Below are 56443 nucleotides of genomic sequence, written 5' to 3' on the forward strand. Positions count from 1 at the left end.
CCTATCAGGTGTCCGGCGAGTACTCGCAGGTGAAGGCCGCGGCTGCCAACGGCTGGATCGACGGCGAGAAGGTGATGCTCGAAACGCTGCTCGCCTTCAAACGCGCCGGCTGCGACGGCATCCTGAGCTACTTCGCCGTCGAAGTGGCCCGCATCCTTGCCAAAGGCCGCTGAAACGCTCCGCTGGATCCGGGCCCAGATCCTTGTTTTGCAGGGAATGCCATCCCATATCCTTGCTGCAACCAAACGAGGCTTTTGACCGATGACCATGCACAACGAAGAACTGAGGCTGCCGAGCAATGACTGGCGCGCCTATCAGGGCGTGCTGTCGCGACGCGTCTTTGCCTTTCTGATCGATTACGCGATCATCGCGCTTCTGTGGATCCCCGCGGCGGTCGTCGTCTTCTTCCTCGGCATCCTGACGCTCGGCCTCGGCTTCATGCTGTATCCGGCGCTCTTTGCGATCGTCGCCATGCTCTATTTCGGCCTGACGGTCGGTGGCCGCGAACAGGCCTCTCCCGGCATGCGCGTGATGGGCCTGGCGATTGCCCGAACCGACGGGCGCCCGATGGACTTCCTGACGGCGATCGTCCACCTCGTCATCTTCTGGATCGCCAACGCGCTGTTGACGCCGCTGATCCTGCTGATCGGTCTTTTCACCGACCGCAGCCGCCTGCTGCACGACCTGCTGATCGGCACCGTCACGGTGCGCCGCGACATGTATTGAAACCGGCGCAGGCAACCGAGCTGAAAGCGTAAGGCGGCGTCTTCCGCCTTACCGCCGCCACCTATTGTGGCCACACCTAAAATATCGGCAGGCGCAGACGGAAGCGGCAAACGAGTGAGTTGACGTTTTCCATTCTTGCGCCATGCTACTGTCATGAACCACAGCGCGAAGAGTGACCTCCGCACTCGATGAACACACAGACCGCACCGTCTCCGCAATTTTACCTGACTGCACCGGCAGCCTGCCCTTATCTGCCGAACGAGATGGAGCGGAAGGTCTTCACCCACATGGTGGGTGAGCGCGCGCCCGAGCTCAACGATCTCCTGACGCAAGGCGGCTTCCGCCGCTCGCAGAACATTGCTTACCGTCCTGCCTGCGAAACCTGTCGCGCCTGTATTTCGGTGCGCATCCTCGCCAACGAGTTCAAGCCCACCCGCTCCATGCGCCGGGTGCTTGCCGCCAACCACGACGTGATCTCTGAGGAGTATGCGGCCGAGCCGTCGAGCGAACAGTACAACCTCTTCCGCCGTTACCTCGACCGACGCCACCAGAAGGGCGGCATGTCGGACATGTCGGTGCTCGACTATGCGATGATGGTCGAGGACACCCATGTGCACACCAAGATCATCGAGTACCGCCTGAGGGTCGAAGGCGACGGCATCAGCGAGAAGGCGCGCGGGCCGCTGATCGCAGCGGCACTGACCGACCGCATGGGCGACGGGCTGTCGATGGTCTACTCCTTCTTCGACCCGGCGCAGGAAGAGCGCTCGCTCGGCACCTTCATGATTCTCGATCACATTCGCCGCGCCCGGGAGCGCGGCCTTCCCCATGTCTATCTTGGCTATTGGGTCAAAGGCTCGCGCAAGATGGGGTATAAAACAAAGTTTCTGCCGCAAGAGCACCTTATGGCCCGTGGCTGGGAGCGCTATGAAGGCGGAGACACCACCCTGGAAGCCGCTCCTACGAAAACGGGTTAGAAATTGAGTTCATCTTCCGATGCCGCGATGCACCGGCGCGGCCTTGCCATCACCGGCCTCGGCGGCCTCGCGCTCTCCTTCGACATCCCGCTCATCCGATCCGCCGGCGGCGACGTCTGGTCGCTGCTTGCCGTGCGCAGCCTGTCGACCTTCGTGATCGCGCTGGGCGCCTGGTTCGTGCTCAACCGCGTGCTCGGCCGGAAGATTTCACTGATGCCCGGCAAGGCCGGCCTCCTGGTCGGCATCTTCTACGGCATCAATTCCTGCACGTTCCTGCTCGCCGTCTTCAACACCTCGACGGCAAATGTGGTCTTCATCCTCGCCTTCACCTCGATGTTTGCCGCCATCCTCTCCTGGATCTTCCTGAAGGAGAGGCCATCGAATGCGACGCTCGTGACCATGCTGGTGATGGTGCTCGGCGTCGGGCTGATCGTCCAGGACGGGCTGGAAAGCGGCCACCTCTTTGGCGACGCCATGGCGGCATCCTCCGCCTTTCTGCTGGCAAGCGCGATCACGATCAGCCGCGCGAGCAAGCGCGACATGGCGCTGGTGCCGCTGGTGACGGCGATCTTTCCGGCAGCCGTCGCGCTCCTGATGCTGCCGGCCGGCGGCTTCACAATCGCGGCCCCCGGCTACATCCTCTTCAACGGCCTGGTGATGATCCCGCTCGCCTTCTTCTGCCTTGCGACCGGCCCACGTTATCTTTCAGCCCCGGAAGTGGGCATGTTCTATCTGCTCGAGACCATTCTCGCGCCGATCTGGGTGTGGATGGTCTTTGCCGAAACACCGACAACACAGACGCTGATCGGCGGTTCGATCCTCATCTTCGCGCTGATCGGCCATTCGCTCTGGCAGATGCGCAGCCGGTCGCTGAAAGCGGCCGTTTCCTGCGCCGAATAGCACTACTGTTTAAGACTTGTCGTCGCGCTGACCGCTCGGCCGCGGACGACGCTGCTTGTGATCGACGCCCCGATGGCGTACCGGCAGCGATTCCTGCGGCTGTCCGAGCGAAGCCGGGCGGACGCCGGGCATCTCTACGCGCATGACCCACAGTTCGCGGTTGGTGTTGATCCAGGTGGCTGCGACGCTGAGCGGCGCCGGATTGCCGATCAAGGCGTCGCCGTCGCGCCGCCTGAGGCGGGTAACTAGGCCCGCGGCCTCAAGAAGCGTTATGTGCATTTCCAACTCTTCGCCGGTTACCGCGACAGCCACAGCTATGTCGGCGACGCGCGCCTCGCCAGCAAAAAGGATCTCGAACGTGCGGCGGCGAACCGGGTGGGCAAGCGCCAGCAGGACGTCATCAAGGGTTGTGGCATTCGGCATCGCTGTCATCCCTGTTGGATGCGCAGTGATCCATTATAGCCTTCTGGCTTACAAGCGCCAGTTGCGCTTGCGTTTCATTTGGATTTCCAATGATTTAAGAGCGCGCGCCAAACTGTGCCAGAACGAAACATAAGCCACGCGGTCGTTAGACCGCATGGCTCTCGTTATCGCGGTCAGCCGCTGAACTTGCCGCTGCGCGGGAAGCCCTTCGGAACGACGCGGCCGGCAGAGGCGCGGTCGCCCTGCCATTCGATCAGTTCGTCCTTGGTCTTGGTAAAGACCCGGCCGGCGCTGTCTTCCCAGACGAGACCGTCGGCGATCGTAAAGCAGCGGATGTCGGAGATGCCGCCATCCTTGTAGCGTTGCAGCCGCACGCCCTTGCCGCGCGCCATCTCGGGGATCTGCACGAGCGGGAAGACGACCAGCTTGCGGTTTTCGCCGACGACGGCAACGTGATCGCCCTTGACCGGAACGACCAGCTTCGCTTCGTCGCTGCCCGAGACGTTCATCACCTGCTTGCCCTTGCGGGTATTGGCGACGATATCGCTTTCGGTGACGACGAAGCCGTTACCGGCAACCGAGGCGACGATCAGCTTGCGCGCCGGATCGTGAACGAAGGCCGTCAGAACGTCCTGGTCGGTCTCCATGTCGACGATGATGCGCAGCGGCTCGCCATGGCCGCGACCGCCGGGCAGCTTGTCACCGCCGAGCGTATAGACCTTGCCGCCTGTCGTGAAGACGAGGATCTTGTCGGTCGTCTGCGCCGGGAACGCCACCTTCAGCGCATCGCCCTCCTTGAACTGGAGTGACGACGTGTCGGAGATGTGACCCTTCAGCGCACGGATCCAGCCCTTCTCAGAGATGACGACGGTGATCGGTTCCTTCTCGATCATCGCCTGCTGGATCGCTTCGACGTCGGCTTCCGGCGCATCGGCAAAGGTGCTGCGGCGCTTGCCGATCTCGGTCGCCTTGGCAAACTTCTTTTTGACTTCGCCGATTTCCCAGGCGACGGTCTGCCATTGCTTTTCGTCGGAGGCGAGCAGTGCCTCGATCTCGGCCTTTTCCTTCGAGAGCGCATCGAACTCAGTGCGGATCTCGAACTCCTCGAGCTTGCGCAAGGAGCGCAGGCGCATATTGAGGATCGATTCGGCCTGGAGATCGGTGAGCGAGAACCGCTCCATCATGACCGTCTTCGGCTCATCCTCTTCGCGGATGATGCGAATGACTTCATCGATGTTCAGGTAGGCGACGAGGTAGCCGCCGAGGATTTCGAGCCGGCGGTCGATCGCGGCCAGACGATGGCGCGAGCGGCGCTGCAGCACTTCACGGCGATGCGCCAGCCATTCCGACAGCACTTCGTTCAGCGCCATGACCCGCGGCACGCGGCCCATGGACAGCACGTTCATGTTGAGCGGAATGCGGCTTTCGAGCTCGGTCAGCTTGAACAGCGATTCCATCAGGATGCCGGCATCGACCGAACGGCTCTTCGGCACGAGGACGATGCGGATGTCTTCGGCCGATTCGTCACGAATGTCTTCGAGCAGCGGCAGCTTACGGGCGATCAGCAGCTCGGCAATCTTTTCGATCAGGCGCGACTTCTGCACCTGGTACGGGATCTCGGTGACGACGATCTGGTAGCCGCCGCGCCCAAGCTCTTCCTGCGCCCAGCGGGCACGGACACGAAAACCGCCACGGCCGGTGCGGTAGGACTCGGCCATGCTTTCCCGGCCCTCGACGATCACGCCGCCGGTCGGGAAGTCGGGCCCTTCGATGCCGCCTTTTTGCGGGTTGGCCGGATCGTAAAGCAGATCCTCGACGGTCGCCTCGGGATGACGGATGAGGTGCAGCGCCGCGTCGCACAGTTCATGCGCGTTGTGCGGCGGGATCGAGGTGGCCATGCCGACGGCGATGCCCGTCGCGCCGTTGGCGAGAAGGTTCGGGAAGGCGCCGGGGAGCACGGTCGGCTCCTGGTCTTCCTCGTTGTAGGTCGGGCGAAAATCCACCGCGTCCTGGTCGATGCCTTCCAGAAGCAGCGAGCAGACGTCCGTCATCTTGGCTTCGGTGTAGCGCATCGCCGCGGCGTTATCGCCGTCGATGTTGCCGAAGTTGCCCTGGCCGTCGACCAGCGGATAGCGGATCGCAAATTCCTGCGACAGGCGCACCAGCGCGTCATAGATCGACGCGTCGCCGTGCGGATGGAACTTACCCATCACGTCGCCGACGATACGCGCGCATTTCTTGAACGAGGAGTTGGGGCGCAGCCCCATCTCGCTCATCGCATGCACGATGCGACGGTGCACGGGCTTCAACCCGTCGCGAACGTCCGGAAGCGCGCGGTGCATGATGGTCGACAAGGCATAGGCGAGGTAACGCTCTTCCAGCGCCGCCTTGAGGTCAACCGGCTGAATGTGATCGTCCCCGCCTGACGGGGGATTGAGGCTTTGTCCCATAGGTTCTTGCTAGCGCAACAAACCCGGAACGGCAAGGTTTTCAGGGCTTGCGCTTGTGGAGAACCCCCGCGCCTCAAATAACCGGCCCGCGCACCGATCCGCTTGCCCCGGCGCAATGTTCGTGCAACGGTCGCGCCGCTATGCGTCGGAGGCTGCCGCCAGGTAACGTCCCGGAAAGCATGCCCGAGCAGGAACATGTGCGGTTCGCCCAAGCGAATATAATTTCGCCCTGTTTCGTAATAGCTTCGGCTGGAGTTGATTTGGACGATTTGCAAGGGGGACGCAGGACGCGCATTGGCAGATGGAAATGGCGGCAGCGCGCCGCCGATAAAGACGAATGCTGCCAAGCGCCTACAGTTGAAGCCCCTCGCCAAGGGAACCAGATCAGCGACGCCTTATCTTCTTAAACAGCTACACAATCAAAGATTTTCACGAAGGAACTCGAAATGATGCACACGCGCAAGATCAGCCTGATGATGGCGAGCGCCGCGCTCCTCACGCTTACCGGCCCGGCCTTCGCGCTCGATGGCGCCGATCTGATGAAGAAGCTCGACGCAGCTACGAACGCGAACGGCACCTCGCTCACCTATGACAAGGCCGAAGTCGACGGCGACAAGGTGACGGTGACCGGCGTGAAGCTCAAGGTCGCAAGCCAGCCGGGCGAAGCGGTGGACCTGAAGATCGGGGACCTGACCTTCGAAGGCGTCGAGGAAACCGAAGGCGGCGGCTACTACGCCGAAACCGTTTCGTTCCCCGACGTTAATGTCAGCCAGGACGAGGGTGCCATTTCGGTCAAGGACATCCTGCTCTCCGGCCTGACGATCCCGGCCAATGCGACCGGCGGAACGATCAACGACATCCTTCTCTATGAAAGCGCCAGCACCGGCCCGATCGCCGTCAGCTCCAAGGGCAAGGAAGTGTTCTCGCTCGAAAGCACCGAAGCCAACCTGGCACGCCAGGAGAACGACGCCGGCTTCGACTTCGACGCGACTGCGTCCGGCATCAAGGCCGACCTGTCGTCGGTCGAAGACGCCAAGAGCAAGGAGGCGATCGAAAAGCTCGGCCTCACCACCATCGACGGCGCCCTGACGATGAAGGGCAGCTGGGAAGTCGAAAGCGGCAATGTCGCACTCGAAGAATATGCCCTCGACTTCAAGAATGTCGGCCGGCTGAACTTCGCTCTCGACATCTCCGGCTACACGCTTGCCTTCGTCAAGTCGATGCAGGAAGCGATGAAGGCTGCCGAAGCCAACCCGAACAAGGAAGAGGCCAACCAGGCCATGGGTCTCGCCATGATGGGCCTCATGCAGCAGCTGACCTTCAACAGTGCCGAAATCCGCTTCGACGACGCGTCGATCACCAACAAGGCGCTCGACTATGCCGGTTCGCAGCAGGGTGTTTCCGGCGAGCAGATGGCGCAGTCGCTGAAGGGCCTGGTTCCGATCATGATGGCGCAGCTCAACGTGCCGGAACTGCAGAACCAGGTGTCGGCCGCCGTCAACGCCTATCTCGACGGCCCGAAGAGCCTGACGATCAGCGCCGCTCCGGAAAAGCCGGTTCCGTTCCCGATGATCATGGGTGCCGCCATGGGCGCGCCGAACACCATCCCGTCGGTGCTCGGCGTCAAGGTAACGGCGAACGACTAATCGTTCAGGTCTCTCCCGGCTTCAGCCGAGCCCAGAAGAGACCAAGATGACGACCAGCCTTGCGCGCCGAGACAGGCGCGCAAGGTTTGATGGCGCCGCGCCCCGCTTCCCATGCGGCCCAAGGCATTCACTCGGCGGACTTCGCCAGCCGAAGCCCGCGCCGCCGCCCTCTCCTGAAAGAACAAGCTCCGCCTTTACTTGCGAACCGCACAGTCGGATCACGTCGGGCGCCCTTGTGGAGCGCGCACCGGTTGCGGGGCACGCTTCTTCCTGGTCGGCTATTGCTCGCACCAAGAAATTTTCACCGTAAGGCGATGGCGTTTTTCATCGAAATCGTGCATGCCACCCTCAGGCAATTCAGAGTCCGACTTCCAGCGAACTTGAGAGCATTTAGGCCTCGACCGGGACGTCTCGGACTTTGTGCAAAATATACAAATACATGCCCGAATATCGTCTCCACGTTACGGCAGATCGGACGTAAATGCTCGCCTGGCTCCAGCAGTCTGTAAATTTCACCGAAGAATTGCTGGAGGGGAAATTCGCCCCCGTCCGAGCCGATTACTACACAGGCCCGCCGGGTAAGCCGCTGCGGCTGCTGCTTCAGGCGCGGACGGATTTCCTGTCGATCTGGCGGGCGAGCGACTATACCGAAACGGTCTCGCAGACCCGGATCCTTGGGCGGCAGATCATCGTCGTCAACTCGCCCGATCTGATCCGCCAGGTCGTCGTCAAGCGCCACGAAAACTTCGAACGCAAGAGCCCGCAGATGCGCCGGGCACTCGAATTCCTGCTGGGCGACGGGCTGTTCATTTCGGACGGAGACACCTGGAAGCAGCGCCGGCCGCTGGTGGCAGACATCGTCCACGCCAAACGGGTCCCCTCCTTCGGGCCGGTCATGGAAAATACGACCAGCGAACTGGTCGAGCGATGGAACCGCATGCCCGATGGCGCCGAGGTCAACGCTCTGCACGAAATGGCCGGACTGACCGCCGAGATCATCGCGCGCAGCGTCTTCGGCAACCAGCTCGGCGACGACAGCGCCGCGGCCGTGACCGAAGGCTTCACCAGCTACCAGTCGCTGGTCGATTCCATCAACATCGGCTACTTCCTCGGCTTCGACGATGGCCTGCCGGTACTGCGCACGCCGAGCCTGCGTCGTTCGGTCAAGCGCATCCACGCAACCATCGACAAGGTGGTGGAGGATCACCTGGCCGGACGCGGCGACCACAATTCGATGGTCGAGCTGCTGATCCGCCGCCAGCAACGAAACCCGGAACTGAAACTCGATGTCGTCGCCTTGCGCAACGAGGCCGCAACCATCTTCATGGCCGGGCACGAGACGACGGCGGCGACGCTGACCTGGACCTGGTATCTGCTTTCGAAAGCCGGCTGGGTCGAGAAGGCCGTGCACGACGAAATCGCCAGGGTCTGCGGCGACCGGACACCGACGATCGACGACGTGCCGCAGCTCGAATGGTGCCGCGCGGTCATCGAAGAAACGCTTCGCCTTTATCCACCGGTGCCGATCCTGGCGCGACAGACCCGCGAGGCGGACATGATCGGCGACGTTGCCGCCGAGCCGGGCTCGCTCGTCTTGATCGTGCCGTGGCTCCTTCACCGGACAGAAAGCCTGTTCCAGGATCCACACCACTTCCATCCGGAGCGGTTCACCGAAGGCCGCCGCCCGACGCCCTACAGCTTCATCCCCTTTGCCAGCGGACCACGCGTCTGCCCCGGCCTGCATTTCGGCCTGACCGAAGCGATCCTGTGCCTGGCGATCATCGCGCAGCGATACCGGGTTCGTGTGAGCCAGCGTCATGCGGTCGAGCCGATCTGCCGCCTGACGCTCAGGCCGAAAAATGGCCTGCCAGTTACCTTGCACAAGCGAGAGGCCCCGTCGCATGGCGCCGGATGATCCGCACGCGGCGCAGCCCATCGGCAAGCGCAGGGCATGGATCTTCGCCGAGGAAAGCGCCCCGCGGCTCGCCGATGCCCTGGCGGGTGGCGACAGGGCGCGGGCCTTCCGGCGCTATTGGATCACCGACAACATCTGGAACGTCGCCAACATCGTCGCCCATTTCGGCATGAAACTGCTGCCGATGGACGCCTGCTCCAGGCTCGGGGCAGCGCTCGGCCTCTTCATGGTCCCACGCTTCCACAAGGTGGCAACGCGCCGCGCCCGCGAAACCATCGAACAGTTGCGGCCGGACCTTGACGCCCAGCAGCGCGAGGCACTGTTCCACGAAAACTGCCGGGCCCAAGGGCGCTTGATGACGGAGTTCTCCGTCGTCAACCGATTGCAGCGACGGCCGGAGCGGCTGAAGACCGATGGCCTTGCGCCCATCCGTGAGGCGGCGAACCACGGCCCGGTCATTCTCGTCGGCCTGCATCTCGGTAACTGGGAAGTGGGCACGATCGCATTCCGCAAGCTTGGCCTCCAGCCGCATGCCTTCTACGTGCCACCCAAGGGCCGGGCCAAGGCATGGATCGCCGGCCGGGTGCGCAGCAAGGCGGGCCTGCAGTTTCTACCTCCGGGAATGGACGGAATCCGGCCAGCGCTGAAGGTTCTGAAAGGCGGCGGCGTTGTCAGCATCTTCTGCGACGAAGGGTTTGGCGGCATGATCCGCGGGCCGTTCTTCGGCCGCCGGCCGCATCAGGAAGGCAACATCGCGATCGCCATACGACTGGCACGCATGACGGGCGCCACGATCTGCCCCTGGTACGGCCTTCGCACCGACGACTTCCGCTTCGAATGCACGGCCTTGCCGCCGATAAGGCTGCCGGAGGACGCGCACCCCAATGCCCGGCTGCTGGACGACATGCAGCTGCTGAACGACACGATCGAGCCGGTCGTTCGCGCCCATCTCGACCAATGGTACTTCCTCGACAACGCGCTTCGGCCGCAGTGAAGCTTGCTCGCGCTTTTTTGTGCGCCCGCATGTCGGCCTTGCGATCGCCGCTTGATGCCGGCCGGGTCTGGCCTATTTATCCCACCAAGGACCGAATTCCCTGTTCCTGACCGATAAAACGGAAGGAGATAGCCATGGGACTGAAGCAGGCGGACATTACAGCCATCCTTGGCCCGGTCGACGAGACGCTGATGGCCGAACTGCTTGCGACCGGCGCAACGGCCGGCGAGCTCGCAGAGGCGATCGCCTGGGTCAACAACGATGAAGCGCTGATCGGGGAAGGCCGCCATCTGCCGGCCGGCCGCGTTGCGGCACTGATCGACATCTTGACCCCGGACAACGAAGAAGAGCGGAATTTCGAACTGTAGTCGAAGACAACTACTTGCCGGGTAAGTCCGATTGCAAGCCGCCTGCCGGGCGGCTGGGTGCGTGAGGCCATATGTTCGTGTCGAGGGAGGTCCACAATGGCTGCCAAGGAAGTCAGGTTCAGTAGCGATGCCCGCGATCGGATGCTGCGCGGCGTCGACATTCTCGCCGATGCGGTCAAGGTCACGCTCGGCCCGAAGGGACGCAACGTCGTCATCGAACGCGCCTTCGGCGCGCCCCGCATCACCAAAGACGGCGTGTCCGTCGCCAAGGAAATCGAGCTCGACGACAAGTTCGAGAACATGGGCGCACAGATGTTGCGGGAGGTCGCGTCGCGCACCAGCGACGTGGCCGGCGACGGCACGACGACGGCCACCGTGCTCGCGCAGGCCATCGTCAAGGAAGGCGTCAAGGCGATCGCGTCCGGCATGAATCCGATGGACCTGAAACGCGGCATCGATCTCGCCGTCGATGCGATCGTCGCGAAACTGAAGACCCACGCGCGCAAGATTTCCAATAATGAGGAGATCGCACAAGTGGGCACGATCTCGGCTAACGGCGACGTCGAAATCGGAAGCTATCTGGCTAAGGCCATGGAGCGTGTCGGCAACGAAGGCGTGATCACGGTCGAGGAGGCAAAAACCGCGGAAATCGAGCTGGAGATCGTCGAAGGCATGCAATTCGACCGCGGCTATCTCTCCCCGTATTTCGTCACCGACCAGGAGAAGATGCGGGTCGAATTCGAAGACCCCTACATCCTCATTCACGAAAAGAAACTTTCCAATCTGCAGGCGATGATCCCGATCCTCGAAGCGGTGATCCAGGCAAGCCGGCCGCTGTTGATCATCGCCGAGGATGTGGAAGGCGAGGCGCTGGCGACGCTGGTCGTCAACAAGCTGCGCGGCGGGCTGAAGATCGCCGCCGTCAAGGCCCCGGGCTTCGGCGACCGGCGCAAGGCGATGCTCGAAGACATCGCCATCCTGACGGGCGGAACAGTCATCTCCGAAGACCTCGGCATCAAGCTCGAAAACGTGACGCTCGCCAATCTCGGGCGGGCCAAGCGGGTGATGGTCGAGAAGGAAGACACCACCATCGTCGACGGCGCCGGCACCAAGACGGATATCGACGGGCGTGTCGGCCAGATCAAGGCGCAGATCGAGGAAACGACCTCCGACTACGACCGCGAGAAACTGCAGGAACGGCTGGCCAAGCTTGCCGGCGGCGTCGCGGTGATCCGGGTGGGCGGCTCGACAGAAGTGGAAGTGAAAGAAAAGAAGGACCGGGTCGACGATGCGCTGCATGCGACACGGGCCGCGGTGGAGGAAGGCATTCTGCCCGGCGGCGGCGTCGCACTGCTCCGGGTCGTGCACGCCCTCGATGGGCTCAAGCCCGAAAACGACGACCAACGCGTCGGCGTCGAGATCGTGCGGCGGGCGCTTGAAGCGCCGGTGCGCCAGATTGCCGAAAACGCCGGCGCAGAGGGCTCGGTCATCGTCGGCAAACTTCGGGAGATGAGCGACTTCGCCCAGGGCTGGAACGCGCAGACCGGGGAATATGGCGATCTCTACCGCATGGGCGTCATCGATCCGGCAAAAGTCGTGCGGGCGGCGCTGCAGGACGCGGCATCCGTCGCCGGCCTGCTTGTGACCACCGAAGCCATGGTCGCCGAAAAACCGAAGAAGAACGGACCCACGCCAGCGCCCGGCCCGGGCATGGATTTCTGACCCGCACCCGGCGGTCGGCCGCCTAGCCGGACGGCTGTCGGTAGCGCCCGACCTCGGCAATGGCAAGCTCAGCGATCGGCAGCAGGTCCGCTTCGCCGGCGCCGTCTTGCGCTTGGACCGTCATGCCCTGAAGGATGGCGCCGACGAAGCGCGCGAGGCCGCCGGCATTGGTGTCCGCGCGCAGTTCTCCATCCCTTATGCCCTGCCGGAAGCGCGCCTCCAGCAGCGTCAGCGTTTCGCTGCGCAGGGCCGAGACGTGGCTTGCGATCGCCTGGTTCTCAACGGCGCAGGTGAGCACCGCGGTCGAGATCATGCAGCCTTTCGGGCGCCCGGGGCGGGTAAACTCATAGGCCGACGCGCGCAGCAACTTGCCGATCACCTCGACCACGTGCCCTTTGGCGGCAAGATTGCGGCCGGCGGCCGCCCCCTCCTCGCGCCGATATTGTTCGAGCGCCTCACGATAGAGATCCGCCTTTGAGGTGAAGGCCGCGTAGAGGCTCTGCGGCGTGATCCCCATGGCGGCCGTGAGATCGGCGATCGACGCGCCTTCGTAGCCAAACCGCCAGAAGGTTTCGCCGGCAGCGGCCAGTGCCACGTCGCGATCGAAAGCGCGCGGTCGCCCGCGCCGGCGCGAAGGCGATACCAAAGTCGCATCATTTTCCACAATGGTCACTCTAGAATTCTCTCAACACCTGCCGTATTCAGGAATGGTCATTGTGATTATAGAGGGATTTGTCCAATGAGTCTCCATCTGAAAGCCGCCACACTGCTCGCTTTGCTGGTCGCCTCCCCTGCACTGGCCGACAATCAAAACACATCGCTGAGCGCACGGCTCGACCCGGTCATCGATCAGGCGATCGCAGACAAGCGTATCGTCGGCGCCGTGGTCCTCGTCGCCCGCGACGGGCAACTCGTCTATGCGCGCGCCGCGGGGCTCGCCGACCGGGAGGCCGGCCGCGCGATGAAGGAGGACGACATTTTCCGCTTTGCCTCGGTCACGAAACCTTTCGTGACAGCGGCGGCCATGCGCCTTGTCGAAGAGGGTCGGATCACGCTCGACGATCCGGTCAGCAAATGGCTTCCCGACTTCACGCCGACCTTTGACGGCAAGACGGCGACGATCCTCGTCCGCCATCTGCTCAACCATACGGCAGGGCTGGAATACGGCTTCTTCCAGCCGCCCGGCGGCAGCTATGCCAAGGCCGGCGTTTCCGACGGTCTCGATCTCACCGATCTCTCGCTCGACGAAAACCTCAAGCGTCTCGCCAGCGTCCCGCTCGCATCCGAACCGGGCAAGGCCTTTCGCTATTCGCTGGCGATCGACGTGCTTGGTAGCGTCATCGAGAAGGCAACCGGCAAGACGCTAGACAAGGCAGTCAATGAACTCGTCGTCGCCCCGCTGTCGCTGACCGACGCCGGTTTCTCGACAAAGCCGTCGGAGAGATTGACCGCCGCCTATTTCGACGGTTCGCCCGAGCCGAAGCGCATGGAGGGAAGCGTCGCCGTGCCGATCGGCGAAGGCAAACTGACGTTCTCGCCGGACCGCATCCTCGACGCCAAGCAATTCCCCTCGGGTGGGGCCGGCATGGCGGGGACGGCCAAGGATGTGCTGACCTTCCTCGAAGCTATCCGCAAGGGCGGCAGCCCTATCCTGTCGGCAGAGACGGTGAGGACGATGATGCAGGATCAGACCGGGCTTGAGGCTCAGACGCAAGGGCCCGGCTGGGGCTTCGGCTATGGCTGGGCCGTGCTCGTCGATCCCAAGGCTGGCGCCACGCCGCAATCGAAGGGCACGATCCAGTGGGGCGGCGCCTACGGTCACAACTGGTTCGTCGATCCGGTCGAGAAGATTACCGTCGTCGCCATGACCAACACGACCTTCGAGGGCATGTGGGGGCCGTTCACCCGCGATGTTCGCGACGCCGTCTACGGCAGGCACTGAACGGACATCTGGAGCAGACAAAGAAAAAGCCCGGCGAGACGATCGCCGGGCTTTCTTTTTGGGATCAGATCCGTTCGACCTTAGTCCTTCTTCTGCGGGATCGGGCGGATCGCCAGTTCGCGCAGTTGGGCCGGCGTCGCTTCGGACGGTGCACCCATCAGGAGGTCGACCGCCTGCTGGTTCATCGGGAAGATGGAGATCTCACGCAGGTTCTTGGCGCCGACGAGCAGCATGACGATGCGGTCGATGCCGAAGGCCATGCCGCCATGCGGCGGCGCGCCGTACTGGAACGCGCGGTAGAGGCCTCCGAACTGGTCTTCGACTTCCTGCTGCGACTTGCCGGTCAGTTCGAACGCCTTGACCATCACTTCCGGAAGCTGGTTACGGATCGAGCCCGAGGCGATTTCGAAGCCGTTGCAGACCATGTCGTACTGGTAGGCCTTGATCGACAGCGGGTCTTCGCCGTTGAGCGCTTCCAGACCACCCTGCGGCATCGAGAAAGGGTTGTGGGCGAAGTCGATCTTCTTCTCGTCTTCCAGCCATTCGTAGAACGGGAAGTCAACGATCCAGCAGAATTCGTAACGGTCGCGGTCGACGAGGTTCAGTTCCTCGCCGGCGCGCGTGCGGGCTTCGCCGGCAAACTTGTAGAACTTCGTGGGATCGCCGGCGACGAAGAAGCAGGCGTCGCCGTCGTCAAGGCCGAGCTGGGTGCGGATCGCATCCGTGCGCTCTTCGCCGATGTTCTTGGCGAGCGGACCGGCGCCTTCAAGCTTTTCGCCCTCCTTGCGCCAGAAGATGTAGCCGAGACCCGGCTGGCCCTGGCTCTGCGCCCAGGCGTTCATGCGGTCGCAGAAGGCGCGCGAGCCACCGGTCTTGGCCGGGATCGCCCAGACTTCGACCTTCGGGTTCGACGCGATCATGTTCGCGAAGACCTTGAAGCCGGAACCGGCGAAGTGTTCGGTCACTGCCTGCATCTCGATCGGGTTGCGCAGGTCCGGCTTGTCGGAGCCGTACTTGCGGATCGCCGTGTCGTAAGGAATGCGCGGGAACTTCTCGGTCACCGGCTTGCCATCGGCAAATTCGACGAAGATGTCGCGGATGACCGGCTCCATGGTCGACCAGACGTCTTCCTGCTCGACGAAGCTCATTTCCAGGTCGAGCTGGTAGAATTCGCCCGGCAGGCGGTCTGCGCGCGGGTCTTCATCGCGGAAGCACGGCGCGATCTGGAAGTAGCGGTCGAAGCCGGCCACCATCAAGAGCTGCTTGTACTGCTGCGGAGCCTGCGGCAGGGCATAGAAGCTGCCCGGGTGGATACGCGACGGCACGAGGAAGTCACGCGCGCCTTCCGGCGACGAGGCCGTCAGGATCGGGGTCGTGTATTCGGTAAAGCCGACGTCACCCATGTGGCGGCGCATCGACGAGATGATCTGGGTGCGCTTGACGATGTTCTTGTGCAGCGTGTCGCGGCGCAGATCGAGGAAGCGGTACTTGAGGCGCACGTCTTCCGGATAGTCGGGCTCGCCGAAGACCGGCAGCGGCAGTTCCTTGGCGGCCGAGAGAACTTCGATCTCCTGCGCATAGAGCTCGATTTCGCCGGTCGGCATGCCCTTGTTGACGGTGTCGTCCATGCGCGCCTTGACGAGGCCGTCAATGCGCACGACCCATTCGCCGCGAACGGTCTCGGCTGCCTTGAAGGCCGGGCTGTCGGGATCGGCGACGACCTGGGTGATACCGTAGTGGTCACGCAGGTCGATGAAGAGCAGGCCGCCATGGTCGCGGACGCGGTGGACCCAGCCCGAAAGGCGAACGGTGGAGCCGACATCCGACTTGCGGAGGGCGGCACAGGTGTGGCTGCGGTAACGGTGCATCGTCTTATCCCGGAATTGCAAAGGGCCGCGCAAGCTCGTGGGACACAGCGCGCGGCAACATGGTCAAAATCGGGCGGAAAAGCGCATGATGCGCAGCCTTTGTCAAGCTGCAGCGCCCGCTGCCGCCCCCGATGGAGGTGCGTTGTAAACGAAGGCAGGAGCCAGTCCAAGACCGCTTGTAACAGAAGGCGGGTGAAATGCCGCGAAAAGAACGGCAATCGTCACAATTCGGGGCTGTCCGGCGCCAAGTTGCAGGGCTACACATGAGCAAGGCCCGACAGTGATCCCACCCGAGTCGTGGCCGCCTTCCCGGATGTCGCCTGCCCCATGTCTCAGATTCGCCCGCTCATCCCCCTCCTCGTCACCGCAGGCATCCTCATCGGCGGCAACGGCCTACAGGGCACCTTCATCTCGCTTCGCGCACTGGAAGAAGGTTTCTCGACATCGCTGATCGGCGTCATCGGGGCCGGCTACAATATCGGCTTCGCGCTTGGCTGCGTCTACGTCACCCGCATCCTACGCTCGATCGGCCATATCCGCACCTTCTCGGCGATGGCGGCGATCGCGTCTGCAGCCGCAATTTCCATGGTGCTCGTCATTAATCCGCTGATGTGGTTCCTGATGCGGCTTCTGGCCGGCATCTGTTTCGCCTGTTTGTTTGCAACCGTCGAAAGCTGGCTGAACGCCAGCGTCACCAATAAAAACCGGGCGCGCACGCTTTCCGTCTATCGCCTCGTCGACCTTGGCTCGGTGACGGCGGCGCAATATGTGATTCCAGGCATCGGGCTTGGCGGCTTCGAGCTCTTCGCCATCATCTCCATGGCGCTGACGCTGTCGCTGGTGCCGATCTCCTTTGCCGACCGATCGAGCCCGGTGGCGCCGGAGGCGATCCGCTTCGACGTCAAGGCGCTCTGGAACATCTCGCCGCTCGCGACCGTCGGCTGCATCGTCGTCGGCCTGACCAACGCCGCCTTCCGCTCGCTCGGGCCGATCTATGCGCAGGGCATCGGCCTTTCGGTCACCGCGATCGCCACCTTCATGAGCGCCGGCATCATCGGCGGCGTCGTGTTGCAGTATCCGCTCGGCCACTATTCCGATCGGTTCGACCGCCGCCTGATCATCCTGATCGCCACCTTCGGCTCGCTGCTCGCCGGCCTGTTCCTCGCCTTCGGCGCCGGCAACGACGAATGGCTGAACTTTGCCGGCATCTTCCTGTTCGGCGCCTTTGCCATGCCGCTCTATTCGCTCTGTTCGGCGCATGCCAACGACCACGCGGCCGAGGGGCAGCATGCGCTCGTCTCCGCCGGCATGCTGTTCTTCTGGTCGCTCGGCGCGATCATCGGGCCGCTGTTTGCATCTTTCCTGCTCGAGATCTTCGGGCCGCAGGCGCTGTTCATCTACACGGCAGCGATCCTCTTCCTGTTCATGCTCTACACGCTGCAGCGCATGACGGCGCGCGCACCGGTACCGGCCGGCGAGCGGGCGATGCCGTTCCGCAACCTGCTGCGCACCTCGTCCTTCTTCAACAAGCTCGCCGCCGGCAACAACCACAAGCGCAAGGATCGCTGACCTGCGGCAAGATGCGCGCGATCAGGATAATTGCTGAACACAATAATCAGGTTTAGAACCGGCACACCTCAAACAGCAGCCGAGATCGCCGAAATGCCCGTCATCAGCCGCCGCACCTTCCTCCGAGGCTCCGCTGCTCTCGGAGGCGCCTTCACGCTTGGTGCCGGCATGGCAGCCCGCGCCGGCGCCGCACCCGATCCGCAGATCCTGATGGCACAGCTAACCGAAGCCCAGATCGCCAAGGATGGGCTTACGCCCAAGGTCATGACCTACGGTTTGGGTGAGACCTCAAGCAGCGCCATGCCGCCGGTCCTGCGCATGCGCAAGGGCGAACCCTATGCCGCCCGCCTCCTCAACCGGCTCGACGAGCCGACGACCGTGCATTGGCATGGACTGCGCATCGCCAACGCCATGGATGGCGTGCCGGAACTGACGCAGCCCTATGTCTATCCGGGCGACCGTTTCGACTATCTGTTCACCCCGCCCGATGCCGGCACCTTCTGGTACCACCCGCATTGCAACACGCTGACGCAGATGGGCGCCGGCCTGACCGGCGTGATCGTCGTCGAGAACCCTGACGACCCGACCTTCGATGCGGAGATCGTGCTCAACCTGCGCGACTGGCGGCTCGGCACGCGCGGCGCCTTCATCGACGCATTCAAGCCGCGCGATGCGGCTCGCGGCGGCACCTACGGCACGGTGCGCACCGCCAACTGGCAGCAGGAACCTACCTATGACGCGCCGGCCGGCGGCCTGGTGCGCGTGCGCATCGCAGCAACGGACGTCACCCGCATCTATACGATCGGCCTTGAGGGCGCGGACGCAATGGTCATTGCGCTGGACGGCAACCCGGTCGACACGCCGTTTGCGCTTGACCGCTACGATTTTGCGCCCGGCCAGCGCGTCGATCTTGTCGTGCGCATGCCCGATGGCGAAGGCCAGACGGCCACGCTCGGCAACCTGCGTGGATCGCATCCCTGGACGATCGCGCGCTTCCGGTCAGCCGGTGCCTCGCTCAAGCGCGACCTTCGGGATGTCGCCCCCTTGCCCGCCAACCCGATCGCGGAAGCCGACCTCTCCACCGCCACCCGCGTGCCGCTCGAACTGACGGCGACGGCGGAGCACAAGGCGACGCCTTCGATCTGCGGCTCGCTCGGCTACACCTTCTGGGCGATCAACAAGGTTCCGTGGCCGGGCGACACGCCCGATCCGATCGCGCCGATCGAAGAGATGAAGCTTGGCAAGAGCTATGTGCTCGAGATCGCCAACCGGACGCCGCATGCCCACCCGATCCATCTGCACGGCCTGAGCTTCCGCATTCTCAATTCCAACAAGCGGACTTTCCTGCCGCCGCCGACCGATACGATCCTGCTTTTGCCCGACGAACAGGCGGAAGTCGCGCTTGTGGCGGACAATCCGGGCGATTGGGTCGTGCATTGCCATATCATCGAGCACCAGAAGACCGGCATGACGGGTTATTTCAAAGTCGTCTGAGATTTCGATTGTGACAGATGCCGCGAAGAGTTACACGAAATTCCAAGCCGCATTTTCGCCACAGTGATTTAAATCTGATGATTGAAACAACAGCAGACCTTGAGGCCGCCTGCCAGCAGCTGGCCCTTTCAAATTATATTACGATTGATACCGAATTTCTTCGCGAGACGACTTTCTGGCCGGAGCTTTGCCTGATCCAGATGGCGAGCCCGGACCTTGCCGTCATCGTCGACCCGATGGCGAAGGGCATCGATCTTGCGCCGTTCTTCGCGCTGATGGCCAACCCTGAGGTCATCAAGGTGTTCCATGCTGCGCGTCAGGACATCGAGATCATCTTCCATCTCGGAAACCTTATTCCGCACCCGATCTTCGATACGCAGGTCGCGGCGATGGTTTGCGGCTTTGGCGACAGCGTTTCCTACGACCAGCTGGTCAACCGCGTCACCGGCACGCAGATCGACAAATCCTCGCGCTTTACCGACTGGAGCCGCCGTCCGCTGACCGAAAAGCAGCTCGACTATGCGCTGGCCGACGTCACGCATCTGCGCGACATCTACAAGTACCTGGCGGCAGAATTGGAGCGCGAAGGCCGTTCGCTCTGGCTGACCGAAGAGATGGCCATTCTCGAGGCCCGTGACACCTACGACCTGCACCCTGATGACGCCTGGCAGCGGCTGAAGATGCGGGTGAAGAAGCCGATCGAGCTCGCCGTGCTGAAGACTGTTGCGGCCTGGCGCGAGCGCGAAGCGCGCGCCCGCAACGTGCCGCGCGGCCGCATCCTCAAGGACGATGCCATCTACGAGATCGCCCAGCAGCAGCCGAAGGATGCGGAAGCACTCGCACGGCTCCGGACCATCCCCAAGGGCTGGGAACGCTCCACGGCCGGAACGGCGGTCGTCGAGGCCGTCAACGAGGCGCTGGCGATCCCGAAGGCCGATCTGCCGAAGCTTCCACGCCAGAGCCATGCGCCGGAAGGTGCAGCGGCCGCCGGCGAGATGCTGAAGGTGCTTTTGAAGCTGATCGCCGAGAAGCAGGGCGTCGCCGCGAAGATCATCGCCAACAGCGATGATCTCGACAAAATCGCAGCTGAGGGCGAGAAGGCGGATGTCGCCGCGCTCAAGGGCTGGCGGCGCGAACTCTTCGGCGAAACGGCACTGAAGCTGATCAACGGCGACGTCGCCCTGCGCTTCGTCGACAAGAAGATCGAAGCAGTGGAAATCGGCGCCGAGATCACGTCCGCGTCAGCTTGAAAAGGGATCGGGCGGAGACAAGTTTCCGCCCGAATCCAGCTCTAGCCAAGGGCCGGGCGGAACAGAATCACCATCGTTTCAAGCGAGGTGACGTGAGCCGGCGTGCTGGGCAGCGCCGACCGACACGGATGCCGCCTCTTCCGGTACCGGAGCTTTCTGCATGCGTTGGCGCTTTTCGACTTTCGAAGGACTTCTCTTGCTGCTGGTCATCGCCGGCGCCGGTGCGGTCTACGCATGGGTTTTCTACGGCAAAGGCGCCCTGATCGGCGCGACCTATGCGCTCTTCATGTGCCTTCCGATCATCGCGTTTGAGCGACGCATCATTTTTCGGCGCCTGCATCGGCGGATCCATGCCTTTTCCACGCCGGTCTTCTTCGTCGCGTCGCTGGTGATCTACTTCGTGCTTCTCGACGTCGGCTATGCCGCCGCCGGCCTGCTCATGCAGACGGGTGGCGTCATGAAGGACCACTGGATGGACGCAATGATGCCGTCCAAGACAGTCCTCGTCTTCGCGCTCGGCGTTTCGGGTTCGCTCGTCTTCATCCTCAGGGTTCGCGAACTGCTCGGGCGCGACGTCTTTTTGAGCCTGCTCACCGGCCGCTACCGCAGGCCGATCGAGGAGGAACGCGTCTTCCTTTTCATCGACCTTGCCGGCTCGACCGCCTATGCCGAGAAACACGGCGACCTCAGGATGCAGGAATATCTCGGCCGGCTGTTTGCAACGATCGCCGATCCGGTGATGCGCTACCGCGGCTCGATCGACGACTACATCGGTGACGCCGCCGTCATTACCTGGCCTTTCGATCGCGCCACCAACAATGCCGCCTGCATTCATTGCGTCTTCGACATCCTGGAGATGATCGATGCGGATGCGACCCGCTGGCAAAAAGAGTTCGGCGAAGTTCCGCGCCTGCGCGCAGCACTTCATGGCGGCACCATCGTCGCGGCGGAGATCGGGCTCGACCGGCACAAGATCACCTATTTCGGCGATACTGTGAACACCACCGCCCGGCTTGAAGGCTTCTGCAAGACGCTCGGCCACCAGGTGCTGATCTCCACCGACCTCGCGCGCAAGATGCGCCTGCCGCATTATGTGCGGGTCGAGGATCTCGGCGAGCATGCCGTCAGAGGACGGGGGCAAAAGCTTGGCGTTCTGTCGTTGCGCGCGGGCAGCGCGGCGCCTCAGCTGGCATCGACCGCGGCCGAGTGATACCGGCCGGCCACACGACATCGACCGACCGGATCGTGACCGCCGTCAACCGTGCAGCTTGGCGCCCTTGGTGATCTTGTCGACCAGCTTCTTGTCCGCATGAATGGCAATGCCGGCGACCGCAGCGTCTTCGGGATTTGTCTCGGCGAAGACCGCACGGTTGGCGTGGTCGTGGCCGGTGGCGAACATGGCGTCCACATAGATCGAGGCTTTGACCTCTCTTTCGATCGCACGCCGTTGAATGTTGCCGAGCGTCTTCCCATCTGCGGCTAGCACGATGATCGGCTGGATGGTCAAGGCGTTGTAGACGTTGCCGGCGCCATCGCGATAATCTTCGCCGATGATGTCAGGCTTCTGTCCGGCGATCCCGGTGGCGAGGAAGGCGGTGACGTTGAGCTTCTGCCAGGTTGCCAGGTCCTCGCGCAAGACGATTGCAAATTTGGTATCGAACATGACGGCCATCTCCATTTCAGCCCGACAGGGCGTGCCGGAAGACGCATTATCGGACGGTGCCGCAATCGATCTTGAACGATTGTGCGGCGCGCCCGGCGACGGCATTCGGGTGGCGCCTGCCGTCGATGGCATCGAGCGCATCGAGGCGCGCCTGCATGGAAAATTCTTCGAGCCCCACCGCCACGATACCTACGCGATCGGCGTGACGCTCGGTGGCGTGCAGACGTTCCAGTACCGTGGCGAAAGTCGCTTCAGCAATCCTGGGAGCATCATCATCCTCCATCCGGACGAGATCCACGACGGGGGCGCGGGAACGGAGATCGGGCTTCGCTACAGGATGATGTACCTGCAGCCGGAACGGCTGCTCGCAGCCCTTGACGAAACCGATCGTTCCCTGCCCTTCGTCGCAGCCCCTGTCGTGGGCGACGAGGCGCTGAGGCTGGCGGTCGGAGAAGCCGTCATGGATCTCGACAATGGCATCGACGAACTGGCGCTCGACGATATCCTCGTGCGGATCGCCGAGGGGCTCTACCGTCACGCCGGCACCAAGGACGCCAAGCCCGGAAAGGCCGACAAGCACGCCGTTCTCCAGGCGAGCGAGTTCCTTCGCGCCACTCTCGAACGCCCCGTCGGCTCGCGGGAGCTGGAGATGGTGAGCGGGCTCGATCGCTTCACGCTCGCCCGGCAATTCCGGCGGGTTCTCGGCACCAGCCCGCACCGCTATTTGCTGATGCGCCGGCTGGAGCGGGCACGGCAGATGATCGCCCGCGGCGAAAGCCTTGCCGGTGCAGCACTCGAAACCGGCTTTGCCGACCAGGCGCATTTCACCCGTCATTTCAAGCGCGCCTACGGCCTGACGCCCGGCCGCTGGGCGAGCCTCGCCGTCGCCGGCCAATCCTGTCACCAAAGCTTCATCGGGTTGTAAAGCAAGCATCACCCAACCGTCATCATAGCCGCCTATCGGGGTTCGGACTGCAGCGTCGCGCGTCGTGGGACGCGCAAGGGTCGCTGCAGCACGTCGAATTTGCTGCACGTCTTTCTCCTTGGATCTACGGCGATCCAAGGCGGCAGGCAGAACGCTCCAACCCAAGGTGAACTTCATGACGAAAACGCTTCTCGCCACTGCGGCTCTTTCCCTTTTGATGACGATGGCCGCCTCGGCCGAGGAAAAGTCCTTCACGGCGACCCTGAAGGGCCACGCGATCCTGCCGGCAAACACGATCATCGCTGCCCCCTCGGACGCGCCTGAGTATCTCAAGAACTCCGGCAAGTTCACCACCGCGGACCGTAAGCGTGCCGAAGCGCTCGGTACCGTGCCGGGCAAGGACGGCGTGCGCCTGACCGGCCTGTCGCTTCCCTTCGAAGGCCAGCCGATGCAGGGCTTTTCCGGCATCAAGGCGATGGAAGATGGCACCTTCTGGAGCCTGTCAGACAACGGCTTCGGCAGCAAGATGAACTCCAGCGACGCCATGCTGATGCTGCACCATGTGAAGATGGACTGGGACGCCGGCAAGGTCGAAGCGCTGAAAACACTGTTCCTGACCGACCCGGACAAGAAGGCCCCCTTCCCGATCGTCATGGAAGGCTCGGACAAGCGTTATCTCACCGGCGCCGATTTCGACGTCGAATCGATCCAGCCGGTCGCCGACGGCTTCTGGGTGGGTGAAGAGTTCGGCCCCTACATCCTCAAGTTCGATCTCGACGGCAAGCTGACCGACGTGATCGCGACCACAGTCGATGGCAAGCCGGTGATGTCGCCCGACAATCCGACGCTGACGCTGCAGGGCGACCCTTCGAAGAAGACGCCCGCCTTCAACCTGAAGCGCTCCGGCGGCTATGAAGGCATGGCGCTTTCCAAGGACGGCAGCAAGCTTTACGGCCTGCTCGAAGGCCCGATCTGGACCGACAGCGAAACGGTCGAGCAGGCCGATGGCCGCCCGGCGCTGCGCATCATCGAACTCGATGTCGCAAGCAAGGCCTGGACCGGCCGTAGCTGGCTCTACCCGCTGGCTGAAGGTGGCGAGGCAATCGGCGACTTCAACATGCTCGACGACAAGACCGCACTGGTGATCGAGCGCGACAATGGCGCCGGCACGATGGACAAGGCCTGCGCCGATCCGAAGGACCCGAAGCCGGACTGCTTCGCAACGGGCTCCAAGGTCAAGCGCATCTACAAAATCGCCTTCGACGACAGCAATGCCGGCAAGGCCGTGCGCAAGATCGGCTACATCGACCTCTTGAAGATCGCCGATCCTGATAACAAGAAGCGCCAGGGCGGCGGCAAAGGCTTCTACGACATGCCCTTCGTCACCATCGAAAACGTCGACCGCGTCGATGCGACCCACATCATCGTCGGCAACGACAACAACCTGCCGTTCTCGGCCGGTCGCGCGCTCGACAAGGCCGACGACAACGAGTTCGTGCTGCTCGAAGCCGGCGATTTCCTGAAGGCCGAATAAACAAGCAGGGCGCGCGAATTTCGGTTCGCGCGCCCTTACTTTTTTAGTCCGGGGTTTCTTCGGCGTCAGCTCTCGAAGTGGAAAGCGAGCCGCTTGCCGGTAAGCTTTCCGAGTTGCTGCAGGCGGCCATCCAGACGCTCTCCGGCAAACTCCGAATAGGCAGCCGGAACGACGATTTCCAGATCTACGTCCGGGAGCGACGACTTGCGGAACGTCAGGTTCCGCGCAATGCCGGGCATCGATGCCGAGAAAAGGTAGGCGACGCGCAAGAGTCCGCCGAGCAGCTTTGCCAATTCCAGCAGGCGCGGCGTCGTGATGCCGGCAAGCGCGTTCGTGGCGCCGTCGTCGTTGAGCCCTTCGAAACGGTAATAATTGGAAAGCGCGATGTAGGCCCGGCCGGCGTGGGTAATGCCCGAGAAGGTCGAGTGGGCGATGATGTTCAGCGCCTGCAGGCCACGATAATCCGGATGCGCGCGCCAGCTGATATCGGCGAGCAGGCAGGCGGCCTGGCGATACCGGCCCTCCTCTTCCGTCTCCTCGATGCCGAAGAACGGTACCATGCGGCCAGTCCAATCGGCCAGTTCACGGGCGTGCTCGGGCGAGCGGGCGCGCAGGATGGCGATCTCGTTTGCCGCTGTCAGCAGCGGATCCTGGGCGCGCTCCTCGTCCTTCAAGAGCGAGAACAGATAGCCTTCACGAACGCCGAGCGCGGAGAAGGAAATCCGCTCCGGCTTCATGATCTCAAGCGCTTCCTGCATCGCGATCGCCCCGAAGGGCAGAAGGCTGCGGCGACTTTTCGAGATCGTCGAATAGGCAGATGGCTTGATGTTCTTCGGCTCGATCACTTCCGGCAGAAGCGCCATCGCCTCGTCGAAGGAAATCTCGTAGCCCTGCATCATATGCAGCGGATAGTCGCGGATCTCCATGTGCAGCTTGGCGATCGAGCGCCAGGTGCCGCCGACCGCATAGAAGGTGCGCCCCGTGCCGGTCTTCAGCACGGCCGAATTCTTCATGAACTTGCGCACCCAGGTGCGTGCCTTGGTGAGCGAGCCGTTGCTGTGTTCGAACAGGCGGATACCGCCGAGCGGCAGGGTGATGCCCTTGCCGATCTTCGTGCCGGCGACGTCGACGAGTTCGAGCGAGCCACCGCCAAGGTCGCCGACGACACCGTCGGGATCGTGATAGCCGCTGACGATGCCCATCGCGGAATAATAGGCCTCTTCCTCACCGGTGAGGATGCGGACCTTGTGACCGAGGATCGCCTCGGCCTTCTCGATGAAGGCCGGGCCGTTGCTCGCCTCGCGCGCGGCTGCCGTCGCCAGCACATACATCGAGGTCGCCCGCGCCTGTTTGGAGAGCGCGTGAAAGCGATGCAACGCTCTCAGCGCGCGCTCGACGCTGTCTTCATCCATGCGTCCGGTCGCATCGATGCCCTTGCCGAGACCGCACATCACCTTTTCGTTGAACAGCATGGCCGGCGAGCGGCTCAGGCCTTCGTAGACGACAAGGCGGATGGAGTTCGAACCGATATCGATAACGGAAACCGGGCGGATGCCGGGCAGACGCCCCTGCGCTTCAGATTCGACCATGCAATTCCAGTTTATTTATGCCAGCCGCTCTTCCAGCCGGCTATGAGCTTCGGTGCGCTGGACTTCAAGGCCTCGCCCCGGCCGGAGAGGCTGGGATTGGTCATGAAATAGTGCTGTGCGTTGAAAGGCTCGGCGTCCTTGCCGACTTCCATCCGGCGAGAGGTGCCATCGGGAAGAATTTCGTAGCTCTGCTGGTTGTCGATGAGATTACCCAGCATGATCTGCGACAGAACCTGTTCGTGCACAGTCCGGTTGATGAGAGGCACGAGCGTCTCGACCCGCCGGTCCAGATTGCGCGGCATCATATCCGCCGAGCCGATATAGACAAGGGCATTCTCCGATGGAAGCCCGTGGCCGTTGCCGAAGCAGAATATGCGGGAATGTTCGAGGAATCGACCGACGATGGACTTGACACGGATATTGTCGGAAAGCCCCGGGACCTGCGGCCGCAGGCAGCAGATGCCGCGCACGACCAGGTCGATTTCAACGCCGGCGCGGCTCGCCTTGTAGAGCGCGTCGATGATCTCGGGATCGACGAGCGAATTCATCTTCATCCAGATCGCAGCCGGGCGCCCGGCCTTGGCATGCTCGATCTCTTCGTCGACGTGCCTGAGGATGCGCGGACGCAGCGTGTGCGGCGAGACCGCCAGCTTCATGCCCGCCTCCGGCTCGCCATAGCCGGTGATGAAATTGAATATGTTCGCCATGTCGTGGGCGATGACCGGGTTGCAGGTGAAGAACGACAGGTCGGTGTAGATCTTCGCCGTGACCGGGTGATAGTTGCCGGTGCCGAGATGGCAGTAGGTCCGAAGCTTGCCCTCTTCGCGCCGCACCACCATCGACATCTTGGCATGGGTCTTCAGTTCGATGAAGCCGAACACCACCTGGACGCCGGCGCGTTCGAGGTCGCGCGCCCAGCGGATGTTGGCTTCCTCGTCGAAACGGGCCTTGAGCTCGACCAGAGCGGTCACCGACTTGCCGGCCTCGGCCGCGTCGATCAGGGCGCGCACGATCGGGCTGTCGTTCGACGTGCGGTAAAGCGTCTGCTTGATGGCGACGACTTCAGGATCGCGCGCTGCCTGCAGCAGGAACTGCACGACCACGTCGAAGGACTCGTAGGGGTGATGCACCACCATGTCCTTCTCGCGGATCGCCGCCAGGCAGTCGCCGGCATGCTCGCGCACGCGCTCGGGGAAACGCGGATTGTACGGCTCGAAGCGCAGATCGTCGCGCGGAGCCTTGGTGATTTCGGACAAAGTGTTGAGTGCCAGCAGTCCCGGCAGGACGGCGATCCGGTTTTCCGGGACGCCCAGTTCCTGCACGACGAACTGGCGCAGCGACGCCGGCATTTCCGAATCGGTCTCGATGCGGATCACCGAACCGCGGCGACGGCGCTTCAGCGCGGTCTCGAAAAAGCGCACCAGGTCTTCAGCCTCTTCCTCCACCTCGATATCGCTGTCGCGAATGATGCGGAAGGTACCGGAGCCCTTGACCTCATAGCCCGGAAACAGCCGGTCGATGAACTGGCTGACCATGTCTTCGAGGGTGATGTAGCGGATGACGTTCTTGACGTCGGGCAGCCGGATGAAGCGGTCTAGTGCGACGGGTAGACGCAGGAGCGCCGTCATCGGCTCGCGACCGGTCTTGCTGACGAGCTGCAGGCCCATCGAGAAGCCGAGGTTCGGAATGAAGGGGAACGGATGCGCCGGGTCGATGGAGAGCGGCGTCAGCACCGGGAAGATCGCCTGGTCGAACTCGTTGGCAAGCCAGCTCCTGTCCTGCGCCGACAGCGACGCCGGGCGAACGATGAGGATGTCTTCCTTGGCGAGGTACTGCTGAAGCACGGCGAGCGAGGCCTGCTGCTCCATCTGCAGATTGTCGATTTCCTTCAGGATGTCTTCGAGCTGCTCGACCGGCGTCTTGCCGTCGGGCGAGCGCATCGAGAGGCCCTGGCGCACCTGGCCTTCGAGTCCGGCGACGCGCACCATGAAGAACTCGTCGAGATTGGCGGCCGAGATCGACAGGAAGCGGACGCGCTCCAGCAGCGGATGTGCGGTGTTCAGCGTTTCCTCGAGCACGCGCCGATTGAACTGGAGCCAGGAAAATTCGCGGTTGATGAAGCGCTGCGGGCTCGTCAGCAGGTCGACGTCCTCCGCCGATGCCTGGTTTTCGTTCACCGCAGATAGCGCGTTATCCATGCTTTTCAGATCCCATTGCTCCGGCTGCACCGGCTATCTCAGTTTGACGACGGTTCTGTGACAGTCAATCGGACCGACGCTGATTTCCCAGTTCTTCGAGAACTTCGGAAGCGAGCGCGCGTGAAAGCTTCGTGCCGCGGGCCAGCGCCAGATGGTCGATGCGCTCGACGATCGTCTGCGCCGCCTCCAGCGAGCGCTCCATGCGCTGGACGATGTAGCCCACCAGCCGTTCGTCGACGAAGAGCTGGCGATCGGCAAAGAGCTTGATCAGCACCTGCGTCAGCAATTCGTCGTCCGGCTCGCCGATCTCGACCACGGTCGCCGCTTTCAGGCGCGAGCGCAGGTCCGGCAGCGTTACCGGCCAGGACATCGGCCAGAGCCGCGTCGTCATCAGCAGGCTGGTGCCATGCTGGCGCACGTTGTTGATGACGTGGAACAGCGTCGTGTCGTCGAAACCGCTGCGGTCGGCATCCTCGAAGAGAACGGGCCTTTCGGCCGCGATCAACGCGGCATCGGAGCCGGCGAGCGGGTGGATGACTTCCGCCCCTGCCCGCTCCTTCCAGATGCTGGCGAGGTGTGATTTTCCCGAGCCGACCGGGCCGGCGATGATGACCACCGGCGCCGGCCAGTCCGGCCAATGGTCGACGATGGCGATGGCCGCGCTCAGCCTGTCGGAGACGAGCAGGTCCTCACGACCCGTCGCCGGGTCGTGGCCGAAAGCCAGGGGGATTTGTTCAAATGGGCGTTTTGTCATGCTGTACTCGGGACAATCGTCGGAAATCAGGCGGCCTTGTCGCTCTTCGCCTTCTTTTCCACGGCCTTGCCGTGCCCGTGATAGAGGTCGCTATCAAGGTAACGCTGGATGCCGAAGCGGACAAGCACGCCGATGGCGGCTGCTGCCGGCACCGCGACCAGAAGGCCGACGAAGCCGAAGAGCGCGCCGAAGGCAAGCAGCGCAAACATCAGCCAGACCGGGTGCAGGCCGACGCTTTTGCCCACCAGCTTCGGCTGGAGGATATTGCCCTCCATGAACTGGCCACTGAAGAAGACTGCAAGCACAAGGCCGATCCAGAGATAGTCCGGCCAGAACTGCACCAGGGCAACGCCGACGGCGAGCACCAGGCCGACCATGGATCCGACATAGGGAATGAAGCTGATCATGCCGGCAAAGAGGCCGATCAGCAGGCCAAAATTGAGACCGACCAAGGAGAGGCCGATACCGTAGTAAAGGCCGAGAATGACGCAGAGCGAGCCCTGCCCGCGCACGAAGCCGGCGATCGTCGCGTTCATGTCGCGGGCGATCTGGCGCACATCCGAGACGTAGTCGCGTGGAACCCAGCTGTCGACCTTCTCCACCATCCGGTCCCAGTCGAGCAGGATGTAGAAGGCGACGACGGGGGTGACGACCAGCAGCGAGATGACATCGAGCAGCGCCACGCCGGAGTTCCAGATCTGCTGGAAGAGCGTGCCGACGAAGGCGGCGCCCTGTTCGAGCAGCTTGCCCGAGCTTTGCTTCAGCGATGGCATCTGGCTTGCCAGCCAATCGGGGATCAGCCGCGTCTGCGCCTCGTTGACGAGCACCTGCAGCTTCGAGGCATAGCCCGGAATATTGGCGATGAAGTCCGACGCCTGGCTGACGATGACGGGAATGATGATCATCAGCGCCAGCACGAAGACGACGACGAAGCCGACCAGGATCACCACCGTCGCCATCAACCGGCTGAGGCCGAAGCGCTCCAGGCGGTCGGCGACCGGGTCGAGGAAATAGGCAAGCGCCATGCCGGCCAGGAACGGCAGCAGGATCGAGCTGAAGACCATCAGGAAGGCAATGAAGGCGGCAAGCACCAGCAGCCAGAAAATGACCTGGCGCTGCAATCCGGAACCGCTGACCTTGATATCCATGACACTCCTCGTGAGGCGCCGCTCGCCACTGTTGCGTATCACAACCCTGTCAAGGAGATAGGGGGCGGTGCGCGTAACGGTCAAGTGCGACCGGTGCAGTCATCCAGTTTAAAGCCAAGTGGACTGGCTTGCGCCGTGGGATATGGGCAAAATGGTGAAAAAACGCCGCCAAGGCCTGCTCTCGGCTTGCACTCCCTTGCCTGCCGTGCCAATCGCATCCGCAAAATACCTGTCGCACGACGAGCCTTGGAGAACGAGCATGAGCCAGTCGGGAAAGAACGGTCTCACCTATAGCGACGCGGGCGTTGATATCGACGCCGGGAACCTGATGGTCGAGAAGATCAAGCCGCATGTGCGCTCGACCCGGCGGCCCGGCGCCGACGGCGAAATCGGCGGCTTCGGCGGTCTCTTCGATCTCAAGGCGGCGGGCTTCACCGACCCGGTTCTGGTGGCCGCCAATGACGGCGTCGGCACCAAGCTGAAGATCGCCATCGACGCCAACAAGCACGACACCGTCGGCATCGACCTCGTCGCCATGTGCGTCAACGACCTCGTCGTCCAGGGCGCCGAACCGCTCTTCTTCCTCGACTATTTCGCGACCGGCAAGCTTGACCCGGACCAGGGTGCGGCGATCGTCGCCGGTATTGCCGCCGGCTGCCGCGAATCCGGTTGCGCGCTGATCGGCGGCGAGACCGCCGAAATGCCCGGCATGTATTCGGGCGGCGACTATGACCTCGCGGGCTTCGCGGTCGGCGCTGCCGAACGCGGTCAGCTGCTGCCGGCCGGTGACATCTCCGAAGGCGACGTCATCCTCGGCCTTGCCTCCTCCGGCGTGCATTCCAACGGCTATTCGCTCGTGCGCAAGATCGTCACGCTCTCGGGCCTTGCCTGGGACGCCCCTGCGCCGTTCGGCGAAGGCACGCTTGCCGACCTGCTGATGACGCCGACGCGCATCTATGTGAAGCCGCTCCTGAAGGCGATCCGCGAGACCGGTTCGATCAAGGCGCTCGCCCACATCACCGGCGGCGGCTTCCCCGAGAACATTCCGCGCGTGCTGCCGAAGCATCTCGCTGCCGAGATCGACCTCGATGCGATCAAGGCGCCGAAGGTCTTCTCCTGGCTTGCCCAGACCGGTGGCGTTGCCGCCAATGAAATGCTGCGCACCTTCAACTGCGGCGTCGGCATGATCGCTGTCGTTCCGGCCGACAAGGCTGCAGAGGTCGCGTCCGTGCTGACCGGAGAAGGCGAAACCGTCTTTACGCTCGGCCGCATGGTCGCCCGCGACGAAGGGGCAGCCGGCACGATCTACAAGGGCAACCTCGCCCTATGACGACAGAAGTCTCGACGGGCAAGAAGCGGGTCGTCGTCTTCATCTCGGGCGGCGGCTCCAACATGCTGGCGCTTGCGAACGCGGCGGCCGAGCCGGACTTCCCGGCCGAGATCGTCGCCGTCATCGCCGACAAGGCGGATGCCGGCGGCCTTGCCAAAGCCGAGGCGCTTGGCATTCCTACCCGCGCTTTCCTGCGCAAGGACTTCGATAGCAAGGACGCCCACGAAGCGGCAATCCTTGCCGAACTCGACCGGCTATCGCCGGACATCATCTGCCTCGCCGGCTATATGCGCCTGCTCTCAGCGACGTTCATCCAGCGCCACGAGGGACGCATCCTCAACATCCATCCGTCGCTGCTGCCGCTTTTCCCCGGCCTGCACACGCATCAGCGGGCGATCGACGCCGGCATGAAGGTCGCCGGCTGCACGGTGCACTTCGTCACCGAGGGCATGGACGAAGGTCCGATCCTCGCGCAGGCGGTGGTCCCGGTTCAGCCCGGTGACACATCCGACAGCCTTGCGGCCCGGGTGCTGACGGTCGAGCACCGCACCTATCCGATGGCGCTTCGGCTGATGGCTGAGGGCAAGGTGCGCATGCAAGACGGCCGCGCGGTGAGCGAGAGCGCCGCCGAAGCGAACGCCACGCTGATCTCACCGGCAGCCTGACTAAATCAAATGGTCACTTCGCCGACGCAAGCCGGCGATCGAGAGCGTCGAGCACGCGCCGTGTCAAAGCCGGATAATCCTCGTCGAAGTGGTGTCCTCCGTCGATGCCGATAACGTCGACGCCGGTGCCCTTCAGTTGCGGGCAGGCATCGTCCTCTTCATCGGTGCCGTAAATGCATTGCACCAGCGCCGGATCGATGCGCTTGATGTCGTCGAGCGGATCACCGCCCTTGCCGTCGCCCGAAGCACCCAGCCAACCCAGCACCGAAACCTTGTAATCAACCATGTGCGAGAGGGCCATCAAGGTCACCTGGCGAACATGGGCCTTTTCGCCTGCCGGCAGCAGGTTGAAGGTTCGCGGCAGGACGTCGGCACCGAAGGAATAGCCGATGAGGAGCACGTTTCGCACGTTCCAGTGCTTGCGGTAGTAGCTCATCACCTTGGCAAGGTCGTCCGCCGTTACCTGCGGATCGCGCTCGGACCAGAAGTAATGCAGGGAATCGAAGCCGACGACCGGAACGCCCTGCTGCTGCAGCACGTCGCCGACTTCCTTGTCGATGTCGCGCCAGCCGCCGTCGCCCGAATAGATCACCGCCATCGTGTCACGGGTCGGCTTTGCGTCGAGGATGGTCAAGGGCAGGCCGAACGGATTGCCGGCGTCGCGCTCACTGTCGATGATATCGGTGAGGTGATCGGACAGCGTCGTATAGGCGTCGTCTTCGCTGTCCTCCTGCTCGATGTCCGGGTGCTTGGCGATCAGCGCCGCCACATGGGCGCGCCCGACCGCCGACGCTGCGGGAGAAAAAACGACGGAGACCGGATCCGGTAAGACGCCGTCGGTCAGTCCATAGACCATGCGGTCGCCCTTCTTCACCTTTTCGGCCGGGGTGCAGAGCTGCTTTTCAAGCGCGATCCCCTCCTCCGGGTCGACCGCCAGCGTCTGGCCGATGGTGGCCGGTGGGGTCTGGGCGGCGATTGCCAGTGCCAGCGCACCGCCGGCACCGACGCCCGCGACGACGGGCAGCTGGTAGGCGTCCGTGCCGACCGCGCGCTGCACCTGCTGGCTGAGCGATTCGATATCGGAGACCATGTAGATGCAATCGCCGTCATCCTTGGCGAGCGAGGCGAGATAGGCCTTGAGGTCGATGCCGATGACGACGGTCTTGTCATCCGTCAGCGTGTCGGCGATCGCCTGTTCCTTGTCCGTCCAGCCGGCGGCGTCCGACAGCAGCACGACAAGTGCGGCCGCCTTTTCCTTCGGCAGCATGATGCGTGGCGACGGGATCATCCCGGTATCATAGTTCTTCGGTGCGTCCTCGGCGAGAGCGGGGAACATCGATGCCGAGAACAGCAGCGCCGCCGAAGTCAGGCATTTCCAGGCGTTCGCGACACGGATCATTTCTTCACCACTCCCTTAAGACCGCCGCCGATCAGGAATGTCGCATCCATCAGGGCGAGGATCGGATTGATGCCGCCACTGGCGACAAGATAGCGCGGTTGCCACTGCGGATGAAACTTCGACTTGAAGGCCCGCAGGCCCTTGAAGTTGTAGAAACGTTCGCCGTGTTCGAAGAAGGTGCGCCCGGCCCGGTCCCAGACCGGCGCGATCTGGCGCGTGGACATGCCCGATAGGGGCGCCATGCCAAGGTTGAAGGTTCGGTAGCCCTCGGCCTTCAGATACTCCATCACCTGGGCGAAGAGAAAATCCATGGCACCCTTCGGCGCATCCGGCGAGAAGCGCATGAGGTCGACGGTGCCCTCCTCCTTGGTTGCCGTGACCAGAATGTTGGCAAAGGCGACCATACGCCCGCCGCAGGTGAGGATCGCCACTGGCTGCTCACGAAGATATTCGGGATCGAAGGCGCCGAGCGAGAAGCCTTTCTCCTTGGCATTGTGATGCGCGAGCCAGGCATCGGACACCGCGGTCAGGTCCGGCATGACGTCCGCAACGTCTTCGGGCGCGACGACACGGAACTCGAGCCCGTCGCGCTGGGCACGGCTCACCTGCTGGCGCAGGTTTGCCCATTTCCCCCCCTTCAGCTCGAAGCGGGCGAGATCGACGCGCGCCAGCTCGCCGAGCCTGAAGGCGCGCAGCCCGGCATCGGCATAATAGGCGAGACCCTGGGGCGAGACCTGGTAGAAGACCGCCCGGCAGCCGGCCGCGCGCGCTTTTTCGATGAAGTGCCAGATCAACTCCGGCCAGGCATCGATCGGACCGACAGGATCGAAAAGCGCGATCCAGGAACGGGCGCGCTGGCCATACATGATGAAGGCGCGGCCGTCAGTGGAAAACAACAGGCTCTTGTCGCCCATGCGCACCAGGTTGGCATCGGACATGTCCTGCGCCTCGACGATCGAAAGCGCCCGCTCCATCGCGTCGTCGGAGGCAGGCTCGGCGGATCCGGTTGCCGGGCGCATCAGGCTCCAGATCGCAAGCATGCTCGCGCCGATGGTGACGCCGAGAAGCGCGCGAAGGCCGCGCGGCGCTTCGGCGGAGAATTCGAACTGCCACCAGAGTTCATGGCTGTATTCGACATCGCGATAGACGAAGAGCAGCACGACAAGTGCGCCCAGGCAGATGACGCCAAGCGCCGTCAGCCATGGCACCGTCAACGCCTGCCCGAACAGTGAGGCAGGCCGCACGAACAGGCGGCGGCTGACGATGAGCCCCACCAGGAAGAAGGCCAGCATGCCGGCTTCTACCACGGCGATCGCCTTGATCAGCGACAGCAGCAGCGCGGCGACCGCAATCACGATCGAGGCCCACCAGGCACCGTCGAGCCTGAGCGCCAGCCCGCGCGAGACGACGACGAGGGCAAGGCCGAGCAGGCTCGCAAGGAAGTGTGCGCCTTCGACGATCGGCAGCGGCAGCAGTCCTTCGAGGAATGCCAGGTTTTCGTCCGGCGTCGGCGTCACGCTGGAAAGCACCAGCATGATCGCCAGCACGATGCCGAGCGTCGCCAAGAGGAGCGGCGTCATGCGGCCGCCGATGCGCCGTACGCTTGATGCGACCGGATGGCCGGAAAGCTGGCGGAGTTCGATGCCGATGACCACGGCGATCGCGATCACCAGCGGCAACACGTGATAGATCACGCGGTAGAGCACCAGCGCGCCGAGAATGGTGTCGACATCGGCATTGTGGCCGAGCGTCGCGATGATGATCGTCTCGAAGACCCCAAGGCCGGCCGGCACATGGCTCAAGACGCCAACGCCGACGGCCAGCGAATAGACCGCAAGGAAGGCCGGCCAGCCGATCGTACCGGCGGGCAAGAGAACATAGAGAACCGTCGCGGAGGCGGCGAGATCGAGCGCCGTCACCAGGAACTGGCGCGAGACCGTGCGTGAATCCGGCAGCCGCAAGGTCAGCCGGCCGAGGCTCACCGCCCGTCCGTCCCGCGCCAGAAAGAACACGCTGAAGAGCCCGGCGAGGATGACGGCGGCGATCACGCGCAGCACCAACGGATCCAAGCCGGTCATCGGCGCCACATATTCGCCGACGGCGAGCAGGCTGAGGCAGGTCACAGTCAGCAGTCCGAGCCCGAAGGCCAGCGTCACGAAGGCGATGATCCGGGCGATGTTTTCCGGCTCGATGCCGAGGCGCGAATAGGAGCGGTAGCGGATGGCGCCGCCGCTGAGCGCCCCGAAACCCGCGGTATTGCCGACCGCGTACGCCGAAGCCGCCGTCAACGCCACATCGGCATAGGGCAGCTTGCGCCTGATATAATCGAGCGCGCTGACATCATAGAAGGTGAGCGCGAGGAAGCTCAATGCGGTGAAGAACACCGCGGCTGCAACCGCCGTCCAGCTGGTGTCCGCCAATGCCTGGACGACTTCGTCGTACTGAACCTCGGATGTCAGGTGAAAGATCGCAAAGCCGAAAAGAGCGATCACAAGGAGCGTACCGGCAGCCGAAAGATAGCGACGGTTGCGGCGCAGGAAGGCGATCCAGCCTCCCTCCGCCTGCTGTTCGTCGTCGGCTGCACGTTCCGGTAGAGAGGGTGTCATGAAGCGCCCATGTCGATAATGAGGACATCAGCGCTTTAGCTTACCCGATGCGGATCAAAAAGTGAAATATCCGTAATAAATAATAGCCTTACAAAACAATCCCTTAGGCGAACAGTTCCCGCCGGTTCAGCTTCGCCCACTGCAGCAGCATGATCGTCTTTGCGTCGCGGATCTCGCCGCCGGCGATCATCGCGAAGGCTTCGTCGAAGGGGATCTCCAGCACTTCGATGTCCTCGCCCTCATGCGCAAGCCCGCCGCCGTCGCCGCGCTTCTCGGTGGCGTCGATGTGGCCGGCGAAAAAGCTCGTACGCTCGGTCAGCGCGCCAGGGCTCATATAGACGTCGAAGAGATGGATGACGTCCTGGACGTGGTAGCCGGTCTCCTCCAGCGCCTCGCGGCAGATCGCCTCTTCCGGAGTGTCGCCGTCCAGAAGCCCGGCGGCCGCCTCGATCAGATAGGCCGGGTCGCCCTGGAGCAGCACGGGCACGCGCAACTGCCGCACCAGGATGACGCTCTGCCGCCTGGCATCGACGAGCAGGATGGTCGCCGCATTGCCATGGTCGTGGATCTCCCGCTTCAGCGTCACGGTCGCGCCATCGGACATCTGCTGTTCGAACGTCACCTCTTCCAGGTGCGCAAAGCCCTTCCACAGCGTGCGGCGGCCGACGATCCTGACGCGTGGGTCATGGTGGGTGCTCATGCAACTTCCTTCTCCGGCGAGCGCGATCCCGCCATTTGGCCATCAGTGGATATGTTCTGTCGCCGTGCGGTCTTCCCGCTCCATCTGCAGCGTCGTGTGGTGCAGGTCGAAGGTCACGCGCAACCGGTCCTCGATCGCGCGGCGCACGGTCTCGGCATCGGCGCCGTCGGCAAGCACGGCGTGAGCGGTCAGCGACGGCTGGCTCTGGGTGATCGCCCAAAGATGCAGGTCATGCACGGACGCAACGCCGGGAACGGCGGCAATCGTCGCATGAACATCGGCGAGGCGCAGGCCCGGCGGCACACCTTCGAGCAGGATGTTGACGCATTCCTTCAGCAGCACCCAGGTGCGCGGGAAGACCATGAAGCCGATGCCGACAGCGAGCAGCGAATCCACCCATTGCCACCCGGTCAGCCAGATGACCACCGCGCCGACGATGACAGCGACCGAGCCCAGCATGTCCGACCAGACTTCGAGATAGGCGCCCTTGACATTGAGGCTCTCGTCCTTGTGGCTGGTGAGCAGCCGCATCGAGGCGAGATTGACGACAAGGCCAATGACGGCAATCACCAGCATACCGCCGGACTGGATCTCCTGCGGCTCGGACAGCCGCTTCCAGGCCTCGTAGAGAATGTAGAAGGCGACACCGAGCAGGAGCAGCGCGTTGAAGGCGGCAGCCAGGATCTCGAAGCGGGCGTACCCATAGGTGCGCAGGAGGTCCGACGGGCGGCGGCCGACATGGATGGCGACGAGCGCGATCGCAAGGGCCGCCGTGTCGGTCAGCATGTGCATCGCGTCGGAGATCAGCGCCAGGCTGCCGGTCAGGATTCCGCCGACCACTTCGGCCAGCATGAAGCCGCCCGTCAGGCCAAGCGAGGCCCAAAGCCTTGAAACCGGCGCGCTCGTGATATCTGCGTGGTTGTGATCGCCGCTCATGGAAGGTTCCGTCTGCCGTTCTACAACCTGACTTAGCGCGCCAACCTTACCCAGACCCTGTTGTCGTGAAAGGCGGCACCACCATAGGGCGCAACGGCATCGGCGCCGGTGAGAACGTTGATGCCCTCCCCGTCGAGATGCGCGCCATTCGGCCACAAGCCCTCGGCGATCACCACGCCGCGGCGGGCGCCGCAGCCGATCTTCGCATGCAGACGCACCTGGCCACGAACGTTGCCGAGCTGGACGATATCGCCATCGGCAATGCCGAGTTCTGCGGCATCTTCGGCATGAACCATCACTTCCGGGCGCACTTCCTTCTGGATCGAGGATGGCGTCTCGGCAAAGGTCGAGTTGAGGAAGGACCGAGCCGGAGAGGTCGCCAGCCGGAACGGGTGCTCGGCATCGGCAACCTCGATGAGGTCGACATGGTCAGGAAACTCCGGCAGTGCCTGGTGCGGCCCCTGAGTGCCCATCGACTTCGGCGGCCGGTTCGGCGCCGGCGTTCCCGTCCAGTCCGCCTTGAAGCGGAACTTGCCATCGGGGTGGCCGAAGCCCTTGAGGAAGTGCGCCTCCTCGAAAGCCGGCTGACAGTCGAGCCACTTCTGGCGCTTCATCTCCTCGTAGCCGATGCCGTAGTTGGCGAGCAGCCGGTCGATGTGTTCACGCTCCGTCCGGCCGAAGCCGGGATGATCGGCAACGCCAAGGCGCCTAGCGAGTTCTTCGATCACGAAGAGATTGGTGCGCACGGTCGAGGGCGGCTCCACCACCTTGGGGCCGATCAGGATGTGCTGATGGCCGCCACCGCGATAGAGGTCGTCATGCTCCAGGAACATGGTTGCGGGCAGCACGATATCGGCAACAGCCGCCGTATCGGTCATGAACTGCTCGTGCACGGCGACGAAGAGATCTTCGCGCAGGAAGCCGCGCTTCACCAGCCGCTGCTCCGGCGCCACATTCACCGGGTTGGTGTTCTGGATCAGCATCGCCGTCACGGGACCGCGACGGCGCAGCGCCTCGGCGTCGCCGGTCAGCACCCGGCCGATCTGCGACTGGTCGAGCATGCGAACGTCCGGATCGTGGAAGGCCGAGCCGATCAATTCGCGCTTGTCCAGCTTGAAGATGTCGTTGTTGGAGTGAAAGGCGCCACCGCCTTCGTGTTTCCAGGAACCGAGAACGGTCGCGACCGATGCTGCCGCGTGGATGGCGACGGCACCATTGCGCTGGCGCGTGAAACCGTAGCCAAGGCGGAAATAAGTCCGCGGCGTCGTGCCGACCAGTCTTGCGAAGGCCTCGATTTCCTCGACCGACAGGCCGGTGATCGCTGACGCCCATTCCGGGCCGCGCGACGTCAGATGTGCTTCAAGGCCGGCCGGATCATCGGCGAAGTCAGCCATGTAGGCCCGATCGGCGTAGCCGTCGCGAAACGCGATGTGCATCACGGCGCACGCAAGTGCGGCGTCGGTGCCCGGCTTGAGCACCAGGCCCATGTCCGCCTGCTTGACCGTCGGATTGTCGTAGATGTCGATGACAACGATCTTCGCGCCGCGATCCTTGCGGGCCTTCACCGCATGGGTCATCACGTTGACCTGGGTGGCGACCGCATTCGTACCCCAGATCACGACGCAATCGGCCTTGGCCATTTCGCGCGGGTCGGGGCCGCGCAGGGCGCCGGTCGCCATGCTCAAACCGGTCCAGGCCATGTTGGTGCAGATCGAACCGAAGAAGCCGGAATAGCGCTTGGCATGACGCAGCCGGTCGATCGAGTCGCGCTGCACCTGGCCCATGGTGCCGGCATAGAAGTATGGCCACACGGTCTCGGCGCCATATTTCTGCTCGGCGCGAATGAACTGATCGGCGATCTCATCGAGCGCCGCCTCCCAGCTCACTTCCTGCCAGCCGCCCTCGCCCTTGGCGCCCTTGCGACGCTTCGGCGCCATCAGACGGTCGGGATGATAGATGCGCTCGGAATACCGCGCCACCTTGGCGCAGATCACGCCGGCGGTGTAGGTATTGGCGGCTGCGCCGCGCACACGGCCGATCCGCCCTTCGGCGGTCAGGTCGACTTCCAGGGCACAGGCCGAGGGACAGTCGTGCGGACAGACCGAGTGGCCGATGGTTTTTTCTGCTTTGATGGGGGTCGCAACGTTCATGGCTTTTCTATATGGCATCGGCATTTCGGCTCAAAGAGCCAATTGCCCACACATCGCAACTATTGATCACAGCCATCGGCGGCGCCCATGAACTATCGGCACATCTATCACGCAGGCAACTTTGCCGACGTCCTGAAGCACGCAGTGCTGGCGCGGCTCGTCACCTATCTGCAGCAGAAGGAGAAGGCGTTCCGCGTTCTCGATACCCATGCGGGTATCGGGCTCTACGACCTCTCCAGCGAGGAAGCGCAGAAAACCGGCGAATGGCGCGACGGCGTCGGCCGGCTGCTCGACGGCGAACTGCCGCCGGAGATCGCGGCGATCCTTGCCCCTTACCTCTCCTCCATCCGCGCCCTGAACCCCGGCTCCGAGCTGACGCTCTACCCCGGCTCGCCGAAGATCGCGCGCATGCTCTTCCGCCCTCAGGACCGGCTCTCGGCGATGGAACTGCATCCGGACGACTACGAAACCCTGCACCGGCTGTTCGACGCCGATTTCCAGAGCCGGGTCACCGAGCTCGACGGCTGGCTGGCGCTGGGCGCGCACCTGCCGCCGAAGGAAAAGCGCGGATTGATTCTCGTCGATCCGCCCTTCGAAAAGGAGGGCGAATACGAACGGCTGGTGGACGGCCTTGCGCGCGGCTACCGCCGATTTACCGGTGGCGTCTATTGCCTGTGGTATCCCCTGAAGCAGGGCGCACCAATCAAGGCGTTTCATGAGGCGCTGAAGGCGCTCGACATACCGAAGATGCTCTGCGCCGAGCTGTCGGTCAGAAGCGACCGGGAAACCACGGGGCTTTCCGGTTCCGGCCTCATCATCGTCAACCCGCCCTTTACGCTGAAGAGCGAGCTCGACCTGCTGCTGCCGTTCCTGAAAACCCGGCTGGGGCAGGATCGTTTCGCGTCCAGCCGCTGCTTCTGGCTGCGCGGGGAAGAACAGACAACCCGAGGGGCTTGACGGACGGGCGCGACGCACCGCAATCTCATGTGACGACATAGGGAGACGCCCATGACTCGCACGCTCGCCGCCACGCTTCTTATTTCGCTTTCCCTCGCGGGCGCTACGGCGCCGGGCGCCATCGCCGCCGACTATATTGGCAGCAGCCAGGCGCAATCCTACAACGCCGGGGTCTGCAGCGAATCCTCGGTCCTCGGCTTCATCACATCCCGGTTCGCGTATCGGGATGCAAACTACCTGCACGCCAACCTCTCGATCGCCGAAATCCGCAACATGGGGCAGAACCGGCAGGAGTTCCGCGACGAGACGCATCTCGTCGAACGTGAATACTGCTACGGAACCGCTGTGATGACCAACGGCGAACAACGCTCGCTCTATTATCTCATCGAACGCCCATGGGGCTTTGCCGGCGTCGGCAGAAGCATCGAGTTCTGTGTCGGCGGCCTCGATCCCTGGTATGTCTACGGCGCGTATTGCGCCTCGCTTCGCTAATCATGAAAGCATTCCGGAATGTGCGCCGGCTTTTGCCGGCGCTTTTTATTGTCACCGTCCTTGCTGCCTGCAACGACCAGAGCACCGAGAAGGCGCCGACGGCGACGGGGCAGCAGACGACAAAGGCAGCCCCTGCGGTTCCGCTCGGCAGCGGCTTCGATTTCTACGTGCTTTCGCTTTCCTGGTCGCCGACCTGGTGCGGCGATAACGACCCCAAGGGAAAATCCAGCCAGTGCGAAGTCGGCGGCAATCGCGGCCTGATCGTGCATGGCCTGTGGCCGCAGAACGAACGGGGCTATCCGGACTTCTGCCCGACACGGCAGTCCGATCGCGTGCCCTCGTCGCTCGGCAAGCAATATCTCGACCTCATTCCATCGATGGGCCTGATCGGCCACCAATGGCGCAAGCACGGGACCTGTTCCGGCCTCAGCCAGGAGGAATACTTCGCCGTCACACGCGCGGCCTGGGAGCGGCTGACGCTGCCATCCGAGCTCGCACCTCCCCACCAAGAAAAAGGCCTGCGTGTTGCCGCCATCGAAGACGCGCTCCTCGCCAAGAACCCCGGCATGACGAAGGACGCCGTCGCCGTAACCTGCGAGGGCAATCGGCTCGAGGAAATCCGGATCTGCTTCGACAAGTCGCTCAATTTCCGCGCCTGCCCGGCGGTCGATCGCCAGGCCTGCCGAAAGGAAAGCGTATCGCTGCCCCCGGCGCTTTGACCAGCCGGAGAAGGCGCCTGTTAGAAACCCATCTCGCAATCCCTGGAAGGAAAGACGTTCGATGAAGATCTTGTACTCGCCCGCCTCGCCCTATTCGACCAAGGTGCGCATGGCGGCGCATTATGCGGGCTATGCGGCCGAAAGTGTCCTGACCGACACCAATGCCAACCCGCCGGAGCTGATCGACAACAATCCGCTCGGCAAGATCCCGACGCTGATTCTCGACGACGGACGGGCGCTCTACGACAGCCGTACGATCATGCATTTCATCGACCGGGAAACCAAGGGCAAGCTCTATCCGAGGAATGCCGGAAAGCGCACCGACGTCGAGCTGCTGGAGGCGCTGTGCGACGGCATCTGTGACAGCCTGCTGTCGATCGTCTACGAGAAGCGCTCTCATCCGCCGGAAAAGGTGCATCAGCCCTGGATCGACCGGCAATGGGAAAAGGTCGAGCGCAGCCTCGACCACCTGAACGCGAACCTGCCGAAGACCGGCGCCAAGCTCAATGCCGGCCATTTCGCGCTCGCCGCGATGCTGCGCTACATCGAGCTGCGCTTTGCCGGCGAATGGCAGAAGGGACGCGCCAAGCTGAAGAACTGGCCGGCGAAGTTCGAAAAGCACTTCCCGGATTACCCTAAGTTCAAGGCCTGAACAGAAGGCACAAAAAAGGCCGGGGTGACCCGGCCTTTTTCGTTGATCTGGCGAAGCCGATCAGAACTTCACGCCCATACCGACGCGAACGCTGTGCTCGTCGTAGCCCGACGAAACGTTGGTGCCGCCCATGCGGAAGTCCTTCGAGCCGTAGTCCGTGTAACGGTACTCGACGCGTGCGGTGATGTTGTCGGTGACGAAGGTTTCCGCGCCGACACCTGCGGTCCAACCGACCATGGTGTTCTTATCGGAAGCGCCGCCGACGGTGCCCTTGGTCTGACCGACGGCGAGACCTGCGGTACCGTAGACGAGGACCGGGTTCAGATCGACACCGACGCGACCGCGGAGCGAGCCGTTGACGCCCTGCTTCATGCGCAGGTTGCCCTTGGTCGAATCCTGGCCGGAGTAGCCGATGTCAGCTTCACCGCCATATACCATCTGGCCGTCCTGAACGTTGTAACCGCCATAGAGGCCGCCGCCGAAGCCGGCTGCGGTGTTGCTGCCGGTCGCATCGTGCTGGCCATGCTTCCAATCGGCGGTGCCACCGACATAGGCGCCCGACCAGTTCTTGGCTGCCGGCTCGGTGTATTCGGCCTGCGGAGCTGCCGGAACTTCGTCGATCGCGTCTGCAGCCTGGGCGGCCTGGAAGGCGATGAGGGTCATAGCCGAAGCCATGAGGGTGGTGGTGAGCGTACGCATAAACATTCTCCTTTTCGTACCGATGCCCCTCGGGCTTGGGGTCCCACAGTGGAACATCGGACAACTTTTAATTAACCCGCCCGGTTGAGCTGAAATTGGCCAGCAATTGCGGATTCACAAGAGCCAAATTGTGAAATTTTGGTGGCACAAACGCGCCCAAAATTTGATGTTGCTTTGGCGCCACAGGAGATTTGTTAACCATAATTCAAGATTAACGAAAGCTATACTATAAGTACGCAAAATAATACAATTTACGCCAATTCCATTAATTTTTGGGCAAGGAATCGTCAGGGAGTGTTTCAGCCCCGCGTTTCTTCCCTATATCTTCGTCCGCTGACGCGAAGATTCGAAAAAGCGGGATGAAACGTTGAAAAAAGCACTGAAGGCGGCACTCGTAACCGGGGGCGCCAAGAGGATCGGCAAAGCTATAGTGGAGGACCTGGCCGCCCACGGCTTTGCGGTCGCCATTCATGCCGATGCCTCATTTGACGAAGCGCAGGCCCTGGCCGAAACCCTCGTAGAGGCAGGAACGAATGCCGTCGCGATTCGAGCCGATCTTACGGATACGGGCGCGACGTCGACACTGATCGAGCGCGCGACAGCTGCACTCGGGCCGATCGACCTGCTCGTCAACAATGCGTCGCTGTTCAAGAAGGACAGCCTAGATGCCTTCGACGAAGAGGTCTGGGACCAGCATTTCGCGCTGCATGTGAAAGCCCCGTCCCTGCTGGCGCGCGATTTCGCCGCGCTACTGCCGGCCGATGTCAACGGGCTCATCATCAATGTCATCGACCAGCGCGTCTGGGCTCCCAATCCGCGCTTTTATTCCTATATGTTGTCCAAGTCGGCGCTTTGGACGGCAACCCGGACGATGGCGCAGGCGCTCGCCCCGCGCATCCGCGTCAACGGCATCGGCCCCGGGCCGACGCTGCCGAACGAACGGCAGGACCCGAAAGATTTTGAGGCGCAGGTCGATGCGCTGATCTTGAAGCGCGGGCCGACGCTCGACGAATTCGGACGGACGATCCGCTTCCTGTTCGACACGCCGTCGATTACCGGGCAGATGATCGCACTGGACGGGGGCCAGCACCTCGCCTGGGAAACGCCCGACATCAGGGAGATAGTGGAATGAATGGACGCGTGCCGGCCGACGGCGGCATCCTTTATGACGGCAACGAAACGGAAGACGACGACGACCTGATCGAAGTGTCTGACGCAAGCGGCGTTGCGCCTGTCGTCGAGTGGCACGAGAATCACTCGGAGACCGAGGGGCTGAAGGGCGCGGAACTGATCCAGGCCTTCGTCAAGCTGCTGCCGAACGGCCCAGGCGTCTACCGCATGTTCAACGAGGCGGGCGACGTTCTCTATGTCGGCAAGGCGCGCAGCCTGAAGAAGCGCGTCAGCAACTATGCCCAGGGGCGCGGCCATTCCAACCGCATCGCCCGCATGGTGCGCGAGACCGCGAACATGGAGTTCGTGACGACGCGCACCGAGATCGAGGCGCTGCTCCTCGAAGCAAACCTGATCAAGCGCTTACGCCCACGCTTCAACGTACTTTTGCGCGACGACAAGTCGTTTCCCTATATCCTGGTAACCGGCGACAGCCGGGCGCCGGCGCTCTACAAGCATCGCGGCGCACGCAGCCGCAAGGGCGACTTTTTCGGGCCCTTCGCGTCCGCCGGCGCCGTCGGACGCACGATCAATTCGCTGCAGCGCGCCTTTTTGCTTCGGACCTGCACCGACAGTGTCTTCGAGACGCGAACGCGCCCCTGCCTGCTCTACCAGATCAAGCGCTGTTCGGCGCCCTGCACGGGCGAGATCAGCGATCAGGGCTACGCGGAACTGGTGCAGGAGGCGAAAGACTTCCTCTCGGGCAAGAGCCAGGCGGTGAAGGCGACGATTGCTGCCGCGATGGGCGAGGCAGCCGAGAACCTCGACTTCGAAAGGGCGGCGCTTTACCGCGATCGTCTGGCCGCGCTCAGCCACGTCCAGAGCCACCAGGGCATCAACCCCTCCGGCGTCGAGGAAGCGGACGTGTTTGCGATCCACCACGAGGGCGGCATCTCCTGCATCCAGGTCTTCTTCTTCCGCACCGGACAGAACTGGGGCAACCGCGCCTATTTCCCGAAGGCCGATCCTTCGCTGCCGACGGCCGAGGTGCTCTCGCAGTTCCTCGCCCAATTCTATGACGACAAGCCCTGTCCCCGGCAGATCCTGCTTTGCGAAGCGGTGGAAGAGCAGGAATTGCTCGGCCAGGCACTCAGCGAAAAATCCGGCTACAAGGTCGCGATCCAGGTTCCGCAACGCGGCGAGAAGAAGGATCTCGTCGATCACGCGCTCGCAAATGCGCGTGAAGCCCACGGCCGCAAGCTGGCGGAAACGGCCTCGCAATCGCGCCTGCTTGAAGGCTTCTCAGAAACCTTCAAGCTGGAGCGCACGCCGCGCCGCATCGAGATCTACGACAACTCCCACATCATGGGCACGAATGCCGTCGGCGGCATGGTGGTCGCGGGGCCGGAAGGCTTCGTCAAAGGCCAGTACCGCAAGTTCAACATCAAATCGACCGACATCACTCCGGGCGACGACTTCGGCATGATGCGCGAAGTGATGACACGACGGTTCTCACGGCTGCTGAAAGAGGAAGGCAAGCCGGACCGGAGTGTGGAAGTCGGTGACGATGCCGCCTTCCCCGCCTGGCCCGACGTCATCCTCATCGATGGCGGGCAGGGCCAGATGACGGCGGTGCGCGCCATCCTCAAGGAGCTCGACGTCGAGGACTGCGTGACGGCGATCGGTGTCGCCAAGGGTGTCGACCGTGACGCCGGCCGTGAACGCTTCTTCGCGCTCGGCCGCGAGAGCTTCACGCTGCCGCCGCGCGACCCGGTGCTCTATTTCATCCAGCGGCTGCGTGACGAGGCGCACCGTTTCGCGATCGGCTCGCATCGGGCCCGCCGCAAGAAGGAGATGGTCAAGAACCCGCTCGACGAGATCGCCGGCATCGGGCCGACGCGCAAGCGCGCGCTGCTCACGCATTTCGGCACCGCCAAGGCCGTCTCGCGCGCCGGCATTAACGACCTGATGGCCGTCGCCGGGATTTCCGAAACGGTGGCGCGGCTGGTCTACGAACATTTCCACGACGATGCGGGGAAATGAAAACCTGATGTCACAGTTCACCCGGCGTTCACATGCGATAGGGCAAATATGACAGTTGACGACGATGACCTGTTGACCTCCGGCCAGCAAAGTCATTTCTGTACCTGACGAACCAGAGAACACGAATCCATGCCCACGCCCGTCGCCTACAGCATCCCGAACCTGCTCACCTACTTCCGCATCCTGATCGTGCCGCTGATCGTGCTTTGCTTCTTCGTCGAAGGACGGTTGCACAGTTCGGACTTCGCGCGCTGGACGGCCGTGGCGCTTTTCGCCGTCGCCTCGATCACCGATTTCTTCGACGGCTATCTCGCGCGCATCTGGAAGCAGACGTCGAACATCGGCAAGATGCTCGATCCGATCGCCGACAAGCTGCTGGTCGCCTCAATCCTGCTGCTCGTCGCCGCCGACGGCACGATCGCCGGCTGGTCGATCTGGGCTGCGATCATCATTCTGTGCCGTGAAATCCTGGTGTCGGGCCTGCGCGAGTATCTGGCGGCGCTGAAGGTCAGCGTTCCCGTTACCCGCATCGCCAAGTGGAAGACGACGATCCAGATGGTCGCCATCGCCTTCCTGCTTGCCGGTCCGGCCGGCGACAAGATTTTGCCCTATACGACGGAAGCCGGTATCGTGCTCCTGTGGATTGCCGCCGCGATCACGCTCTATTCGGGCTACGATTACTTCCGCGCCGGCCTCAAGCACGTGGTCAACGAATGAGCACCGTCAACCTCGTCTATTTCTCATGGGTGCGCGAGCGCATCGGCAAGGGCGAGGAAACCCTCGACCTTCCCGCCGGCGTCGTCACCATTGCCGATCTGCTTCAGCACCTGAAGACGCTCGGCGAGGAATACGAGGCGGCGCTCGAACATGAAAACGTCATCCGCGCGGCCATCAACCAGGAACATGTCGACCACAGGGAGCCGATCGCCGGCGCCCGGGAGATTGCCCTGTTTCCGCCAATGACGGGTGGCTGAGGCCATGCGCGCGCCGGTGACCGTGCGCGTCCAGCGCGAGGACTTCGACCTCAATGCCGAGGTTGCGAAGCTTTCGATCGGGCGGGCCGATATCGGCGCCGTCGTCACCTTTTCCGGGCTTTGCCGCGACGAAGCGGGCGCGCTTGCCGCCCTTGAACTGGAACACTACCCCGGTATGGCCGAGGCGGAGATCGAACGTATCTGCCACGAGGCGGTCGAGCGCTTCTCGCTTCAGGCCGCCACCGCCATCCACCGCTACGGCAAGATCCTTCCCGGCGAGAACATCGTGCTTGTCGTTACCGCTTCGCGGCACCGGCAGGCCGCCTTCGACGGCGCCAACTTCATCATGGATTTCCTGAAGACCTCGGCGCCCTTCTGGAAAAAGGAACACCTGGGCGACGGCACGACCGGCGGATGGGTCAGCGCCAAGGACGCCGACGATACGGCCAGGGACCGCTGGTCGAAGTAAAAACGGCCGTCCCTCGAGGTCAGGGAATGGCCTTTTCCTTGCGCGTGACCGCCAGCACGATCACCAGAAATCCGAAGATCGCAAAGTCTCGCCAGAGGATCGGGCCATAGGCGCTCCACAGCGTTTCGAGCAGGCCGACCGCGGCCGCGCCAAGCGCGGCATAGAGCGGTGAAGCCTGGCCGCCGATCGCGGCGATGAACAGCACCTTGACGCCGAAGGTGAGACCGGTGCCGAAATCCATGTTGCCGTAGTAGGAGGCGGCGAGAATGCCGCAGACGGCGGCAATCAGGGACGCCGCGCCATAGGCGACGATGTAGACGGTGGCAGCGTCGACGCCGCAAAGGGCCGCAGCCCCCCGGTCCTCGGAGACGGCCCGCCAGAACCGCCCTGCCCGCGAATGCGTCAGGAACCAGTGGCCGGCCGCCACCAGCGCCGCCATCAGCGCGGTATTGCCGAGTTGGATGACGGTCAGCGTCACCGGAAACCGCGGATCGTCCCAGAAGACGATGTTGGCGTTGAGGAACGGCGGCAGCCACAGGCTGCGGGTCTCCGAGGCGAGCCGTGCCGTTTCCATCAGCACCAGCAGGCAGCCGAGCGAGGCGACGACGACGGTGTTGGCCGACGAGAAGGCCAGCGGCCGCATGACATACCGCCCGGCAACGAGCCCGGCCCCAACGCTGAAAGTCAGGGCTGCCGCCGCACCGAGGCCAAGGGCGGCCGGAAGCACAAGCCACAGTCGGTCCCAGCCGAAAGCGGCAAACAGCACAAAGATCTGGCCCGAGAAGGCAAAGAGCGCGCCATAGGTGAGATCGGCCCGGCGCGTCACGGCGAAGGCGATGGCATAGCCAAAGGCAAGCGCCGCGTAGAGCGCAGCGATGGGAACGGCATTGGCGAGCTGCTGCAGAAAGTAGAGCATGGCGCATCCGGAGCGTGACAAGATCAATATAACTGGTAAAATCAATTTTGCCAGTTAGGATTTTAGCATGACCTTCACCTGGACAGCCCATCGATTTGCCGGCGGCGCCCTGGCACTGGATGTCGCCAATTCCATCGTCTTGCGCTTCGACCCCGAGCGCCGGATCGACCGCTTCGCCGATGTCGCCGCGCTCGATTCCTTTGCGGACGCGGCCAGCCGCTTTGGGGCGGAGAATCTGCGCTTCGGTACTCTTGCGCCTGTCGCCGAGGAGAACCGTGGCCGGCTCTTGCTGCTGCGCGAAGCGACCGACCGGCATTTTCGCGCGGAGATTTCGGATGCAGGGCGGCCGGACCTGTTGGCGGATCTGCTGGAGGCGATCGCGGGCGTCCTGCGCGGCCCGACGAACCAGGGCGATCGGCTTTCGCTCGATACCGCGACGGCGCGATCGGCGCTCACGCTTGCCGCCAACCCGGAGCCCGACCGGCTGAAGATCTGCCCGAATTGCGGCTGGCTGTTTCTCGACCGCAGCCGCAACCGCAGCCGGACCTGGTGCGACATGGCCGTCTGCGGCAACCGCAACAAGGCCAAGCGCCACTATCACCGCAACAGGGAAGAGGCAGCCTCATGACAAGGACATTCGGGATCGTGGCCACGCTTGCCATCGCACTCGCCGCCAGCGGCTGCCAGCGCGAGAGCGGCCCCGATCCGCTGAAGCTGACGGGCAAGATGTTCGTCTTCAACTACCGCCTCGCCTACGCGACCTACATGATCACGCTGACCAAGGCCGAGGCGGTACCCGAGGGCAGCGTTGTCGTTGCGCGCTTCGAAAACCCCGCCGGCGGCGACGCGCTGACGATCGAGCGCAAGCTCTTTCCCAAGCTGGACAAGGTGGTGCTGGAGAGCCCCGATGTCACCTGCGTGAAGAAGGACCGCCCCTATACGGTCTCGATCGAGGTCACAGGCCCCGAAGGCCAGTCGCTGCAGAAACTGGAAACGACCGTGGTCTCCGATGTCGACCAGGACATCATGCCGGCCAAGCCGCTGGTCGAGGGCCCGGCCTACGACAAGAACCCGGCGGTCTTCAGCGGCGGCAAGGCACCGGCGCACTTCGAGACCGCAAAATGCCCCGTCTGAGAGACCGGGCAACAAAAAACCGGAGCGTTTCCGCTCCGGTTCAAATCTCGAGTCAATTCAAGCCGCTACGGCTTGAACCGAAGATTTTGAATCAGCCGACGATCTCGGTGCCCGAGAACCAGTAAGCGATTTCTTCAGCAGCGGTTTCCGGAGCGTCCGAACCGTGAACCGAGTTTTCGCCGATCGACAGAGCGTGAACCTTGCGGATCGTGCCTTCGTCAGCGTTTGCCGGGTTGGTGGCGCCCATGACTTCGCGGTTCTTGGCAATTGCGTTTTCGCCTTCGAGAACCTGAACGATCGTCGGGCCGGAGGACATGAACTCAACCAGTTCGCCGAAGAACGGACGTTCCTTGTGAACGGCGTAGAAGCCTTCGGCTTCGCGACGGCTCATCCAGACGCGCTTGGATGCGACGACGCGCAGGCCGGCATCTTCGAGCATCTTGGTGATGGCGCCGGTCAGGTTGCGCTTGGTCGCGTCCGGCTTGATCATCGAGAAGGTACGTTCAATAGCCATTGGCTCAAATCCCTTGTTTCTTGAGAAGTGGCGGTTCATTAGCCGCCAATTCCGCGCAAAACAAGGGGGTTCACCGATGATTCGGCTTGGGCCAGGCGGGTTTCACGCAGCCGTCACACTGCGCCCGAGCCCGTCATGGAGATCGAGGCAGCGTTCGAACCAGGCGGTCACGGTGTCACCCGGCTGAAGCAGGCGTTGCGGCGAAACGATGCGCGCCCACTGAAACGCCCCGAAGACGATGTAGTCGGCGAAAAGCGGCGTTGCACCACCCAGAAAGTCCTGAAACTTGAGCAGATGGTGCAAAGGCTCGAGCTTTTCCGAGAAAGTTGCGAGCGAGGATCCGCCGCTTTCGGCCACCGCTTCGAGCGACGTGCCGAAGCGCTTTTCCCGGCTTTCGCGGAAATAGGCCTGATCGACGGAATCCAGCCGGTCGTGAATATCCCTTATGATGATGCGGGTGATGGCCGGATGCAGCGTTGTCTGCGACCAGCCCTCGACGAAGCGCGAGATCGCCATCGCCCCCTCGCCGGCGAAGAGCGCCGGCCGGTCCGCATAGGTCCGTTCGAGATAGAGGGCGATCTCGAAGCTGTCCTTCACCAGCGTTTCACCGTCCCGCAGCAACGGCACCAGGTTCGTCGCCCCGTCCTCGACCGCCCGGATTTCGGTGAACCCGATCGGCACGGTGTCGAACTCGAGCCCCTTGTGGGCCAGCGACATCGCGATCTTCCACACATGCGGCGAGAAGGGACGCGCCCTGTCGGACCCACACAGCGAATAGAGCTTCCTTGTCATGCGAACCCTCCGGGACGATTGTCATCCCCTTGAACGACATATCCGCCGCGTCATCAAATCAGTAAATTTCATGAATGATATCAGCCACAGGAATGCGGTTCCGGGTTAGCGTCGCCACCCGCAAACCGCAGCCACCAGAAAGGTAGCCGATGCTCGATCACTTTCGCATGTTCGCCGACTATAACCGCTGGGCGAACCGCCTCGTCTATACAGCTGCTGCGGAGCTGACCGATGCCGAACTGCGGGAAAACCGCGGCGCCTTTTTCGGCTCGCTGCTTTCCACCCTCAATCATATCCTCGTTGCCGACCGCATCTGGATGAAGCGCTTCACCGGCGAAGGTGATACCCCGGCTTCGCTCGATACGACCCTGCACGAGGACCTCGCCGCCCTCACCGCCGCGCGGGCGGTCGAGGACGAACGCATCATTGCCTGGATCGATAGCCTCAGCGACGCGCGCCTTGGCGCTGTGCTCAGCTACAAGACGCTCACCAATCCGACGGCCGTCACGCAGAAGCTGGCACCGACGCTCGGGCACTTCTTCAACCACCAGACCCACCATCGCGGTCAGGCGCACGCGACGCTCACCGCGCTCGGGCGCCCGTCGCTGATACTGGACCTCGCCCAGTTTCTAAGGATGCAAGGGTCACAGTGGGCGTAGCGGCGAGCGCAACGCCTCGATGCCGAACAGCCGCAGTGGCCGGGCCTCACGTTCCCGCCACGCGGCGAGCGCCTTCAAGAGCTGGCGCTGGCCGAACCACGCGGCAAGGCCGAGCGCGACGCCGCCAACAATCGACAGCAGCGAAAAAACAGCCGGCGGCAAGGCCGGCTGCAACGGCACCATCAGCAATTCCGGCACGAAGCGGTGCAGGATGTAGATGTGGAAGCCCGCCGCCGACAGGGGCAAGATGAGCTGGGCCGACCAGCGCGGCAGACTGACACGCGGAAGGTAAAGCAGCGCTGCCAGGACGCAGATCTGCAGGAGATACTTGATCTTCGTGCCGATCCAGACTCCTTCGTAGAGACCGAAGAACAGGAAGGCGCCGGTCCCAGTCAGCATCAGCAGCAGCCGCTGCCTGGCTGTTTCGGCAACGGCAGTGCACCAGCCGATTACGGCGAGATAGAAAATCCATGGCAGCGTGAAGATCTGGCGGTTGCCGATCGGCCAGACGAGCGGCAGCGCCAGCCGGGCGACAAGCGCGGCCAGCAGCAGGGTCATGCCGGCGGCAAATGGTTGTGCCGACACGAACCGCCGGAACTGCGGGATGGCAAAGAGCCCGACGAAGACGAGCATCATCTGGCAATAGGCTTCAATGAACCAGTAGAGATAGGGCACCATGCCGTGCGTCTCCGGCAGGGCCAGGCCGAAATTACCGACGAGGAAGACTGAGGCCCAGGGCACCTCACCCCAGGCGACCGCATAGGCTGCAACGATCAGGTAATAGGGGATCAGCACCTGCGCGAGCGGCCGCAAGATCGCCCAGCCGTCGCCTGCAAGCAGCGGTCCCATCTGGAACCGCGCGAGGCTGAAGCCGGCGAGGACGACCATGGCCGCCGACCCGCCGGGGATCGGCCACAGGAGCTCGTGGTGCAGGACGACCAGAAAAATGGCAAGCGCGCGGACCAAGAGGTCCGTGCCGATCCGTCGCGTGGTGGTCTCGCGCCGTTCCTGGAGCGATAGCGTGGCGATCGGCAAGGTCTCCCAGGCATCCGGAACTTGTCCGAGCACCTTTTCCAGCCCGATCGACAGCTGAACGAATCGCAGGGAGTCACCACCGAGCGAGACAAAGCTGTCGGAGCGTTCCACCCGCTTCGGATAGAACACCTGGGCAAAGAGCCCTTCAATACCGCCGCTGTCGTCGTCGCTGCTGGCAGCCGCCTGGCGGGCCGCCATGTTGAGCACGTTGTAGTCGATCTTGCCGCTGGCAAGCCGCTGCATCTCGGCAACGGGCGTCGCCTTCAGATGGGCCAAAGTCAGCCCGCTTGCCTGCGCCAGGTACCGTCTGATCTCTTCGGCATCGCGGCTGCCGGTGTAAAAGGCGTGGAGCCCGGCATCGTCGCCGATGACGGCAGCGGTGATGCCGCGCGCTTCGAGCCCCGCTTCCAGCACGTCGTGCGCGATCCTGAGCCCGGCGATCTTGGAGATGCGCTTCATCCGGCCAACGATCTGGAACAAGCCGTCGGCATGGCGCATCGCAAGATCGCCGGTGCGCAGTTCGGCAAGATCGGCACCGCGGCCAAGATCGTCTCGCGATGTGGCATAGCCCATCATGACGTTCGGGCCACGGTAGACGAGCTCGCCGGCCACGCCGTCGATTTCGATCGGCGCGCCGCTCTCGTTTTCGATCAGAAGGCGTCCACCGGGAATGGCGACGCCGATCCTGTCCTCGTTGCCGGCAAGCTCAGCCGGCGGCACATAGGCGATGCGGGCGGTGGCTTCGGTCTGGCCGTACATGGCGAAGAAAGCCGACCCCTGGGTGCCGAGGTGCTCGTTATAGAGACGGATGACGTCTGGGCTCATACGGCCACCGGCAACGGCCATGAAACGCAGGTGCGGGAACCGCCGATCGCGGAAGCCCACCTTTTCCAGCAGCTCGTAGGAATAGGGTACGCCCGAAAGGTTCGTGCTGCCGCTTTCCGCCAGGCCATCGAGAAAACCGGCATCGAGGATGGAGCCGCCGGGAATATAGAGGCTGGCGCCAACGACGAGGTGAGAATTCAGCACCGACAGGCCGTAGGAATAATGGAGGGGCAGCACCAGGCAACCGCGATCTTCCGCCGTCAGGCCTAGATAGTCCGCGATCGCCACCGCGTTGCCCGAAACGTTTTCCCGAGAGAGGCGCACAGCCTTGCCGCAACCGGTGCTGCCCGAGGTCGAGAGCATGACGGCGAGTTCGTCATGGGGCGCTCTGTCGCCTTGTCGCAGATGCTCCGTGCGCCAGCGGCCATCGATGCGACGGAAGCCGAAGTCTGGCTCGAAGGCATCGACCCAAGACCCGGCCGCGCCTTTCTTCGGGGCCTGCATGGCGACGGCGTGCCCGGCCGCGAGCGCTGCCAGATAGGCGACAATCGCGTGTTCGCAAAGCTCGGCCTCGATCGTCACCAGTCCGCGCGGGCCGCGAAAGGCAAGCGCCTGGCGGGTCACCCGCTCGAGGAGTTCGCGATAGGTGACGATCCGTTGCGCGGAAAAGACCAGCGCCGGCCGATCGCCCCATTTTGCCAGATCCGCAATGAACGAGAGGGACATGCTTGACCGTCGCTGTTTGCCCGGGCTCGACGCCCGATTTAGCAGCGCCGAATATAATTGGTGACTAAATTCGTCAAGTATAAAGATGGCGACGGTTGGCGACCATCCATTGCCCTGCGACATGCGGTTGCGAACCACCGCGGGCGGATGGAATTTAGCAACCATACCGGGCGGGAATCGCCCGCGGTCCCAAATCTTCAGACTCCCTTAAATGCGGCCTTCTCATAGTGGCGCCTTATCGAGCGAGAGATCGAGACGGCAGCGGGGGCCAAGACAGAATGAACAGGCAAGTTCCAGCGGATGCCAGCCGAACGCAGGCTAGGCAGGCGGCGATCATTCTGAAGGTGGCGCATGCGATGTCGGCGCACGGCATCGCGGCCCTGCCCCGCAACTACGAGCTTTTCTACGAGGCACTGTCCGGCCGCCTGCCGCAGCTTTCCCGGGAACTCGCCGCGCTCGGAAACAATCCGCAGCAGGATGCGCTGGATGCCGTCGGCCTGAGGCATCACCTCGTCTCCCATGCAGCACTTGCCGCAGACCGGGCGAGAGCCGCCGGCCAGCAAGCGCTAGCCGAGATCGCCGAAAAGCTCAGGCTCTCCCTGTTGCAGAAGCAGAGCTTCAAGGATGAACTCGATCATTTCACCGGGCGCCTGGCCACGGACCCCGTTGCTGGCATGTCCGAATTCGCCGACGATGCCGCGCGACTGCGGGAAGCGGCCGGCCGTTTGACCAATGAAGAAGGTGCTCTCCAGCAGGCGCTGGAAACCAGCATGACACATCTCGCCGAACTCGAAGGCGAGCTTGCCGAAAGCCGGCGATCCCTGACCCGCGACCCGGCCACAGGCCTACCGAACCGCTTGGCGCTGACGACCAAGCTCGACTCGATCCTCGAAACGGAGTGGACGGACCAGCCGGTCGCCCTGCTTCTCGTCTCGGTGGAGGGGCTGCGCGAGGTGGCGGAGCACCACGGCGGCGCGGCTGCCGCCAAGGCGCTTGCCAAGCTCTCGGCGCTGTTTCGCAAGTCGATCAAGAAGGACGATTTCGTCGCTCGCGTTGGCCAGCAGGAGTTTGCCTTCCTGTGCCGCGATGTCAGCGCCGAAAATGCCGAGGCCATTGCCCGGCGTCTGCGACAGTCCGTGCAGGAGCTGACAGTCACCCTTCCCGGACGGGCGCACACCGCCGAGACGCTTTCGCTTGCGGCCGGTATCACACTTGCGCAACCGGCATCGACCAGCGCCGATCTGCTGTCCCAGGCGGAACAAGCCCTTACCGGCGCCCGCGATGGCGCCGGCATCCTCTGCTATTCAGCGGCCCTCGGCCGTGGCAGGCCCTACAGCCAGAGCGCCGCCTGACGATCTTGCCTCAGGCGGCGACCGGCTGACGGCTGTCGTCGATCTCCGACGCCTTCTCGCGCAGACAGCCGAGCAGGCGAAAGAGTTCTGTGCGTTCGCAATCGTCGAGCGCCGAGAACAGTTCATCGATCGTGCGATGCCGCGGCTGCAGTGCCGCCTCCAGCGCCAGCCGACCGCGGTCGGTGATCGAGATGATCTTCGCGCGGCGGTCTTCCGGATCCGGTTCGCGCAGGACCATGCCGTCCCGCTCCAGGCCGTCGATCGCTTCGGTGACGGTTCTGGCCGCAAAGCCGAGCGCAGCGGCGATATCCGCGCAGCGACAGGGGCCAAGCGTGTTCAGATAAAACAGGAATTTGCTGCGCGCGAGCGAAACGCCTTCCTCCGACATGGACGCGTTCACCAGGCGATGAACGCAGTGGTAGAGCTCGAAGAGCCGCTCGGCGACTTCGACTTTTTCTGTCATGGCAATGTACCTCATTTGGCAACGCCAAAAACGAAACAACCCGGCCCCGCGTGGCGGGACCGGGTTGTTCG

At 63.3% G+C, this 56443-nt stretch carries 51 protein-coding genes (1 of these 51 only partly in view); 31 read left to right on the forward strand and 20 right to left on the reverse strand.

Annotated features, from left to right (window positions below; genetic code table 11):
• The 4 genes from hemB to IB267_RS09000 form a co-directional block, all read left to right on the forward strand.
• A protein-coding gene (gene hemB / locus IB267_RS08985) for a porphobilinogen synthase (RefSeq protein ID WP_192447316.1) crosses the window boundary here: on the forward strand, positions 1-173 show its 3' end. Its footprint begins 844 nt before the window's first position; the window shows 173 of its 1017 coding nt (coding positions 845-1017); the start codon falls outside the window, past its left edge; it ends in the stop codon at positions 171-173.
• An 88-nt stretch (positions 174-261) separates the two neighbouring features.
• On the forward strand, positions 262-726 hold the full coding sequence (locus IB267_RS08990; protein ID WP_043611437.1) for an RDD family protein: 465 nt from the start codon (positions 262-264) through the stop codon (positions 724-726).
• A gap of 188 nt (positions 727-914) precedes the next feature.
• On the forward strand, positions 915-1703 hold the full coding sequence (locus IB267_RS08995) for an arginyltransferase (protein WP_192447317.1): 789 nt from the start codon (positions 915-917) through the stop codon (positions 1701-1703).
• 3 nt (positions 1704-1706) lie between these two features.
• Positions 1707-2603, forward strand: coding sequence for a DMT family transporter (locus IB267_RS09000; protein ID WP_192447318.1), 897 nt, complete (start codon positions 1707-1709; stop codon positions 2601-2603).
• Between the two features lie 9 nt (positions 2604-2612).
• On the opposite strand, the gene IB267_RS09005 is transcribed toward IB267_RS09000, so the two are convergent.
• Both IB267_RS09005 and parC read right to left on the reverse strand, forming a co-directional pair.
• Positions 2613-3026 (reverse strand): transcriptional regulator, encoded by a 414-nt coding sequence (locus tag IB267_RS09005; protein WP_371742522.1) that lies wholly within the window; start codon positions 3024-3026, stop codon positions 2613-2615.
• 173 nt (positions 3027-3199) lie between these two features.
• Positions 3200-5476: a DNA topoisomerase IV subunit A gene (parC, locus tag IB267_RS09010; protein WP_192447319.1), complete on the reverse strand. Its 2277-nt coding sequence runs from the start codon at positions 5474-5476 to the stop codon at positions 3200-3202.
• Positions 5477-5922: 446 nt separating this feature from the next.
• Here parC and IB267_RS09015 point away from each other — a divergent pair, with 446 nt between their 5' ends.
• The 5 genes from IB267_RS09015 to groL all read left to right on the forward strand — a co-directional run bounded on the left by IB267_RS09015 (position 5923) and on the right by groL (position 12121).
• Positions 5923-7122 carry a hypothetical protein gene (locus IB267_RS09015; protein ID WP_192447320.1) on the forward strand — a complete coding sequence of 400 codons (1200 nt, stop codon included), beginning with the start codon at positions 5923-5925 and terminating at the stop codon, positions 7120-7122.
• A gap of 481 nt (positions 7123-7603) precedes the next feature.
• On the forward strand, positions 7604-9037 hold the full coding sequence (locus tag IB267_RS09020) for a cytochrome P450 (protein ID WP_192447321.1): 1434 nt from the start codon (positions 7604-7606) through the stop codon (positions 9035-9037).
• Positions 9024-10031: a lysophospholipid acyltransferase family protein gene (locus tag IB267_RS09025; RefSeq protein ID WP_192447322.1), complete on the forward strand. Its 1008-nt coding sequence runs from the start codon at positions 9024-9026 to the stop codon at positions 10029-10031. Before IB267_RS09020 ends, IB267_RS09025 begins: the two co-directional genes overlap by 14 nt.
• A gap of 134 nt (positions 10032-10165) precedes the next feature.
• Positions 10166-10399, forward strand: a complete 234-nt coding sequence (locus IB267_RS09030; RefSeq protein WP_043611430.1) for a hypothetical protein — start codon at positions 10166-10168, stop codon at positions 10397-10399.
• Between the two features lie 96 nt (positions 10400-10495).
• A complete protein-coding gene (gene groL / locus IB267_RS09035) occupies positions 10496-12121 on the forward strand; it encodes a chaperonin GroEL (RefSeq protein ID WP_192447323.1) in 1626 nt (541 codons plus the stop codon).
• A 22-nt stretch (positions 12122-12143) separates the two neighbouring features.
• Here groL and IB267_RS09040 read toward each other — a convergent pair whose 3' ends face one another.
• Positions 12144-12794: a TetR/AcrR family transcriptional regulator gene (locus IB267_RS09040; protein ID WP_192447324.1), complete on the reverse strand. Its 651-nt coding sequence runs from the start codon at positions 12792-12794 to the stop codon at positions 12144-12146.
• Between the two features lie 66 nt (positions 12795-12860).
• On the opposite strand from IB267_RS09040, the gene IB267_RS09045 reads away from it, so the two are divergent.
• Positions 12861-14063 (forward strand): serine hydrolase, encoded by a 1203-nt coding sequence (locus IB267_RS09045; RefSeq protein ID WP_192447325.1) that lies wholly within the window; start codon positions 12861-12863, stop codon positions 14061-14063.
• Positions 14064-14143: 80 nt separating this feature from the next.
• Here the strand turns inward: IB267_RS09045 and aspS are convergent, their stop codons facing one another.
• Positions 14144-15931 carry an aspartate--tRNA ligase gene (gene aspS, locus IB267_RS09050; protein WP_192447326.1) on the reverse strand — a complete coding sequence of 596 codons (1788 nt, stop codon included), beginning with the start codon at positions 15929-15931 and terminating at the stop codon, positions 14144-14146.
• Positions 15932-16258: 327 nt separating this feature from the next.
• Between aspS and IB267_RS09055 the strand changes: the two genes are divergently transcribed.
• The 4 genes from IB267_RS09055 to IB267_RS09070 all read left to right on the forward strand — a co-directional run bounded on the left by IB267_RS09055 (position 16259) and on the right by IB267_RS09070 (position 21454).
• Complete coding sequence (locus tag IB267_RS09055) at positions 16259-17500, forward strand: MFS transporter (protein WP_192447327.1); 1242 nt, start codon at positions 16259-16261, stop codon at positions 17498-17500.
• A 93-nt stretch (positions 17501-17593) separates the two neighbouring features.
• Positions 17594-18994 carry a multicopper oxidase family protein gene (locus IB267_RS09060; RefSeq protein WP_192447328.1) on the forward strand — a complete coding sequence of 467 codons (1401 nt, stop codon included), beginning with the start codon at positions 17594-17596 and terminating at the stop codon, positions 18992-18994.
• A gap of 77 nt (positions 18995-19071) precedes the next feature.
• Positions 19072-20244: a ribonuclease D gene (gene rnd / locus IB267_RS09065; RefSeq protein WP_192447329.1), complete on the forward strand. Its 1173-nt coding sequence runs from the start codon at positions 19072-19074 to the stop codon at positions 20242-20244.
• Between the two features lie 160 nt (positions 20245-20404).
• The gene (locus tag IB267_RS09070) at positions 20405-21454 is read left to right on the forward strand and encodes an adenylate/guanylate cyclase domain-containing protein (RefSeq protein WP_192447330.1); all 1050 of its coding nucleotides are present in this window, start codon (positions 20405-20407) and stop codon (positions 21452-21454) included.
• 45 nt (positions 21455-21499) lie between these two features.
• On the opposite strand, the gene IB267_RS09075 is transcribed toward IB267_RS09070, so the two are convergent.
• Positions 21500-21907, reverse strand: coding sequence for a DUF2000 family protein (locus IB267_RS09075; RefSeq protein ID WP_192447331.1), 408 nt, complete (start codon positions 21905-21907; stop codon positions 21500-21502).
• Here IB267_RS09075 and IB267_RS09080 point away from each other — a divergent pair.
• Together IB267_RS09080 and IB267_RS09085 are read left to right on the forward strand one after the other, a co-directional pair.
• On the forward strand, positions 21906-22832 hold the full coding sequence (locus IB267_RS09080) for an AraC family transcriptional regulator (RefSeq protein WP_192447332.1): 927 nt from the start codon (positions 21906-21908) through the stop codon (positions 22830-22832). The two genes, IB267_RS09075 and IB267_RS09080, sit on opposite strands and share 2 nt — an antisense overlap.
• 175 nt (positions 22833-23007) lie before the next feature.
• Positions 23008-24366 carry an esterase-like activity of phytase family protein gene (locus tag IB267_RS09085; RefSeq protein WP_192447333.1) on the forward strand — a complete coding sequence of 453 codons (1359 nt, stop codon included), beginning with the start codon at positions 23008-23010 and terminating at the stop codon, positions 24364-24366.
• A 65-nt stretch (positions 24367-24431) separates the two neighbouring features.
• Here IB267_RS09085 and ppx read toward each other — a convergent pair whose 3' ends face one another.
• The 4 genes from ppx to IB267_RS09105 all read right to left on the reverse strand — a co-directional run bounded on the left by ppx (position 24432) and on the right by IB267_RS09105 (position 30055).
• A complete protein-coding gene (ppx, locus tag IB267_RS09090) occupies positions 24432-25955 on the reverse strand; it encodes an exopolyphosphatase (RefSeq protein WP_043611422.1) in 1524 nt (507 codons plus the stop codon).
• Positions 25956-25966: 11 nt separating this feature from the next.
• Positions 25967-28153, reverse strand: a complete 2187-nt coding sequence (locus tag IB267_RS09095; protein ID WP_192447334.1) for an RNA degradosome polyphosphate kinase — start codon at positions 28151-28153, stop codon at positions 25967-25969.
• A gap of 64 nt (positions 28154-28217) precedes the next feature.
• Positions 28218-28907 (reverse strand): DnaA regulatory inactivator HdaA, encoded by a 690-nt coding sequence (gene hdaA / locus IB267_RS09100; RefSeq protein ID WP_034803824.1) that lies wholly within the window; start codon positions 28905-28907, stop codon positions 28218-28220.
• A 26-nt stretch (positions 28908-28933) separates the two neighbouring features.
• Entirely contained in the window at positions 28934-30055 is a 1122-nt protein-coding gene (locus IB267_RS09105) for an AI-2E family transporter (protein WP_192447335.1), read from the reverse strand.
• Positions 30056-30314: 259 nt separating this feature from the next.
• On the opposite strand from IB267_RS09105, the gene purM reads away from it, so the two are divergent.
• Both purM and purN read left to right on the forward strand, forming a co-directional pair.
• Positions 30315-31385 carry a phosphoribosylformylglycinamidine cyclo-ligase gene (gene purM, locus IB267_RS09110; protein WP_192447336.1) on the forward strand — a complete coding sequence of 357 codons (1071 nt, stop codon included), beginning with the start codon at positions 30315-30317 and terminating at the stop codon, positions 31383-31385.
• The gene (gene purN / locus IB267_RS09115; RefSeq protein ID WP_192447337.1) at positions 31382-32050 is read left to right on the forward strand and encodes a phosphoribosylglycinamide formyltransferase; all 669 of its coding nucleotides are present in this window, start codon (positions 31382-31384) and stop codon (positions 32048-32050) included. Before purM ends, purN begins: the two co-directional genes overlap by 4 nt.
• A 13-nt stretch (positions 32051-32063) precedes the next feature.
• On the opposite strand, the gene IB267_RS09120 is transcribed toward purN, so the two are convergent.
• The 5 genes from IB267_RS09120 to IB267_RS09140 all read right to left on the reverse strand — a co-directional run bounded on the left by IB267_RS09120 (position 32064) and on the right by IB267_RS09140 (position 39859).
• Positions 32064-33449 carry a virulence factor family protein gene (locus IB267_RS09120; protein WP_192447338.1) on the reverse strand — a complete coding sequence of 462 codons (1386 nt, stop codon included), beginning with the start codon at positions 33447-33449 and terminating at the stop codon, positions 32064-32066.
• A complete protein-coding gene (gene mprF, locus IB267_RS09125; RefSeq protein WP_192447339.1) occupies positions 33446-36055 on the reverse strand; it encodes a bifunctional lysylphosphatidylglycerol flippase/synthetase MprF in 2610 nt (869 codons plus the stop codon). Before mprF ends, IB267_RS09120 begins: the two co-directional genes overlap by 4 nt.
• 103 nt (positions 36056-36158) lie before the next feature.
• Positions 36159-36755 carry an NUDIX domain-containing protein gene (locus IB267_RS09130; RefSeq protein WP_192447340.1) on the reverse strand — a complete coding sequence of 199 codons (597 nt, stop codon included), beginning with the start codon at positions 36753-36755 and terminating at the stop codon, positions 36159-36161.
• Positions 36756-36797: 42 nt separating this feature from the next.
• Positions 36798-37691, reverse strand: coding sequence for a cation diffusion facilitator family transporter (locus IB267_RS09135; RefSeq protein WP_192447341.1), 894 nt, complete (start codon positions 37689-37691; stop codon positions 36798-36800).
• A gap of 32 nt (positions 37692-37723) precedes the next feature.
• Positions 37724-39859 (reverse strand): molybdopterin-dependent oxidoreductase, encoded by a 2136-nt coding sequence (locus tag IB267_RS09140; protein ID WP_192447342.1) that lies wholly within the window; start codon positions 39857-39859, stop codon positions 37724-37726.
• Positions 39860-39928: 69 nt separating this feature from the next.
• Between IB267_RS09140 and IB267_RS09145 the strand changes: the two genes are divergently transcribed.
• The 4 genes from IB267_RS09145 to IB267_RS09160 all read left to right on the forward strand — a co-directional run bounded on the left by IB267_RS09145 (position 39929) and on the right by IB267_RS09160 (position 42661).
• Positions 39929-40798: a 23S rRNA (adenine(2030)-N(6))-methyltransferase RlmJ gene (locus IB267_RS09145; RefSeq protein ID WP_192447343.1), complete on the forward strand. Its 870-nt coding sequence runs from the start codon at positions 39929-39931 to the stop codon at positions 40796-40798.
• Between the two features lie 51 nt (positions 40799-40849).
• Positions 40850-41290: a hypothetical protein gene (locus IB267_RS09150; protein ID WP_043611411.1), complete on the forward strand. Its 441-nt coding sequence runs from the start codon at positions 40850-40852 to the stop codon at positions 41288-41290.
• Between the two features lie 2 nt (positions 41291-41292).
• Entirely contained in the window at positions 41293-42009 is a 717-nt protein-coding gene (locus tag IB267_RS09155) for a ribonuclease T(2) (RefSeq protein WP_192447344.1), read from the forward strand.
• Between the two features lie 61 nt (positions 42010-42070).
• Positions 42071-42661, forward strand: a complete 591-nt coding sequence (locus IB267_RS09160) for a glutathione S-transferase (RefSeq protein ID WP_192447345.1) — start codon at positions 42071-42073, stop codon at positions 42659-42661.
• A gap of 60 nt (positions 42662-42721) precedes the next feature.
• On the opposite strand, the gene IB267_RS09165 is transcribed toward IB267_RS09160, so the two are convergent.
• A complete protein-coding gene (locus IB267_RS09165; protein ID WP_043611409.1) occupies positions 42722-43360 on the reverse strand; it encodes an outer membrane protein in 639 nt (212 codons plus the stop codon).
• A 367-nt stretch (positions 43361-43727) separates the two neighbouring features.
• Between IB267_RS09165 and IB267_RS09170 the strand changes: the two genes are divergently transcribed.
• The 5 genes from IB267_RS09170 (at position 43728) to IB267_RS09190 (ending at position 47956) form a co-directional block, all read left to right on the forward strand.
• Complete coding sequence (locus IB267_RS09170) at positions 43728-44492, forward strand: SDR family oxidoreductase (protein ID WP_192447346.1); 765 nt, start codon at positions 43728-43730, stop codon at positions 44490-44492.
• Positions 44489-46513 carry an excinuclease ABC subunit UvrC gene (gene uvrC, locus IB267_RS09175; RefSeq protein WP_192447347.1) on the forward strand — a complete coding sequence of 675 codons (2025 nt, stop codon included), beginning with the start codon at positions 44489-44491 and terminating at the stop codon, positions 46511-46513. Before IB267_RS09170 ends, uvrC begins: the two co-directional genes overlap by 4 nt.
• A gap of 129 nt (positions 46514-46642) precedes the next feature.
• The gene (gene pgsA / locus IB267_RS09180; protein WP_034803862.1) at positions 46643-47230 is read left to right on the forward strand and encodes a CDP-diacylglycerol--glycerol-3-phosphate 3-phosphatidyltransferase; all 588 of its coding nucleotides are present in this window, start codon (positions 46643-46645) and stop codon (positions 47228-47230) included.
• Positions 47227-47487 carry a molybdopterin converting factor subunit 1 gene (gene moaD / locus IB267_RS09185; RefSeq protein WP_043611405.1) on the forward strand — a complete coding sequence of 87 codons (261 nt, stop codon included), beginning with the start codon at positions 47227-47229 and terminating at the stop codon, positions 47485-47487. Before pgsA ends, moaD begins: the two co-directional genes overlap by 4 nt.
• A gap of 4 nt (positions 47488-47491) precedes the next feature.
• Entirely contained in the window at positions 47492-47956 is a 465-nt protein-coding gene (locus IB267_RS09190) for a molybdenum cofactor biosynthesis protein MoaE (RefSeq protein ID WP_192447348.1), read from the forward strand.
• Positions 47957-47975: 19 nt separating this feature from the next.
• On the opposite strand, the gene IB267_RS09195 is transcribed toward IB267_RS09190, so the two are convergent.
• The gene (locus IB267_RS09195) at positions 47976-48872 is read right to left on the reverse strand and encodes a branched-chain amino acid ABC transporter permease (RefSeq protein WP_043611402.1); all 897 of its coding nucleotides are present in this window, start codon (positions 48870-48872) and stop codon (positions 47976-47978) included.
• Positions 48873-48939: 67 nt separating this feature from the next.
• Between IB267_RS09195 and IB267_RS09200 the strand changes: the two genes are divergently transcribed.
• Entirely contained in the window at positions 48940-49500 is a 561-nt protein-coding gene (locus IB267_RS09200) for a CGNR zinc finger domain-containing protein (RefSeq protein ID WP_192447349.1), read from the forward strand.
• On the forward strand, positions 49497-50006 hold the full coding sequence (locus IB267_RS09205; RefSeq protein ID WP_192447350.1) for a hypothetical protein: 510 nt from the start codon (positions 49497-49499) through the stop codon (positions 50004-50006). Before IB267_RS09200 ends, IB267_RS09205 begins: the two co-directional genes overlap by 4 nt.
• 91 nt (positions 50007-50097) lie before the next feature.
• Here the strand turns inward: IB267_RS09205 and ndk are convergent, their stop codons facing one another.
• Complete coding sequence (ndk, locus tag IB267_RS09210; RefSeq protein ID WP_034803877.1) at positions 50098-50520, reverse strand: nucleoside-diphosphate kinase; 423 nt, start codon at positions 50518-50520, stop codon at positions 50098-50100.
• Between the two features lie 102 nt (positions 50521-50622).
• Positions 50623-51312 carry a glutathione S-transferase family protein gene (locus tag IB267_RS09215; protein ID WP_192447351.1) on the reverse strand — a complete coding sequence of 230 codons (690 nt, stop codon included), beginning with the start codon at positions 51310-51312 and terminating at the stop codon, positions 50623-50625.
• Between the two features lie 149 nt (positions 51313-51461).
• On the opposite strand from IB267_RS09215, the gene IB267_RS09220 reads away from it, so the two are divergent.
• Positions 51462-51971, forward strand: a complete 510-nt coding sequence (locus IB267_RS09220) for a DinB family protein (RefSeq protein WP_192447352.1) — start codon at positions 51462-51464, stop codon at positions 51969-51971.
• On the opposite strand, the gene IB267_RS09225 is transcribed toward IB267_RS09220, so the two are convergent.
• Positions 51957-54557 (reverse strand): AMP-binding protein, encoded by a 2601-nt coding sequence (locus IB267_RS09225; protein ID WP_192447353.1) that lies wholly within the window; start codon positions 54555-54557, stop codon positions 51957-51959. The two genes, IB267_RS09220 and IB267_RS09225, sit on opposite strands and share 15 nt — an antisense overlap.
• A gap of 278 nt (positions 54558-54835) precedes the next feature.
• On the opposite strand from IB267_RS09225, the gene IB267_RS09230 reads away from it, so the two are divergent.
• The gene (locus tag IB267_RS09230) at positions 54836-55909 is read left to right on the forward strand and encodes a diguanylate cyclase domain-containing protein (protein WP_192447354.1); all 1074 of its coding nucleotides are present in this window, start codon (positions 54836-54838) and stop codon (positions 55907-55909) included.
• Positions 55910-55919: 10 nt separating this feature from the next.
• Here the strand turns inward: IB267_RS09230 and IB267_RS09235 are convergent, their stop codons facing one another.
• Positions 55920-56372 carry a MarR family winged helix-turn-helix transcriptional regulator gene (locus IB267_RS09235; protein WP_192447355.1) on the reverse strand — a complete coding sequence of 151 codons (453 nt, stop codon included), beginning with the start codon at positions 56370-56372 and terminating at the stop codon, positions 55920-55922.
• Positions 56373-56443 lie beyond the last annotated feature (71 nt).

It is taken from the genome of Ensifer sp. ENS09, from assembly GCF_014852425.1.
In the GTDB taxonomy this organism is placed as follows: domain Bacteria; phylum Pseudomonadota; class Alphaproteobacteria; order Rhizobiales; family Rhizobiaceae; genus Ensifer.

What these genes read in the sequence shown, in the direction of transcription:
- IB267_RS09195 (WP_043611402.1), bottom strand. Translation starts at nt 48,872, where the DNA reads ATGCTCTACTTTCTGCAGCAGCTCGCCAATGCCGTTCCCATCGCTGCG.
- IB267_RS08995 (WP_192447317.1), top strand. Translation starts at nt 915, where the DNA reads ATGAACACACAGACCGCACCGTCTCCGCAATTTTACCTGACTGCACCG.
- rnd (WP_192447329.1), top strand. Translation starts at nt 19,072, where the DNA reads ATGATTGAAACAACAGCAGACCTTGAGGCCGCCTGCCAGCAGCTGGCC.
- hdaA (WP_034803824.1), bottom strand. Translation starts at nt 28,907, where the DNA reads ATGACAAAACGCCCATTTGAACAAATCCCCCTGGCTTTCGGCCACGAC.
- IB267_RS09230 (WP_192447354.1), top strand. Translation starts at nt 54,836, where the DNA reads ATGAACAGGCAAGTTCCAGCGGATGCCAGCCGAACGCAGGCTAGGCAG.
- IB267_RS09080 (WP_192447332.1), top strand. Translation starts at nt 21,906, where the DNA reads ATGACGGCCATCTCCATTTCAGCCCGACAGGGCGTGCCGGAAGACGCA.
- IB267_RS09225 (WP_192447353.1), bottom strand. Translation starts at nt 54,557, where the DNA reads ATGTCCCTCTCGTTCATTGCGGATCTGGCAAAATGGGGCGATCGGCCG.
- uvrC (WP_192447347.1), top strand. Translation starts at nt 44,489, where the DNA reads ATGAATGGACGCGTGCCGGCCGACGGCGGCATCCTTTATGACGGCAAC.
- IB267_RS09075 (WP_192447331.1), bottom strand. Translation starts at nt 21,907, where the DNA reads ATGTTCGATACCAAATTTGCAATCGTCTTGCGCGAGGACCTGGCAACC.
- moaD (WP_043611405.1), top strand. Translation starts at nt 47,227, where the DNA reads ATGAGCACCGTCAACCTCGTCTATTTCTCATGGGTGCGCGAGCGCATC.
- IB267_RS09160 (WP_192447345.1), top strand. Translation starts at nt 42,071, where the DNA reads ATGAAGATCTTGTACTCGCCCGCCTCGCCCTATTCGACCAAGGTGCGC.
- IB267_RS09155 (WP_192447344.1), top strand. Translation starts at nt 41,293, where the DNA reads ATGAAAGCATTCCGGAATGTGCGCCGGCTTTTGCCGGCGCTTTTTATT.
- IB267_RS09015 (WP_192447320.1), top strand. Translation starts at nt 5,923, where the DNA reads ATGATGCACACGCGCAAGATCAGCCTGATGATGGCGAGCGCCGCGCTC.
- IB267_RS09150 (WP_043611411.1), top strand. Translation starts at nt 40,850, where the DNA reads ATGACTCGCACGCTCGCCGCCACGCTTCTTATTTCGCTTTCCCTCGCG.
- IB267_RS09060 (WP_192447328.1), top strand. Translation starts at nt 17,594, where the DNA reads ATGCCCGTCATCAGCCGCCGCACCTTCCTCCGAGGCTCCGCTGCTCTC.
- IB267_RS09200 (WP_192447349.1), top strand. Translation starts at nt 48,940, where the DNA reads ATGACCTTCACCTGGACAGCCCATCGATTTGCCGGCGGCGCCCTGGCA.
- purN (WP_192447337.1), top strand. Translation starts at nt 31,382, where the DNA reads ATGACGACAGAAGTCTCGACGGGCAAGAAGCGGGTCGTCGTCTTCATC.
- IB267_RS09085 (WP_192447333.1), top strand. Translation starts at nt 23,008, where the DNA reads ATGACGAAAACGCTTCTCGCCACTGCGGCTCTTTCCCTTTTGATGACG.
- IB267_RS09070 (WP_192447330.1), top strand. Translation starts at nt 20,405, where the DNA reads ATGCGTTGGCGCTTTTCGACTTTCGAAGGACTTCTCTTGCTGCTGGTC.
- IB267_RS09190 (WP_192447348.1), top strand. Translation starts at nt 47,492, where the DNA reads ATGCGCGCGCCGGTGACCGTGCGCGTCCAGCGCGAGGACTTCGACCTC.
- IB267_RS09095 (WP_192447334.1), bottom strand. Translation starts at nt 28,153, where the DNA reads ATGGATAACGCGCTATCTGCGGTGAACGAAAACCAGGCATCGGCGGAG.
- IB267_RS09205 (WP_192447350.1), top strand. Translation starts at nt 49,497, where the DNA reads ATGACAAGGACATTCGGGATCGTGGCCACGCTTGCCATCGCACTCGCC.
- ppx (WP_043611422.1), bottom strand. Translation starts at nt 25,955, where the DNA reads ATGGTCGAATCTGAAGCGCAGGGGCGTCTGCCCGGCATCCGCCCGGTT.
- IB267_RS09130 (WP_192447340.1), bottom strand. Translation starts at nt 36,755, where the DNA reads ATGAGCACCCACCATGACCCACGCGTCAGGATCGTCGGCCGCCGCACG.
- IB267_RS09140 (WP_192447342.1), bottom strand. Translation starts at nt 39,859, where the DNA reads ATGCCATATAGAAAAGCCATGAACGTTGCGACCCCCATCAAAGCAGAA.
- IB267_RS09005 (WP_371742522.1), bottom strand. Translation starts at nt 3,026, where the DNA reads ATGCCGAATGCCACAACCCTTGATGACGTCCTGCTGGCGCTTGCCCAC.
- pgsA (WP_034803862.1), top strand. Translation starts at nt 46,643, where the DNA reads ATGCCCACGCCCGTCGCCTACAGCATCCCGAACCTGCTCACCTACTTC.
- ndk (WP_034803877.1), bottom strand. Translation starts at nt 50,520, where the DNA reads ATGGCTATTGAACGTACCTTCTCGATGATCAAGCCGGACGCGACCAAG.
- IB267_RS09045 (WP_192447325.1), top strand. Translation starts at nt 12,861, where the DNA reads ATGAGTCTCCATCTGAAAGCCGCCACACTGCTCGCTTTGCTGGTCGCC.
- IB267_RS09135 (WP_192447341.1), bottom strand. Translation starts at nt 37,691, where the DNA reads ATGAGCGGCGATCACAACCACGCAGATATCACGAGCGCGCCGGTTTCA.
- groL (WP_192447323.1), top strand. Translation starts at nt 10,496, where the DNA reads ATGGCTGCCAAGGAAGTCAGGTTCAGTAGCGATGCCCGCGATCGGATG.
- IB267_RS09025 (WP_192447322.1), top strand. Translation starts at nt 9,024, where the DNA reads ATGGCGCCGGATGATCCGCACGCGGCGCAGCCCATCGGCAAGCGCAGG.
- IB267_RS08990 (WP_043611437.1), top strand. Translation starts at nt 262, where the DNA reads ATGACCATGCACAACGAAGAACTGAGGCTGCCGAGCAATGACTGGCGC.
- IB267_RS09165 (WP_043611409.1), bottom strand. Translation starts at nt 43,360, where the DNA reads ATGCGTACGCTCACCACCACCCTCATGGCTTCGGCTATGACCCTCATC.
- IB267_RS09120 (WP_192447338.1), bottom strand. Translation starts at nt 33,449, where the DNA reads ATGATCCGTGTCGCGAACGCCTGGAAATGCCTGACTTCGGCGGCGCTG.
- IB267_RS09145 (WP_192447343.1), top strand. Translation starts at nt 39,929, where the DNA reads ATGAACTATCGGCACATCTATCACGCAGGCAACTTTGCCGACGTCCTG.
- IB267_RS09105 (WP_192447335.1), bottom strand. Translation starts at nt 30,055, where the DNA reads ATGGATATCAAGGTCAGCGGTTCCGGATTGCAGCGCCAGGTCATTTTC.
- aspS (WP_192447326.1), bottom strand. Translation starts at nt 15,931, where the DNA reads ATGCACCGTTACCGCAGCCACACCTGTGCCGCCCTCCGCAAGTCGGAT.
- IB267_RS09020 (WP_192447321.1), top strand. Translation starts at nt 7,604, where the DNA reads ATGCTCGCCTGGCTCCAGCAGTCTGTAAATTTCACCGAAGAATTGCTG.
- mprF (WP_192447339.1), bottom strand. Translation starts at nt 36,055, where the DNA reads ATGACACCCTCTCTACCGGAACGTGCAGCCGACGACGAACAGCAGGCG.
- IB267_RS09030 (WP_043611430.1), top strand. Translation starts at nt 10,166, where the DNA reads ATGGGACTGAAGCAGGCGGACATTACAGCCATCCTTGGCCCGGTCGAC.
- IB267_RS09055 (WP_192447327.1), top strand. Translation starts at nt 16,259, where the DNA reads ATGTCTCAGATTCGCCCGCTCATCCCCCTCCTCGTCACCGCAGGCATC.
- purM (WP_192447336.1), top strand. Translation starts at nt 30,315, where the DNA reads ATGAGCCAGTCGGGAAAGAACGGTCTCACCTATAGCGACGCGGGCGTT.
- parC (WP_192447319.1), bottom strand. Translation starts at nt 5,476, where the DNA reads ATGGGACAAAGCCTCAATCCCCCGTCAGGCGGGGACGATCACATTCAG.
- IB267_RS09215 (WP_192447351.1), bottom strand. Translation starts at nt 51,312, where the DNA reads ATGACAAGGAAGCTCTATTCGCTGTGTGGGTCCGACAGGGCGCGTCCC.
- IB267_RS09220 (WP_192447352.1), top strand. Translation starts at nt 51,462, where the DNA reads ATGCTCGATCACTTTCGCATGTTCGCCGACTATAACCGCTGGGCGAAC.
- IB267_RS09235 (WP_192447355.1), bottom strand. Translation starts at nt 56,372, where the DNA reads ATGACAGAAAAAGTCGAAGTCGCCGAGCGGCTCTTCGAGCTCTACCAC.